The 57,671-nt window shown below is 65.3% G+C and carries 41 protein-coding genes and 3 pseudogenes (1 of these 44 running past the window's edge); 16 read left to right on the top strand and 28 right to left on the bottom strand.

Annotation, left to right across the window (positions count from 1 at the left end):
- The 3 genes in view from AB0M56_RS46790 to AB0M56_RS46780 are tightly spaced (each overlapping or abutting the next) and all read right to left on the bottom strand, a layout consistent with a single transcriptional unit that may run on beyond the window.
- Positions 1–826, bottom strand: partial view of a site-specific DNA-methyltransferase gene (locus AB0M56_RS46790; protein ID WP_364189008.1) — the 5' portion only. Its footprint begins 194 nt before the window's first position; the window shows 826 of its 1,020 coding nt (coding positions 1–826); its start codon is at positions 824–826; its stop codon lies beyond the left edge, outside the window.
- Complete coding sequence (locus AB0M56_RS46785) at positions 823–1,815, bottom strand: DNA methylase (RefSeq protein ID WP_364189005.1); 993 nt, start codon at positions 1,813–1,815, stop codon at positions 823–825. The genes AB0M56_RS46790 and AB0M56_RS46785 overlap by 4 nt, the downstream gene beginning before the upstream one ends.
- Positions 1,808–2,593, bottom strand: a complete 786-nt coding sequence (locus tag AB0M56_RS46780; RefSeq protein ID WP_364189002.1) for a hypothetical protein — start codon at positions 2,591–2,593, stop codon at positions 1,808–1,810. Before AB0M56_RS46780 ends, AB0M56_RS46785 begins: the two co-directional genes overlap by 8 nt.
- A 627-nt stretch (positions 2,594–3,220) precedes the next feature.
- Here AB0M56_RS46780 and AB0M56_RS46775 point away from each other — a divergent pair.
- Positions 3,221–4,198: a hypothetical protein gene (locus tag AB0M56_RS46775; protein WP_364188999.1), complete on the top strand. Its 978-nt coding sequence runs from the start codon at positions 3,221–3,223 to the stop codon at positions 4,196–4,198.
- A 376-nt stretch (positions 4,199–4,574) separates the two neighbouring features.
- Here AB0M56_RS46775 and AB0M56_RS46770 read toward each other — a convergent pair whose 3' ends face one another.
- The 12 genes from AB0M56_RS46770 to AB0M56_RS46715 form a co-directional block, all read right to left on the bottom strand.
- Positions 4,575–5,681: a mandelate racemase/muconate lactonizing enzyme family protein gene (locus AB0M56_RS46770; RefSeq protein ID WP_364188996.1), complete on the bottom strand. Its 1,107-nt coding sequence runs from the start codon at positions 5,679–5,681 to the stop codon at positions 4,575–4,577.
- A 56-nt stretch (positions 5,682–5,737) separates the two neighbouring features.
- Positions 5,738–6,652, bottom strand: coding sequence for a dihydrodipicolinate synthase family protein (locus AB0M56_RS46765; protein ID WP_364188993.1), 915 nt, complete (start codon positions 6,650–6,652; stop codon positions 5,738–5,740).
- Positions 6,652–8,304, bottom strand: coding sequence for a fucose isomerase (locus tag AB0M56_RS46760; RefSeq protein WP_364188991.1), 1,653 nt, complete (start codon positions 8,302–8,304; stop codon positions 6,652–6,654). Before AB0M56_RS46760 ends, AB0M56_RS46765 begins: the two co-directional genes overlap by 1 nt.
- Complete coding sequence (locus tag AB0M56_RS46755; RefSeq protein WP_364188988.1) at positions 8,301–9,821, bottom strand: FGGY-family carbohydrate kinase; 1,521 nt, start codon at positions 9,819–9,821, stop codon at positions 8,301–8,303. Before AB0M56_RS46755 ends, AB0M56_RS46760 begins: the two co-directional genes overlap by 4 nt.
- Positions 9,822–10,090: 269 nt before the next feature.
- Entirely contained in the window at positions 10,091–11,281 is a 1,191-nt protein-coding gene (locus tag AB0M56_RS46750; protein WP_364188985.1) for an acyl-CoA dehydrogenase family protein, read from the bottom strand.
- Between the two features lie 67 nt (positions 11,282–11,348).
- A complete protein-coding gene (locus AB0M56_RS46745; RefSeq protein WP_364188982.1) occupies positions 11,349–12,122 on the bottom strand; it encodes an alpha/beta hydrolase in 774 nt (257 codons plus the stop codon).
- Between the two features lie 80 nt (positions 12,123–12,202).
- The gene (locus tag AB0M56_RS46740; RefSeq protein ID WP_364188979.1) at positions 12,203–13,132 is read right to left on the bottom strand and encodes a Gfo/Idh/MocA family oxidoreductase; all 930 of its coding nucleotides are present in this window, start codon (positions 13,130–13,132) and stop codon (positions 12,203–12,205) included.
- A complete protein-coding gene (locus AB0M56_RS46735) occupies positions 13,129–14,994 on the bottom strand; it encodes a gamma-glutamyltransferase (protein ID WP_364188976.1) in 1,866 nt (621 codons plus the stop codon). The genes AB0M56_RS46740 and AB0M56_RS46735 overlap by 4 nt, the downstream gene beginning before the upstream one ends.
- Positions 14,995–15,011: 17 nt before the next feature.
- Positions 15,012–17,063 carry an ABC transporter ATP-binding protein gene (locus tag AB0M56_RS46730; RefSeq protein ID WP_364188975.1) on the bottom strand — a complete coding sequence of 684 codons (2,052 nt, stop codon included), beginning with the start codon at positions 17,061–17,063 and terminating at the stop codon, positions 15,012–15,014.
- A complete protein-coding gene (locus AB0M56_RS46725; protein WP_364188972.1) occupies positions 17,060–17,956 on the bottom strand; it encodes an ABC transporter permease in 897 nt (298 codons plus the stop codon). The genes AB0M56_RS46730 and AB0M56_RS46725 overlap by 4 nt, the downstream gene beginning before the upstream one ends.
- A complete protein-coding gene (locus AB0M56_RS46720) occupies positions 17,953–18,873 on the bottom strand; it encodes an ABC transporter permease (protein WP_364188969.1) in 921 nt (306 codons plus the stop codon). Before AB0M56_RS46720 ends, AB0M56_RS46725 begins: the two co-directional genes overlap by 4 nt.
- 2 nt (positions 18,874–18,875) lie before the next feature.
- A complete protein-coding gene (locus AB0M56_RS46715) occupies positions 18,876–20,522 on the bottom strand; it encodes an ABC transporter substrate-binding protein (protein ID WP_364188966.1) in 1,647 nt (548 codons plus the stop codon).
- A 162-nt stretch (positions 20,523–20,684) separates the two neighbouring features.
- Between AB0M56_RS46715 and AB0M56_RS46710 the strand changes: the two genes are divergently transcribed.
- Positions 20,685–21,887 (top strand): flavin reductase, encoded by a 1,203-nt coding sequence (locus AB0M56_RS46710; protein ID WP_364188963.1) that lies wholly within the window; start codon positions 20,685–20,687, stop codon positions 21,885–21,887.
- A 739-nt stretch (positions 21,888–22,626) separates the two neighbouring features.
- Here AB0M56_RS46710 and AB0M56_RS46705 read toward each other — a convergent pair.
- Both AB0M56_RS46705 and AB0M56_RS46700 read right to left on the bottom strand, forming a co-directional pair.
- Positions 22,627–23,592, bottom strand: coding sequence for a cyclase family protein (locus AB0M56_RS46705; protein ID WP_364188960.1), 966 nt, complete (start codon positions 23,590–23,592; stop codon positions 22,627–22,629).
- On the bottom strand, positions 23,585–24,559 hold the full coding sequence (locus AB0M56_RS46700; RefSeq protein ID WP_364188957.1) for a DUF3500 domain-containing protein: 975 nt from the start codon (positions 24,557–24,559) through the stop codon (positions 23,585–23,587). The genes AB0M56_RS46705 and AB0M56_RS46700 overlap by 8 nt, the downstream gene beginning before the upstream one ends.
- A gap of 336 nt (positions 24,560–24,895) precedes the next feature.
- On the opposite strand from AB0M56_RS46700, the gene AB0M56_RS46695 reads away from it, so the two are divergent.
- The 3 genes and pseudogenes from AB0M56_RS46695 (at position 24,896) to AB0M56_RS46685 (ending at position 28,363) form a co-directional block, all read left to right on the top strand.
- The gene (locus AB0M56_RS46695; RefSeq protein ID WP_364188954.1) at positions 24,896–26,008 is read left to right on the top strand and encodes an AMP-binding protein; all 1,113 of its coding nucleotides are present in this window, start codon (positions 24,896–24,898) and stop codon (positions 26,006–26,008) included.
- The gene (locus AB0M56_RS46690) at positions 26,005–27,399 is read left to right on the top strand and encodes an aldehyde dehydrogenase family protein (protein ID WP_364188951.1); all 1,395 of its coding nucleotides are present in this window, start codon (positions 26,005–26,007) and stop codon (positions 27,397–27,399) included. The genes AB0M56_RS46695 and AB0M56_RS46690 overlap by 4 nt, the downstream gene beginning before the upstream one ends.
- A pseudogene (locus AB0M56_RS46685) lies at positions 27,396–28,363 on the top strand (aldo/keto reductase). Before AB0M56_RS46690 ends, AB0M56_RS46685 begins: the two are co-directional and overlap by 4 nt.
- On the opposite strand, the gene AB0M56_RS46680 reads toward AB0M56_RS46685, so the two are convergent.
- Entirely contained in the window at positions 28,357–29,295 is a 939-nt protein-coding gene (locus AB0M56_RS46680) for a 2-hydroxyacid dehydrogenase (protein ID WP_364189015.1), read from the bottom strand. The pseudogene AB0M56_RS46685 and the gene AB0M56_RS46680 overlap by 7 nt on opposite strands.
- A 211-nt stretch (positions 29,296–29,506) precedes the next feature.
- Between AB0M56_RS46680 and AB0M56_RS46675 the strand changes: the two genes are divergently transcribed.
- A complete protein-coding gene (locus AB0M56_RS46675; RefSeq protein ID WP_364188948.1) occupies positions 29,507–30,544 on the top strand; it encodes a LacI family DNA-binding transcriptional regulator in 1,038 nt (345 codons plus the stop codon).
- An 88-nt stretch (positions 30,545–30,632) separates the two neighbouring features.
- On the opposite strand, the gene AB0M56_RS46670 is transcribed toward AB0M56_RS46675, so the two are convergent.
- The 3 genes from AB0M56_RS46670 to AB0M56_RS46660 all read right to left on the bottom strand — a co-directional run bounded on the left by AB0M56_RS46670 (position 30,633) and on the right by AB0M56_RS46660 (position 34,060).
- A complete protein-coding gene (locus AB0M56_RS46670; protein WP_364188945.1) occupies positions 30,633–32,093 on the bottom strand; it encodes an MFS transporter in 1,461 nt (486 codons plus the stop codon).
- Positions 32,094–32,317: 224 nt separating this feature from the next.
- A complete protein-coding gene (locus AB0M56_RS46665; RefSeq protein WP_364188942.1) occupies positions 32,318–33,007 on the bottom strand; it encodes a TetR/AcrR family transcriptional regulator in 690 nt (229 codons plus the stop codon).
- Between the two features lie 48 nt (positions 33,008–33,055).
- The gene (locus AB0M56_RS46660) at positions 33,056–34,060 is read right to left on the bottom strand and encodes a DUF3500 domain-containing protein (protein WP_364188939.1); all 1,005 of its coding nucleotides are present in this window, start codon (positions 34,058–34,060) and stop codon (positions 33,056–33,058) included.
- Positions 34,061–34,287: 227 nt separating this feature from the next.
- Between AB0M56_RS46660 and AB0M56_RS46655 the strand changes: the two genes are divergently transcribed.
- From AB0M56_RS46655 to AB0M56_RS46625, 7 genes are all read left to right on the top strand, one after another.
- Entirely contained in the window at positions 34,288–35,409 is a 1,122-nt protein-coding gene (locus tag AB0M56_RS46655; protein ID WP_364188936.1) for a multidrug effflux MFS transporter, read from the top strand.
- Between the two features lie 563 nt (positions 35,410–35,972).
- Complete coding sequence (locus tag AB0M56_RS46650; protein WP_364189013.1) at positions 35,973–36,221, top strand: hypothetical protein; 249 nt, start codon at positions 35,973–35,975, stop codon at positions 36,219–36,221.
- Between the two features lie 106 nt (positions 36,222–36,327).
- The gene (ligD, locus tag AB0M56_RS46645; RefSeq protein WP_364188934.1) at positions 36,328–37,320 is read left to right on the top strand and encodes a non-homologous end-joining DNA ligase; all 993 of its coding nucleotides are present in this window, start codon (positions 36,328–36,330) and stop codon (positions 37,318–37,320) included.
- Between the two features lie 71 nt (positions 37,321–37,391).
- Positions 37,392–39,992, top strand: a complete 2,601-nt coding sequence (locus AB0M56_RS46640; RefSeq protein WP_364188931.1) for a helicase C-terminal domain-containing protein — start codon at positions 37,392–37,394, stop codon at positions 39,990–39,992.
- A gap of 1,302 nt (positions 39,993–41,294) precedes the next feature.
- The gene (locus AB0M56_RS46635; RefSeq protein WP_364188928.1) at positions 41,295–41,789 is read left to right on the top strand and encodes a hypothetical protein; all 495 of its coding nucleotides are present in this window, start codon (positions 41,295–41,297) and stop codon (positions 41,787–41,789) included.
- A gap of 878 nt (positions 41,790–42,667) precedes the next feature.
- Positions 42,668–46,432 carry a hypothetical protein gene (locus AB0M56_RS46630; RefSeq protein WP_364188925.1) on the top strand — a complete coding sequence of 1,255 codons (3,765 nt, stop codon included), beginning with the start codon at positions 42,668–42,670 and terminating at the stop codon, positions 46,430–46,432.
- Between the two features lie 361 nt (positions 46,433–46,793).
- Positions 46,794–47,447, top strand: coding sequence for a hypothetical protein (locus tag AB0M56_RS46625; protein WP_364188922.1), 654 nt, complete (start codon positions 46,794–46,796; stop codon positions 47,445–47,447).
- A gap of 117 nt (positions 47,448–47,564) precedes the next feature.
- Here AB0M56_RS46625 and AB0M56_RS46620 read toward each other — a convergent pair whose 3' ends face one another.
- Complete coding sequence (locus AB0M56_RS46620; protein WP_364188919.1) at positions 47,565–48,599, bottom strand: alpha-L-rhamnosidase C-terminal domain-containing protein; 1,035 nt, start codon at positions 48,597–48,599, stop codon at positions 47,565–47,567.
- A 572-nt stretch (positions 48,600–49,171) separates the two neighbouring features.
- On the opposite strand from AB0M56_RS46620, the gene AB0M56_RS46615 reads away from it, so the two are divergent.
- Positions 49,172–49,504 carry a plasmid stabilization protein gene (locus tag AB0M56_RS46615; protein WP_364188917.1) on the top strand — a complete coding sequence of 111 codons (333 nt, stop codon included), beginning with the start codon at positions 49,172–49,174 and terminating at the stop codon, positions 49,502–49,504.
- A 97-nt stretch (positions 49,505–49,601) separates the two neighbouring features.
- Positions 49,602–50,678: pseudogene (locus tag AB0M56_RS46610) on the top strand (DUF6766 family protein).
- Positions 50,679–50,730: 52 nt separating this feature from the next.
- On the opposite strand, the gene AB0M56_RS46605 reads toward AB0M56_RS46610, so the two are convergent.
- Entirely contained in the window at positions 50,731–50,889 is a 159-nt protein-coding gene (locus AB0M56_RS46605; RefSeq protein ID WP_364188914.1) for a hypothetical protein, read from the bottom strand.
- Positions 50,890–51,009: 120 nt separating this feature from the next.
- On the opposite strand from AB0M56_RS46605, the pseudogene AB0M56_RS46600 reads away from it, so the two are divergent.
- A pseudogene (locus AB0M56_RS46600) lies at positions 51,010–51,471 on the top strand (thiamine pyrophosphate-requiring protein); the annotation flags it as partial.
- A 231-nt stretch (positions 51,472–51,702) separates the two neighbouring features.
- Here AB0M56_RS46600 and AB0M56_RS46595 read toward each other — a convergent pair.
- The 5 genes from AB0M56_RS46595 to AB0M56_RS46575 form a co-directional block, all read right to left on the bottom strand.
- Positions 51,703–53,145: a tyrosine-type recombinase/integrase gene (locus AB0M56_RS46595; RefSeq protein ID WP_364188911.1), complete on the bottom strand. Its 1,443-nt coding sequence runs from the start codon at positions 53,143–53,145 to the stop codon at positions 51,703–51,705.
- Between the two features lie 221 nt (positions 53,146–53,366).
- Entirely contained in the window at positions 53,367–53,525 is a 159-nt protein-coding gene (locus AB0M56_RS46590; RefSeq protein ID WP_364189010.1) for a helix-turn-helix domain-containing protein, read from the bottom strand.
- A gap of 71 nt (positions 53,526–53,596) precedes the next feature.
- On the bottom strand, positions 53,597–54,409 hold the full coding sequence (locus AB0M56_RS46585) for a site-specific DNA-methyltransferase (protein ID WP_364188908.1): 813 nt from the start codon (positions 54,407–54,409) through the stop codon (positions 53,597–53,599).
- Between the two features lie 23 nt (positions 54,410–54,432).
- On the bottom strand, positions 54,433–55,350 hold the full coding sequence (locus AB0M56_RS46580) for a site-specific DNA-methyltransferase (protein ID WP_364188905.1): 918 nt from the start codon (positions 55,348–55,350) through the stop codon (positions 54,433–54,435).
- Positions 55,347–56,342, bottom strand: coding sequence for a DNA methyltransferase (locus AB0M56_RS46575; RefSeq protein WP_364188902.1), 996 nt, complete (start codon positions 56,340–56,342; stop codon positions 55,347–55,349). Before AB0M56_RS46575 ends, AB0M56_RS46580 begins: the two co-directional genes overlap by 4 nt.
- Positions 56,343–57,671: the final 1,329 nt, after the last annotated feature.

Raw genomic sequence — 57,671 nt, 5'->3', positions numbered from 1 at the left:
GCAGCGGCAGATCGACAGGCAACGACGCCGGGTACACGGCGCAGATTTGCGGCTGGGGGATCGACCAGACGTCGCCAGGGTTCTTCCCACGCGAACGTGCGGAGGAGCCGCGACGAGCGGGAGTGTCGCTCACGATCTGGCGGCGTTTGCCTGAAGGCCCGGTATCACCGGCCGCCGCCTTCGAGTGCACGAGCGGTTCACGAATCGCATCGAGGTTGAAGAAGTATCGTCGTTGCTTGGCCAGCAGGAACACCATCTGATATCGGTTCCACCTGCTTTCCCGGACTTCTTCGGAATGTGCATCGGTTCTGTTCCAGACGATCGCGTTGCGCAAAATCCAGCCGTCGGCCTGGAGCCGAAACGCAACCCTCCAGGGCATGCCCAGGAGGCTTCTCGCCGGGGCGCCGTGCGACGTCGCGTCGCCGGCGTGACGCACAGCAGCCGCCGGTTGCGAAGTCCCATCAGCTCCGAGTGGGACGTTCCCATGCACCGATTTGCCGAACCGAGTCGGCGGCCCGGCTGAGTACGAGTCGCCGAGATTCACCCACACGGTGCCGGTGTCTGCCAGCACGCGGTGCAACTGCGCGAAGACCTCGACGAGACCGTTCACGTACCTCTGCGGCGTCGTCGTGCCACCGCGCACGTGATCGTGGTTGTCCATCCGAGCGCCGGTCTCATGTGTGTACGAGTCCCAGCGGGGCGGACTGGTGACAACGCAGTCGACGGACCCCGACGGCAGACGCTTGAGGACGGTCGTCGCGTCGCCGACGTACAGGGTCGTCCTGCTATCTCGGTAGTGGATGGCGCTGGCCGGATGAGAGTTCATGCCGCCTCCTGACCGTCGTCGAAGAGCGCGATGCCGAACGCGCCGTGGCGGGCCGAGCGACTCTGGCGGGCGGCACAGCTGGCGAGGGACTGATCGGTCGAGTGCACTGCTCGCATCCACTCCGAGTAGGCGACATCGCTCGCCGCCGACAAGGTGATCTCGTCATCGGCGGGCCACAAGAAGCCGGCTGATGCCTCGGCCGCGAGTTCGGCGTCGTGGGCGAGCCCAAAGACGAGCACGTCGTGGTGCGCGACGAGTGCGGCTCGTGAACCCGCCGCTCGGGCACGGGCAGCCGCACGACGCTCGGCCAGCGAGGCACGAGTGACTAGCCGGCGATCGCGCAGTTCGGCGGTCAGCGCCACGCACCGTTCGACCGGAACCAACCCGGCTGCGATTGCGTCGGCGATGAGCGGGGTGGTCAGGTCGACCAGCTCGCCGTCCGGGCGCCGGCGTGGTCGCGCGACGACAACAAGATGACCACCGGAGCGCAGAAGCGACTCGCAGTAGCGCAGTATCGTGGCGAAGTCGGACTTGGCCGGGTCGCTGTCCGGATCGCCAGGCCGAAACGGATCGGTGCGCAGACAGGTCAAGACGAGTCCGACTCGCCCGATCAGCCCGGCTGCGCGGGTTGTACCGAGAACTGGCGGACGGGCGCCGAGGACCGTGCCGTGAGGCCAGGCACCCGAATTGTTTGCGGCGGTCACGTTGGCGCGTGCGAGGGTCCACCATCTACTTCGCGGGGTCAGTCCGACCGCGTGCCGACCCACGTGAAGTGCCGCTGTCAGCACGGTGCCTGCGCCGCAATCCGGATCGACGACGAGGTCACCGGCTCGCGTGTAGGTTGCGATCGCGTACGCGGCCACGGCGGGTGGAACCCGCTCGGCGTCGTCCTCGGTGCCGGGAACGCAGCCGGCGTCGCGCAGCTGCGCGTGCGGGTCCCGCTGCCCGGTCGGCCAGACCGACAGCGGCGGCATGGAAGGGTCAGGCATCGGAGGTCTTCCCATCGCTCGGGGACATCCACGGGTCAGGTTGGCGGGTGAAAACCAAGAGGTCGTCGTGCGCGCGGGTGTGCCGGCTCGGCGTCAGGTCTTTCGGCGGCAGAGCTGGTGCGCTGAGGCGCTCCAGGGACGCCTTGGGATCGACCGCAACGTCACGTATGGGCACGCGTAACAACGCGATGCGGTCGATGTACCGGAGCCCCTTACTTCGCGCCGCGAAGACGAGCGATCCTGCTGGATCTCTCCACCGCCCATCGAATAGGTCACCGTGCGTAATCACTGCGAGCGTGCCGGACGGGGCCAGCGAGCCGGCCCAAGCGGTCGGGCGAAACCAGTCGAGGGTCGTCACTTCGGCAGCAGTGACTATGAGGTCGAAGCAGTCCGGGTCCGTCGCCGTCGCGGGGCAGTCCGGGTCGTGCCCGGCAGGCGCCGACTGTGGCGAAGTGCGCTGGGTCGTCGGACTTCCGGTGCGCGAGCGGGGTCCGGACTCCGACTCAGTCCGCGTCCACGCTGGATACCTATAATCAGGATCGAGATCAGCGACGACAGTCTGTGTCCGGACGCGGCGTCCGAGGCGAGCGGCGGTCCATGCAGCCCCCGGCAGTCCGGCGTACGGTCCGCACTGGCGTCGGCCACGGTCGGCCGCCGACGATGACGCGGCCGGCGGCTGAAGGTACGTCGCGGATTCGAGGATAAGCACTCGATGACCGGGCAACGTGTACGCCGTGACGATCTTCACGATCGCCATCAGCAGCCAGTCGGCCAGCAATCCCGTACCTCCGTTGAAGCCCTCTTGAGCGCAGAGCCAGACCGTGCTCGGCCCAAACGGCCGCGCCGCGCGGCGTGGCGTAGGCATCGCAAGCAGACGGCGCTCCGGCGAGGTCCTGGCCGACGGATGCACAGGGGCAGTCGCGTGCTGAGTTGGAGAGCCGGTTCCGTGGTGCTTCCTGTCGCGCGCTGGGGTCACAGCGGATCTCCTCCGTGGAGTGCACACCGAGTTCTGACATCCCTTAACTCCACGCCACGGCATTATTTTGGACCGCCCAGAAAGAATTCTTTACCACCACAATTTTTAGAATTTCAAACAGGTTAATAATCAGGCTAGGATCTTCACGCAGAACACCTCGAGGCCCCGCGGATCAACAAAACACCTGGCCGCAGCACCAGCTCCAAAGCCCACACAAGGGCCTTCAATCTGAGAGCACACGTCGCCAGGCTGATCGCCCGAGACCCTGGTCAACGACCATTCGAGTACTTGGAAGGTACTAGATCTGCGACCTCTAGCGAATTAGCAACTCACCAGTAAAATCCAAGTAGATACAGGGTAATTCACCGGTACAACTTCCCATTTCCTAAACCCGTTGTTTCACAAATCGACGGTTCAGGGAGTCTTGAAATGCCAGCGAAAAACCCTTTCCGACCAGGCGGCGACGAGGCCGTCGCGAACTCCTTGGATATCGCCCGGGACACTTTCGCCTGGCTGGTAACCGGGCCTCATCCGGTCTCCCTGAACGGCAGGCTCTTCGACGGCCTGCCGGACCGAGACGTCCCGCTCGACGAGGTGCGCGACCACATGCTCGCGCGCCGGTGTCCACAGGCTACGGGGGACGCGGTGTGGGCTCATCTCGTATTGCGTTCACGGTCGGAAGGGGCAACCTGGACGGTGGCCGCGGTGGGCATGGCAATGCCCGCATTGACAGCCGTCGCGGCGAAATTGACAGCGCGGTTCGCCGGTGATCCTGCCGACGTACACGCTGAGATCCTCCACGGCTTCCTCGCCGCCTTGACAACGATCGATCTGTGCCGGCCGCGGATCATGCTCCGGCTTCGATGGGCGGCGTACCGGTCCGGATATGACGCGCTCAACGAGGCGTTGTCCGGTCCGACTCCAGTTGCACCTGGGTTCCGTTCCGCCGCGCCGCACCCGCCGTGGGGCCATCCGGACCTCGTCCTGGCACGTGCGGTTGCGGATGGGGTCCTGACTCGGTCCGAGGCGACACTGATCGGAGCGACACGTCTGGAAGGTGTTCCTGTCTCGGAGTGGGCGGAGTCTCACGAGGCCACCACGTGGGCGGTGTACAAGGCACGCAAACGCGCGGAGATTCGGCTCGCCGAGTACCTCCATGACACCGCCACAGGCGCCGATCCGGCTGACCCAGTCGCCAACGAGGTAGCGCGGCGTACATCACCTTCGGACGCCGGCGCGCGCACGCCTGCCGCACCTCGACCGTCACAACCTGTTACAGCCATTGTCGGCGCCGCCGAGCGACGAGACGAACAGCCGGTGTCGAAAACTACCCCGGAATCCGGAGTTCAGGGTTACGGGACGGACGCGCGCTCGACCCGATCTTCGGAGTTGCCGCCATGCGACTGATCGACGACTCTCGTGCGATCAAGGACCAAATCTCATGCGCCGGAGCCTTGTGCGCGCTCCACGGCCACACGTCGCGCTCGCCGGCACCTCACGACCCCATCAAAACAGCGACGCGACCGACAGTGATCAGATGTCTGCCGTTCCCACTGACGATGGTGTCACCTCTCCCGAACCGTCATTGCTGCCGGATGATGGGCCCTCCGACGGTGGTCTCGATCGAAGCCCACCGGATCATGCCCTCGGACATGGCCGGGTCGCGTTCGTAGCCTCAGGCGACGCGGCGTCGAGCTGACCCAGTCGAGACTTGAGGGCCATGCGCGCTCCGGGGCACACCACGGCGGTTGACGTGTGCGCACGCGGCCCGCGTGGTCACCGGTCAGGCTTCGTCGTTGTCGTCGATGAAGTCCATGTTCAGCTCAAGTCCCAACCCTGGAGCATCCGTCAGCTCGATGTGGCCGTCTTTCGGGACGGGCGCATTGGTATACACGGCTGCCGTAATGTCTTCGAAGAGGCGCAGCCGCTCGAGGAAAACGGCGTTCGGAACAGCGCTCACGAGGTGACTGTGGAGGTGCTCCATGGCGTGTGGCGCGAACTTCACGTTCCACGCCTGCGTCAGGGCAGCACACTTGAGCATCTCGGTGAATCCGCCGGCGCGGGCCGCGTCCACCTGGACGATGTCGGCGGCTTCGTTGACCAGGAGGTCCCGAACGCCGAACTTGGTGTACTCGTGCTCGCCGGTTGCCAGCGGCACGTCCGTTCCGCGCTTGAACCGGGCCAGGCCGGGGATGTCGTCGGCGAAAACCGGCTCTTCGAGCAACATGGGGTCGTATTCTCGAACACGGTTCGCGAACGCAACCGCCGTAGCCGCGTCCCAGCAGTTGTTCGCATCCAGCAACAGCTCTACGTCCGGCCCGACCGCCTCGCGGACCTTTCGGACGCGTTCCAGGTCACGGCGAGGGCGCTTTCCGCCGTCGACGCCCACTTTGAACTTGACCATCGTGTAACCCTGACTGACCATGTCGAGCATCTCGGCGACGAGCGTGTCGTCGTCATACGACGTCCAACCGCCTGACGCGTAGACAGGGATGCGCGTGGGGCCCCCGCCAAAAAGCTTGTAGAGCGGCAGCCCAGTGATCTTGCCCTTCAGGTCCCAGAGCGCGATGTCGACGGCGCTGAGCGCGCAGAACATCAAGCCCTTGCGGCCGACACCCCGCAGGTACCCGAAGAACTCCGCCCAGATGAGCTCGGTGTCGAACGGGTCGCGGCCGAGAAGCTTCGGAGCCATGTTGCGCAGGATGAGGTCGCGAGTGGCCTCGCCGCCCACCTCGTGATAGGTGACGCCGAAGCCTTCCAGTCCGTCCTGCGTGGTCAGGCGCACGATCGTGTACCCGACAGTTTCCACCTTGCGCGTGGCGTCGGCGAAATCCGCTTTTACCGGCATGGAAACCAGGTGGACGTCGACCTTACTGATGGTTTGAGACATGGTTCCTACCCGGTGGTTGACAAGGAGCGGGCCTGTGGTCAGAAACCGATCCGCGTTCACAGCGGAACCCTTTCCAGGATGGCGTCGAGGGACGCGATCGCTGCTTCGTCGTAGCGAGTCAGCGGAGCGGAGACGGCGGTGGTGGCGATAACGCCCCTTCGGTGCAGCATCGTCTTCAGCGCCCCCAGCTCCGACGAGTGCCGGCCGAGGCCGTGTGGCTGACCGGCGCCGAAGATGTCGACCAAGACGTTGATCGCTCGCTGATGCTTGGCGACCGCGACCGCATCGCCCTTGCGGTGGGCGTCGTAGAGCCCGACGAAAAGGTCGGGCCGAGCGTTGGCCAGCCCGGGGATGAGCCCGTCCGCACCGAGGTTCAGTGCAAGGTCGGCGAGGACATCGGCGCCGGTGAGCACAGCCGCGTCATGCCCCGGCCCAAGTGCGTCGAGGATCCTGCGGAACTCGGTCAGCGTCCCCGAGCTGTCCTTGATCCCGGCAAGCACGCCGGCGCCGAGCAGATCGATCGAGACCTGCAGCGGAATACGCCTGCCGACGTTCCCGGGGATGTCATACGCGAGCACAGGCAGCGGCGACTGCGAGCAAATGGCGCGGAAGTGCTCAGCGACCTCGGAATCAGACGGGTTGGCGTAAAAGGGCGCTGTAACGACGACGCCGTCTGCCGGGAGGCCGGAGAACAGGTTCAGCTGCTCCACGACACGAGCCGGCGTCGTGTCGAGAGCTCCGAGGAGCACCGGAACCCGACCCGCGGTGTGCGACACGGTGACCTCAGCGACCGTGCGCCGGTCGGAGTCGGAAAGGTAGACGGCTTCGCCGGATGACCCGAGGACGAAGACGCCGTGTACGCCGGCGTCGAGCTGGTAGTCGATCAGTCGTTTGAGGCTGGTGACGTCGACGCTTCGGTCATCGAGCAGGGGGGTGACGATCGGCGGGATGACGCCGCTGAACGCGGGCATCAGGCGACTCCGTCAAGAGCCGCGACGTCGCCGCACAAGTGCACCTGGATACCCAAGCCTGCGAACGCGGTCGCCTTCGTGATGAGTGCCCTGTCGGCGGTTGGTGCGTCCGGTGCGTAAACGACCTGTACGTGGTTGGCCTTGTGCCGCGCCATGAACTGATTGCGGCTCACGCCATGGAGGACGACGTGCGCGATCGGCCACTCCGGGTTGGTCGCCTCCTTGCGACGAGTGGTTTCTTCTGCCGGAAGCGCGACGACTGAGGCACGACCGACGTCGGCGTGCAGCCGGCCGTCCATGATGTAGACCCGCGACCAGACGATCTCACCCGGCTTCGAGACGCCGTTGACGGTGGCGCCGCCGGCCGGGAAGAAAACGTGCCCCTGTCGCCAACCCTCGGCGTTTTGCCAACCACCGAGATGAGAACCAGGCACCGAACCGGAGATCTCGTAGACCCACACAAAACGGCCGTCGTAGTCCTCGCCCCAGCGCACGTCGTGGAGCGTGTTGTCAGGCACCAAACCCATCGCCGTCCACACGCGGTGCGTGATGAGGGCATCCACTGCGACGCCCTCATCAGCCTCGTTGAAGTGAGGGAGCGGCAGGCCTTGGTGCAGCACCCGGGCACCGTCTCGGCTGCGGACCGGCGGTCGCTCGGAGCTGTTGAGCAAACCCTCGGCCAGGTCAGAGGCCGGCACCAGATCCTTCAACCCCTGCTGATACTGGATACCGACGGCGTCGAGACCGAAATCATCAGCGATCCGCAAGGCGGCGACGTACATTTTATACTGCCAGCGCAGCTGTTCGGTGGTCAGCTCCGTGGCCTCGTCGGACCCGAGCCGGAAGGTCATGCCCTTCTCCACGAGCCAAGCACCGACTTCGTCGGCCTCGGCATCTGGGATGGTTCGCATCTCGGCGTAGAGAGCGCTCTGAGAGAGTCGCTCCTTGTAAATGCCCGTACTGTTAAGTAGCTCATCGTCGATGATGGCGTTGTACATGCCCATGCATCCCTCATCGAACACGCCGATGATCGCCTTGTCCAAGAGCATCTGCCGTGCAACAGCCACCCCCAGGCGAGTCTCGTCATTCTCGGGCAGTGGGGAGAGATCGCGAACGTGGGAAGCGTCATGTTCGACCGACCCGGTCTCGACCCACTGACGCAGCCCAGACAAGAACCAATCGTCTGTGAAGTCCGCACTCCACAACGTCGAGTACTTCGTTCCCATCTTGGTCATGCTGGCGTTGAGGCCAAGCAATCCAACGAGCCCCGGCCAGTCGCCGGCGAAGTTGGCCACGGTGAGGATCGGGCCGCGGTGCGTCCGCAGGCCGGCCAGCAAATGATGGCTGTACTGCCAGTTCGCGATGGCGACGACCAGTGGCGCCTCCGGCGGCACCCGCTTGAACGCTTCGAGGCCCATCCGTTGGCTCGACACGAAGCCGTGGCCGGTCGCTGGATCGATGTCCACGACGCGTCTGACCTGCTTACCCAGCGTGGAAAACGCCGCGGTCACGGCGTTTTCGACCGCCACTTGCACTGGCCAACTCGCAGTATTGGCCGACTCTCGAAGGTCACCGCTGGCAATCAGATACACGATGTTCGGTTCGGCAGCGGGCCGTTCGGCAGGGGTGGGCAGCGTGTAGGCGGTGGTCACCGAGCGATTCCTTTGCTTGCGTCGGCCTGGTTGTGAGCCAGATCGTGGCTGATGTCTTTGGTCTGCTCGTAGAGAGAGCGGTACGCGATGTATCTGTCGTGATAGAGCTCAGCATTCGACGAGTCAGGGGTGATGACCGTCGCGGGCGGATTCCACACGGTGATATCCGGGCTCCCAATGAGGCCTGCCGCGAGAAAAGCGGCCCCGTAGCTGGCACCCACAGTATGACGGGGGACGACCTGCTCGAGGCTGGTCACATCACTGACGATCTGGGTCCACAGACCTCCTTGCGTGCCGCCGCCGACGGCGACGACTCGGCGCACGTCACCGCCTGCCGCGACGAGGGCTTCGACGTTGTGCCGGACGCCGAGTGCCGTCGCTTCGAGGCCGGCGCGGAGAAGATCTCCGCGGACGTGGTTCAGGGCAAGCCCCGCGATGACACCGCGCGCATCAGGATCGAACACAGGCGTTCGTTCCCCGGCGAAGTACGGCAGCATCAGGAGACCGCGAGCTCCAGGAGGAGATGCGCGCGCCTCCGAGAGCAGCAGAGAGTAGTCCTTCTCGCCGAATATCTGCTGGAACCAATCCGTGACCGCGCCGGACGTGGCCATGCCGCCGGCGAGGTTGCGAGTGCCAGGTAGCGCGCCAACAGTTGCCCACATGGACGAGCTGGTGACAAGTTCTGCCACCGTGTTGATCAGGAACATGGTGGTGCCGTACATGAGCATCAGGTCGCCGATGCCCTGGGCACCGACGCTGATCGCTTCGGTCCAAGCGTCGATCGTTCCGACGATGACCGGAGTTCCCTTCGGAATTCCCGCCACGTCAACGCGCACCTGCCCTGCTTGATCGCCGGGCCAGCGCAAGGGTGGGACTTCGAGTCCCGGGGCTACGTGCGCCCACCAGTCCGGTACCCACGTTTGCTGGTGTATGTCGAACAGCGGATCGCACTGGCTGGCCGAGTGGAAGTCCAATGTGTACGTCCCGGTCAACCGGTAGGCGAGCCACGACGCTGGCATGAAGAGCCGCCGGGCGTGCCGCCACACGTCAGGCTCGTTCTCCCGGACCCACGCGAGTTTCGGGCCGACAGCCTGCGAGGAGAGCGCCGAGCCGCACCGCTCGAATACGGCGGCCGCGCCGAGCTCGTCGTTGATCCTGTCGATCTGTTGGCCAGCACGGGAATCCACACCATACAGAATCGCGGGCCGGAGTGGTCGGCCGTCGCCGTCGGTCAGCAGCGTGCAGGGTCCCATGCCGCTGACGCCGACGGCCCCGACTGCGACGTCATCGCGAGCCAGTAGTTCGGTTGCGATCGAACAGAACTCATCCCACCAGATGTCCGCGGACATCTCAACGTGTCCCGGTGCGGGTCGATCGACAGCGTGAGTGCGTTTCGTCCGGCTCAGAATGGTGCCGGCCGCGTCGACAAGGACGCCCTTGGTGCTCGAAGTTCCGACATCGACGCCTAGGAAAACGGTGCGCAGCTTGCCTCTGTTTCCAGCGATCTGGTTGCTCATGCTGCACCGCTGCCGGAAACGATCACAAAGGTCGGCGTGGAACCGGCATCGCACGCGTTCGTGACCAGCTGCTGCGGATGGCCGATGAGCATGGGAGCAACCTCCTGCGGGCCCGTCGTGCCCAGCGTGGGCCGGTCGGACGGCGATGGTGGTGGTCGACGACGCGGGCTCGCCGCCGATGGAGGCAGGACGGAAGCGCGGCCACGTCGCTGCACAGGTGAACAAACATGCCCAGGCCGGCGGCCTGAGCCCTCACGATCAGCGCCCGGTCATCGAATCTTCATCGACGGCCGGCCCTTGCCGGTGAGGTAGTAGCGGCCCACCCAGTACTTGAGAGCATCGGTCGGGTCGTGCGTGCTGAAGGTGCGGATGTTGCGCCAGAACCGGTCGATGCGATGTTTGGTTGCGGTACTGCGCGCGCGCGTGAGATCGATGATGCCGTCGCTGACGGTAATCGCGGACTCGACACAGGCGACCTTCGCAGCCTGCACGGCAACCCAGATCGCGTCGTGGTCGGCGGCTTCGGGGGTCTCGGCCGCGGCCTCGATTTGTCGTGCGACGTCGAGCAGAGCCGCTCGGGCGGCTTCCAGCAGCGACACGAACGTACCAATTCGGCTGAGGATGAGCGGATCCTCGTCGGCAGTACTGAACTGCGGCAAGAATGGGCGGTTGCCCTCGCGGAGATAGGAAAGCGCGGCGTCGAGCGCGCCGTAGCCGGGGCCGAGCATGATCGGGCTGTGTCCCATCATGATCCACGCGCTGGTCAGCGGATCCTGGTCGCCCTCGTGCCAGTGCCAGTCGTCGGCGACGAAGACATCGTTGTAGTCGATGGTCTGCGAGTGCGTGCCCCGCAGGCCCATGTTGTCCCAGTTGTCATGCATCACGACGTTCGGGTGATCGAGTGGCACTACGACATGGTGGCGGCCCTCCACGCCATCGAGTGTGCACCCGACACTCGCCAAACCGCCGCTGCCGGAGTTGGAGTTGAAGGTCTTGGTGCCGGAAAGGATCACACCGCCGTCGACGGGTCGTGCCGTGACCGGCCGGGGGGAGCCGGCCTCCGCGTTGGAGGCGACGAAGCGAACTTGACCTGACCGGACCTGCTCGGCGATCTGAGCCTTCGTCGAGTCCGGCAGGGAACTCTGGAACAACTCACGGATGACGAACGCGCTGACGTGATGGTTCTGCGCGACATTGCCATCACCTCGGCCGATGGCGACACAGACCTTCATGAACGCCTCGGTGGCGAAGAAGAAAGTGCCGTCGCTCAGTCCGCCGAAACGCGCAGGGACGTTGAGGTTGAAAATTCCGTTCTTCCAGAGCAGGTCCATGGCCTCGTCGGGGTCTTTACCCGTGGCATCAGTCTCAACGCCGATCCGATTCAGCTCAGGAATGAGCCCCTCAGTTCGCGCGACGAGCTCCTCCACCTGAGTGCGGATCTCGGGGTTCGCGATGGTCATCTAGTTCCTTCCGTGTGGAGTCGCCGATTCGGCAGTACGTCGAAATGAAGGGGGAAGGGGGGAACGGCTAGTTGTTGAGCACGCGGTCGAAGAAGCGGCATACGTCGGCCTGTACCTCAGCCGCCCAAGTCGGATCGGACTCGAAGGCATGCCCGACGCCGGCGTGTATCCGCAGCTCGGAGTGGAGACCACGGGCAGTGAGGAAATCGTGCAGACGCACGCTGCTCTGGTACGGGATGACGCGGTCGCCGGTGCCGTGCACCAGGAAGCTCGGTGGGAAGGTCCGGCCGATCGCACACTCGAACTTCAATCCAGTCACCGCGGAGACCGGAAAGTCGTCACCGAGGACGAGGTGAGCGGACAGGACGCCCGTCGCAGTAGCGCGCAGGTCGACGCCCGTCTCGGACCGTACGGGCTCAACAACCGCGGGGACGTCGGCACTGAACCAGACGGCAGGATAGAGCAACGCGAGCGCCGCGACGCCGGCCACTCGAGGCGCCGCAGTCGCGAGGAGCGCGAGGTGGCCGCCGGCGCTGAAGCCCTCGATCACGATCCGCTCGGGGTCTACACCCAGATCTTCGGCGTTCGCCTGAACCCAGGCGATGGTGTCGATGACGTCGTCGAGCGGCGTCGGCCACGCAACAGACTCGGCCAGCTGCCGATATGCCACCACGACCGCTGTGTAGCCCTGTAGCGCGAGCAGCTGGGCCCGATCGGCGAGCATCGACGGAGAACCGAAGCGCCAACTGCCGCCGTGCACCATGACAACCGCGACACCGGTGCTGCGTTCGGCCTCAGGCCGGACGACGATCGGCGCGGCGACCGAACCTCCAAGGGTCACAATCAACTCCTAGTGCGAACGCTGGTTCCTATTCTCATTACTGTGACGCGTGGCCGCGACATCGTCAAGAGGTAGGTGCCTCACACGATGTCGACGTCGACGACGGCGCCATCTCGAGCCATGCTCCGATCCGTTGCCTCGAGCACGGCGAGGGTCCGCAGCCCGACGTCGACGCCGAACCCGTGCTCGGTCACACCGCTCCTGATCTCGTCCCTCAGCAGCCTGAGCGCGTGGGTGTGACTTAGAACCCCATCGATGCTCAACGGGGGCGAATTGTGCATGCCCGTCCCAGTCAGCACGTCGATCGTCTGCAGTGGCTGGTCTCGTGATGAGGCCATGTCGATCGCCACAGCGCTGGTGGCGCCGCCGGCGTGGATCATCGTCAGGGCCACGCGGGTACGCTGCCCAACGGCGAAGGCAGAGACGGCGACCACGGGTCCGAGCACGGACTCGAGTTGGTGGATGATGTGCGGACCGACGTCCCAGAGAGGGCTGAAGTCCTTACGCCACAACGACCCGGCGTAGGGACTGTCCGGACGCATCGCAGTCGAGTGCCAGTGCGCGTGCGCGCTCGTCGGCTTCTCTGCGCGCCGCGCGTCAAGCCAGGCGGCGCGCTCTGGTCGCAAGCGGTGAATCAGCAGCGTCACTGCGGCCACGCCTTGCACGCGCACCGCATCCGCGAGCGCAGCACCAGCCTTCAGTGTGTCGGCGATCGGCTTCTCGATAAGCAGGTGCTTGCCCGCCTTCGCGGCCCGGGTCGCAATGTCTGCCTGAGCCGCGGGCGAGATCGACAGGTCAACAACGTCCACGGTGTCGATCAGGCCATCAAGGTCGGGGTACGCATCGACACCGAACTGCTCCCCCAGCCGCTCTGCCGCAAGGTTGTTCCTGCCCCAGATTCCGACCAGCTCCACATCGGGATGCGCGCGGAGCGAGGGCAGGTGCACGTGGCCGGCCCAGTAGCCGGTGCCCACCATGCCGACCCGCAGCCTGGGCTTTACGGCGTTCATCGGCCCACCGCGTAACCTTGGGCGCCGCGCGCGGTTGCGGCCGCTCGTAAGAAGCCGGTTTCCGGGTCGACCCCGGCGGCACTAACACGACCGAGCGACCATGCTTCCGCCCGTTCAACCGTGTGTCCGCGACGAGTCAGGTCGGCGATCGTCGACTCAGGGATCCGACTCTCCGCGACGATGACGCGTTCACGCGCGCGACGCGGCCAGAACGAGCCAGGGTGGTGCATCGAGTGGAACATCGGTGCGTCGGTGGCAGCCTGGAGGCCGAGCCCGTGATCGACGTGGGCAAGGAAGAACAGCAGGGACCACTGGTCTTGCTGATCGCCGCCCGGCGTGCCGAATGCGAGGAACGGACGCCCGTCACGAACCGCGAGCGACGGAGTGAGCGTCGTGCGCGGGCGTCGTCCCGGCCGTAGCGACGACGCAAGACCGGGTTCCAGCCAGGTCATCTGACCACGGGTGCCAAGCGCGAAACCGAGCCCGGGAATGGCGGGGGAACTGTGTAGCCATCCACCGCTGGGGGTGGCTGAGACCGCCATCCCGCTCGCATCGACGACGTCAAGATGGCATGTGTCGCCGCGCGCGACCCCAGTCCGCTCCACGACCGGGTCAGTTCGCGAGTCCCCCAGCGTCGGCGTCCCTGTACCCGCCGCAAAGTCGCCCGCTGTCGGCTCGCCCGAGCCCACGGCGGTACCGGTGCGCTCGTGGTTACCGCGAAGCATCGCGGGCAGGCGGGGTTCACGGCCGCCGGGTGACCCCGGCCTCAGACCGTTCGACGCGTCTGGGGTCACCAGCGCGGACCGTTCAACGGTGTACGCCGTGCTCAGCAAATCGTTGAGCGGGACGTCGGCTCCATCCGGGTCGCCGTACCACGCCTCTCGATCCGCAAATGCGAGCTTCCCGCACTCAACGATCGTGTGGATGTACTCGGCGGACAAGAACGGGATGCCGTCCACTCCGAGCTCTCGCAGGAGGGCCAATTGCTGCAGGAAGACCGGTCCTTGCCCCCACGGCCCGGTCTTGTGCACTGTGTAGCCCCGGTAGACGAGGCTCGCGGTGTCCTCTACCGGGCAAACCCAGCGCGCGAGGTCGTCCCCAGCCAGGACGCCGGCGTTCGGGCGGCCCGTGCTGTCCATCGCGGGCGTCGCCGCATGCGCGGCTATCGCCTCGGCGACGAATCCCTCGTAAAACACCCGCCGGGCTCGCTCGATGCGCGCCTCGCGTGTGCCGCCGTCGACCGCCGACTCCCGCAGCAGCCGCTGCCACGTCGCCGCGAGCAGTGGGTTGGTCATCCGCGCCCCTGCTCGTGGCACCTGGCCGCCGGGCAGCCAGATCTCTGCGGAGGCGCGCCAGTGCTCGGTGAACAGCTCGACCACCGGCGCTATCGCCTCGGCGGTACCTTCGAGCGCCGGCCAGCCGTGCTCGGCGTAATGGATAGCGGGCGTGAGTACATCGGCGAGCTCCCAGGTACCCCACCGCTCGAACAGCGTCAGCCACGCTGCGAAGGCGCCGGGCACGGTGGCCGAGAGCAGCCCAGTGCCGGGCATGAGGTCGAGCCCCAGCCCGGTCATGGTGTCGATGTCGGCGCCTGCGGGCATCGGACCCTGACCGGCGACACATCGCACGTCGCCAGCGGCTGGGTCGAACAGCAGGATCGGTACCTCGCCGGCCGGGCCGTTGAGGTGAGGCTCTACGACCTGCATGACGAACCCCGCCGCGACGGCGGCGTCGGCCGCGTTGCCACCCTGCTCCAGGACGCTCATGCCGGTCGCGGAGGCGAGCCAGTGCGTGCTCGCGACCATGCCGACGTCACCAAGCAGGTCGGGTCGGGTGAGGAAAGTAGTGTCGGTGTTGTCCATGACCGCCCATCGATAGATCAGTAGAGGTGGCATGCCGTCGTGTGGCCTGGCGTGACCTCGACGACCGGAGGCCGCTCCGCCACGCACTGCTCCATCGCGCTCGGGCAGCGCCGAGCAAAAGGGCATCCAGTCGAAGTGGGTGTGAGGCCGGCACTAGAAGGCGGGGGTGAATCGCCCTTCTCAAGGGAGGCGTCGGCGAGCAGCCGCCGCGTGTACGGGTGGAGCGGGTTGCTGTAGATGTCAGTCGCCGCGCCGGATTCCACGAGCCGTCCGCGGTAGAGGACGGCGATGTCGCTGGAGAGGTACCGGACCGCCGCAAGGTCGTGCGAGATCAGGAGAAAGCCGACGCCTGATTCGTTCTGCAGCTGTCGCAGGACATTCATTACCTGCACGCGCACCGAGACGTCCAGGGCCGAGACTGGCTCGTCAAGGATCAACACGGCCGGGTTGGTGATCATGGCGCGGGCGATCGCCACACGCTGTCGCTGACCGCCGGAGAGCTGGTGCGGGTAGGCCTTCAGCACTCGCGACGGTGTCAGTCCGACGCTGATCAAGGCCTGCGAGGCGCGTTCGGTCAGCTCGTTCTGCCGAAGCCGAGGCTCCGCCTCGCGCAAAGGCTCAACGATCGCGGCGCCCAGTGTGGCCCGTGGGTCGAGCGAGGTGAAAGGATCCTGGAACACCGTCTGCACCGTGCGCCGGTACGCACGACGCTGCTCGGCGGTAAGCCTGCGCAGCGGAACGCCGTCGAAAAGGACGTCGCCCTCGGTCGGCTCGTGGAGACCAAGCGCCATTCGAGCGCAAGTCGACTTGCCACTGCCGCTCTCCCCGACCAGCGCTAGACCGCGGCCTGCCTGAACCTCGAAGCTCACGCCGTCGACTGCAACGGTGGAGCGCGAAGCCCGGCCGAGCAGGTCTCGTTTCGTGACGAACGACTTGTGCACGTCGGCCAACTCAAGCACCGCACGCTCGGGTACGGCTTCGCCCGCGGGTTCGACCTCGGTGACCTCCAATCGCGGCCAGAGGTCGTCGATGGTCAGCCCCTCGTCCCGTCGGATGCACGCGGCAACGTGTGTGCTGCCGGCGGAGGTTGCGACCAACGGGGGCGGCGCCTCGTCGCACGCGGCCCGCCGGGCAGGACAGCGGGGCGCAAACGGGCATCCGGTGGGTTGGACAGCTGGGTCGGGCGGCTGTCCGGCGATAGGTCGCAGCAACGCTTGGGGCTCCAACCGCGTTGGGATGCAGGAGAGCAGACCGATCGTGTACGGATGCCGTGCTCGAGTGAGCAGTTCCTCGCTGGTGCCCGACTCCACGATCCGCCCGCCGTACATGACTGCGATGCGGTCGCACACCCGCGCCACGACCGCGATGTCATGGGTGATCAGCAGCAGGGCCGCTCGGGTGTCGCGCTGCAGCTTCTGGAGCAGGTCGAGGTACTCGACCTGCACGGTCACGTCGAGGGCAGTCGTCGGCTCATCGGCGACGATCAGCACAGGGTCGCACGAGATGGCCGCCGCACCGACGATGCGCTGACGCATCCCGCCACTGAACTGGTGCGGGAACTCCCGCGCCTGTCGACCAGGGTCCCGCAGCCCGACTCGTTCGAGCAGCCTCTCTGCACCGGTCGCGGCCTGAGCACGAGTTCGCCCGCGGTGGAGTCGCAGCGGCTCGCCGACCTGCCAGCCGACGCGCATCGCCGGGTTCAACGACGCCGTCGGGTCTTGCAGGATCGTCCCGATCCGGTCGCCGCGTATCCGCTCGAGCTCCTGCGCGCTCGCGCTTAGGAGCTCGGTGCCCTCCAGATGAATTTCCCCGGTGATCTCGGCTGAGGGTGGAGTCAAGCCGAGCAGAGCCATCGCGGTCATGGACTTTCCGCTGCCGGACTCTCCGACGATACCGAGGGTCTCGCCGGGGTAGATCTCCAGATCGACGCCGTTGAGGATGGACAGCCGGCCGCGCGTCGATGGCATGGACAGCGTCAGGCCTCGTACCGTCAGGACAGGTTCGGCTTGGTCGGTCATGGTGGCCTCCGGGTCCTTCGCAACACTGGGCACGAACGCGCGCCTGGTCATGCGACGTCCATTCGTGGGTCAAAACGGATGCGTGCCCAATCGCCCAGTTTGTTGAAGGCGAAGACGGTGACGAAGATGCACAATCCCGGCAGCACGGAGGGCCACCAGGCGATCGGGAGCAGGCCCCTCCCGTCGTTGACCATCCCACCCCACGACGCGATGTCCGGAGGCAGGCCTACGCCCAAAAAGCTCAACGACGACTCCAGCACGATCGCGGTGCCGACATGCACTGTGGCGAGCACGAGGATCGAAGGCAGGACGTTGGGCAAGAGATGGCGGCGCGCGATCGTGAGCCTTGAGCAGCCGGCGACCTTGGCAAGTTCGACGTAGTCCATTGTGCGGATGCCGAGTACCTCGCCCCTCACCAACCGGGCGTAGCCCGGCCAGAGCAGAACTCCGATAACAAAGAACACGCTGGCCAATGACGGTCGGCTGGTTCCGGCCAGCAGGATCGCGATCAAGATCGGCGGGACCGACAGGACGATGTCGACGATCCGCATGAGGACGGCGTCGACCCATCGCCCGACGAGTCCCGATACAAGGCCGACGGCAGACCCGAACGCAGCCGCGATCAGCACGCCCACGAGGCCGACGGTGAGAGAGGAACGTGCTCCGTAGAGCAAACGCGTGGCAATGTCCCGGCCGTTCTGATCGGTCCCGAACACGTGCAACGCTCCGGCGCCGTCACGGCCGAACGGCTCAATGAACGTCGCCAGGAGCGATCCGCCGTTCTGAGCGTATGACGACAGCACGGGTGCCAGCAGCGCACACAGACCGACGACGACCACAACGACCGTGGGGACTCGCGGAATCCGCCGCTTGGTGGACCTGCCGGTCGGGTCGACGTCGCCGGCAGGGCTCGCGATAGCAGAGTCTGGCGTAGTGACGGTCATGAGCTATACCTGATCCGTGGGTTGAGGAACGCGTAGAACACGTCCGTGATGAGGTTGCCGACGCAGTAGAGGGTCGTGAGGATCAGCACAACCGACTGGACGACCGGGAAGTCGCGGTTTTGCACGGCCTGTACGACGAGCTGCCCGACACCGGGCCACCCGAACACCGTCTCTACAACGATCGAACCGGTGATCATGTTGAGCAGCACGAGTGTCCCGAAGGTCAGGATGTTCATTCCGGAGTTGCGGAATGCGTGCCGCCAGAGCACTCGATTCTCCGAGGCACCCTTCGTCCGCGCAAAACGGACGTATTCCGAACTCAGCGTTTCCATGGTCGCCGAGCGTGTGATCCGCATGAGCCCGGCGAAGCCGAAGAACGCGAGCGTGATCGCCGGCAAGACGAGGCTCGCCGTCGAGTCGGCACCCGATGTGGGCAGGACCGCCAACCTCACAGCGAAGACGTAGATGAGCAGCGTGCCGAACCAGAAGCTCGGCATAGCCTGCCCGGCCGCCGCGACGCCCGAGGTGACGCGGTCCAGCAGGCCGTTCGGCCTGTGGGCCGCGTAGATCCCCGCAGGGATCGCGACCACCAGTGCCAGCGCGAAGGCTACCGCCGCAAGGAGCAGCGTAGCGGGGGCCCGTTCAAGGAACAGCTGGCTTGCCGGCTCCTGGAACTGGATCGACATGCCCAGGTCGCCGTGCAGGAGACTTCCGAGGAAGCGGAGGTACTGCACGGTCACCGGCTGGTCGAGACCAAGACTCGCGTTGAGTGCAGCTTCCTGCTCGGGTGTAGCGATCGGACCGAGGAGCAGGTCGACAGGATTCCCTGCCTGGCGAGCCAGGAAGAACACCAGGAGCGTCGAGCCCACGAGCGCGACGAATGTTTGAAGCAAGCGGCTCAGAATGAAACGCGTCATGTTCAGGCCTTGGTGATGTACTCGTAGTTGTGCGGGGCGTTGAGGAAGCCCAGCGTCGCCCAGTCTCCGACTTTCTTGGACACCACCCACGTCGCGTTGCGGCTCGGCAGCATCAACCCGTAGTGCTGGTCGTACAGGTACTGACTCAGATCATGTTCCAGCGCGTAGCGCTTGGTCTGGTCAGTCTCTGACTCGATCCGCTTGATGTCGTCGTCGATCGCGGCGCCATTGGCGACCAGGTTGAGGATATTGGTCGAGATCAAGCCGAGGTTGCTCGTTGGATTGGTCGCGACTGGGCTTGCGTAGGTCACCGTCATCCGGTTGTGTCTCGCCTTCATCGACGAGAGCAGCGTCTGGAGGGGAACGTTGTTGAGCCGTGTCGTGACACCTATGGCTTGCCAGTCTTGAGAAATGGCCTGGGTGAGGTCGGCCCCGTCGGGGTGGAGCGGCGAGGTCGCCATTTCGATGCTGAAGCCGTTCGGGTACCCGGCCTGCGCGAGCAGCTGTTTGGCCCTTGCCGGGTCGTAGGGAAGCGGGGTCCAGCTGTTGCTCGCGAACGGGAAGACTGGCAGTACGAAGAAGCCGAACGGTGAGTTCTTGGCATGACCGAAGAAGACGTTGTCGATAATGGCCTGCTTGTTCACCGCAAGCGCGAGCGCCTCCCGCACGAGCTTCGCGTTCGCTAAGGACCTGGGGTCGTTAGCATCACCGACCCACGGGAACTGCGGCTGGTAGTCAGGCCGGCCGGGCTTGCTGAGGCCGGGGTAGATCAGCCACCCAGGAGATCCGAGCTGATTCTCCAAGACCCGGATGTTCGCCTGCGAAGCCTGCTTGAGAAAAGTGCTGCCGACGACCGCGACATCCACCTCCCCGGCGCGAACGGCCAGCAGCGATGTCGACGCATCGGGGATGAGACGCACTCTGAGATTCGCGAAGGCAGGAGTTTTCCGCCAATGGTTCGGCACTGCGGCGAAGGCGTACTCCTGCCCCGGTCGGCCGGAGACGAAGTGATACGGCCCGGTGCCAATCGGGTGTGACGCAGCCGCCTTGACACCGACCTGATCGAAGTACTTCTTCGAAACGATGTTGAGCTGACCTCCCGTTGCGAGGAGGTCGGGAACCATCCAGTTGGGACTCGCGAAGTGGAGGACCACCGTCGTCGCATCGCGAGTGTCGTAGGACGTCGGCGGGTTGAGCAACCAGGTTCCGGTCGAGCTGCCCGTGGCGGTCTTCGCCGTGTACTGCTGAATGCTGTAGGCGACGTCGGTCGACGTCAGCTCGCCGTAGTTCTCGTGGAACCGGACGCCCGGCCGGATCTTCACGGTCCACGATGTGTAGTCGGACGACGGCTCCCAACTCGTCGCGAGGCTGGGCTCCAGCGCGTACGTGTCCTTGTTCAACACGATCAGCTTGTCGTAAACCTGGGCCCAAAGGCCCTGCTCAGGGCCTCCGATCAACCACGGCACCGACGACTCACTGCCGAACGATGTCAGTGCGACGACCAGCGTGTCTCCTGCGGAGCTTGACGTGCCACTCTCTGAGCAGGCGGCAAGCGCAGGACCCACGGCAGAGGCCGCGGCGGCGAGCAGAGCGCCCTTGAGTACCCCTCGACGGGACAACCCGAGCGGCGTTCGTGTGGACGGCATCATCGTTGATCTCCCTCACGACCCAACCGGAACCGATATTCTTGTTTCGGTAAAGTAGAGCGTGATACCACGGTGCGCAAGACTCGGTTCGGCGTCATCCAGCGCTAGCGCGTGGCGTGTCGAGCGGAGCCCCGATGAGCAGCTCCTCGAAAGGGAGGCGGGAACATGTCCGTTCACGATCAGACGGCAGCGGCCGACGCCGGCGCACCTTCGATCGACCCAGTACGATTCCGCGAGGTGCTCGGTACCTTGCCGACTGCAGTGTGCATCGCTACAGCGACCAGTCCTGAGGGGTCGCCGATCGGGATGACGATCGGGTCGGCCACCTCCGTCTCGCTCGACCCTCCCCTGGTCGGCTTTTTTGCGGTCCGGACTTCATCTACGTTTGCGCAGATTCGCGCCGCCGGATACTTCTGCCTGAACGTCCTCGCCGAACCGCACGAGGCACTCTGCCGCACGTTCGCCGGCCCAGCCGCGCAGCGATTCGACGGCGTGGCGTGGAACCCCGCGACCTCCGGCGCTCCGGTGCTCGACGACGCGATCGCCCGCATCCACTGCCGAACGAGCGAAGTGATCGAGACCGGCGACCACTTCCTGATGCTGGGTCGAGTACTGGACCTCGACGCCCCCGGCGACACCGTCCCGTTGCTATTCTTTCGTGGAGGATTCGGCAGCTTCAGCAGCCGTTCGCTGGTTGCACAGGCTCAGTCCGATCTGACGGTGCAGCTGGCGACGGCTGAGGACTGCCGCGGTCCGATGGAACAGCTCTCCGCCGAGCTCGGCCTGGTCGCCACTCTGTCGGCTGCGATCGACGGCCACCTGGTCTCGCTGCTCGCGACCGGTCCGGGTGACTCCGTCCGGAGCCTGCCACGCGTCGGTCGCAGGATGCCGATCACGCCGCCGATCGGCTCTCTGTTCGTCGCGTGGGAGGACGCCGAGGTGATCGAGCACTACCTCGATTCCGCCGAGCCGGCCCTAAATCCCGACGAGCGATGCGAGCAGCGCAAGCTGCTTACGAAGATTCATGAGCGCGGGTGGTCATTCCTACCACTGCACCAGGCTATCTCCCGCGCCGAGGACCTCGTCGCTCGGCGGCATGTCACGCCGTTGAGCCATGACGAGGAGCACGAATTGCACGCGCTGCTCGGCGAAGCCTCCCGCCAGACGGCGCGCCACTCCGATCCGGACGCGACCTCGCGAGCCCACGGGATCGCGGTACCGGTCTTCGACGGCACGGGCCGAGTTACGTCCACGATCTCGGTGTTGCGGCCGAACTCGGTGCTGACGGCGACGGAGGTCCAGGCGATCGCGGCACGCATGATGACCACCGCGCACGAGGTTGCGACGATTGCCAACGCCGGCACGTAACCGCCGTCAGGCCGGGGTTTCTGCTATTGGAAACCCCGGCCATCGTTACCTCATCAGGGATCCGACTGCTGGCGCGCCAGAGCTCGAGCGCGAGCATATCTCAGGTGAACCCGAAGGCGGCGCCGCCCGCGGGGCATGCCACTCATCGGATGTCGCCCCAGTACATCGGCCATCATGTGGACGCAAAGGGGGACGCTACGCCGTCATCGGCGTGCTGGGTCGACGCGGCACACGCGCGCGCAGCCGTCTTCCACGCCACCGCCGCAATCACGGCGCGCAAGACTCGCTGCACAGCAGCCGGCTGCACCACGAGTAACCGCGACAACCCGCAGCAGAACAGCTTGGCGCGCACGTACTTCCCCAAAGGGAACCGACCTGTTCCACCCACTCCGTCGACGACCTCGTCGCGATCGCCACATGCAGGCCACGCTCACGAAAGTCCCCGATCGGACGACAGCGACACACCACTTCGACCGGCTCGTCGCAACACCCGTCCCTCCGGGTGTTGCGACGAGCCATTGAGTCCGCTGCGTCGCCGAACCCAGTCACCGCAACACCTCTCGGCGCTGGTGTTGCAATCTCCGCTGGAATCCAAGATGCCGTACAAGCAGCACCGCTCGTCGCGAAGTCGTGCGCCCTGTCCCGGTCAACGTCCTTCCGGGCGCCTCCCGCAACAACGGCGAGCGATCGCCGGCTCCAGCACTGGACGAGGCTTGTTCGTCAGAGCCTCATCGGTCGATCAGAAGATCGCGATGGGGTTCAACGGCGATCCAGTGCCTCCCACGATCGGCAGCGGGGCGAAAACCATGGCCGCCTCGTAACGACCCCGCGCTGCGCATTCCTCTGCGAACCGCTCGAGGTGCAGGTTGTCGAGCAACAGGACACCAGCAGCGGTCAGCGACAGCGCGTGAATCGGCGCCTTTACGCCCTCGACGCGCGGCGGCCGCAGCTCGTTGCCCGTATCGGAGCCGAGGATGGCGACTCCGCGTTCGGCGGCCCAGACGAATGCCTCCGGGGTTAGCCCGGAGGCCAGCTGCGAAACCGTTGCACGCCCCATCGGGCCGTCGGCATCAGCTCCACTACGCAGGACCAGGGCGTCTCCAAGCCGGAGCTCCAGTCCCACCTTCGCCATCAGATCCTCGAGCAGCTCGGGGGTGACGGCCGTTCCCATCGGACAGCCGCCGCCGACCATGCGAGGGAGGTCGACCAGCACTGCACGCGCGATGACGCCGTCGAATGTCGGCCGCGCGGAGCCCCACGTCGATCCTGTCGTCGTCATCACCTCTTCAGCGGCGACCCCGCCGAAGTACTTCCCCTCGAACGCCATGTGGCATAGCGCATCGAGGTGGGTCACCGCGCGGCCGTGGTACTCCAGACCGACGAAATCGCGGTAAGCCTGCGGCTCGGGAACCTGTTGGTCACCGAGTTCGACCATGTAATGCAGAGTGGGTTGCGGATTCGACTCACTCGCCACCGTGTCGAGGTCGCGGGCCATACTGACCGACAAGCCTTCGTCCACCAACGCGAGCGTGCGCAGCACTGTCTCTGCGCTGATCGCCGCGAGCGCACCGCGCTCATCGGGCTCCCGGTCGGGACCCCACGTGCACAGACGTTGGTGCAGAGCGACGAACTCGTCGTAGCTCATCCTGTGCGCAGAATTGAGCTCTGCCACGAACGCGGAGGATTCTTCCGACGGGTCAGTCATGCAGTTGCCCTATTCGTGCCGTGGTGCGGTAGTGCTCAGCGAGCAGATCGGTGCCCCAGTCATGGCGCAAGTCGCGCCAGACCGTGTGGATGTGGTTGGGATTACCGTTCACACGGTCGGCCTCCAGAAGAAAAGTCGGCCCTGAAACCGAGTAGTAGATCATCATCGCGTTGTCGATCTGACCGGTCGGGCCCGCCCACGAGAACCGGATTGCGTCGCGGCCGGCGTCCTCGATCTCGCGTAGAGCCTGCCGGGCCAGCGGGTCGGCGCACCGCGTCAGGTACAGCTGGATGATCGCGTTGACAGTGTCCCGCTGCGCACCCGACAGTTCGTCGTAGCGGATGCCGCGGTCAGCGAAGTCGATGTCGACGACTGGATCGTTGCGCGAGGCGATGTCCCAAGGAGAGTCGGCGGAAAGCTGAGCGCGCACGAGCTGGTCCGCACTGAGATCGTTCATGAGCCCGATCCCCAGATCTTCCTCGACAGCGAGGGTCCGTACGAGCGACCCGTCCGGCGCTGTGTGAACGCGCGGATTGGCGCCGAACATTTGCGGCGTCGCGGAGATTTCGTCGCCGACCACCGTGAAGTGCACCCCCACGTGGTGGCCGTTGAACCGCCACGCCCAGGCCGAGTCCGTTGTGGGATCGCCGAAAATGCGCACGTAGTACGCGAGGGGATTGCGGATGGGCCAGCGCGGATGGTCGATCGCCTTCTCGATTGCCTTCAGCGGGACTTCCAGCTCCATGATCGAATGAAGCGTCGTGACACCGGACGGGCTCATCCCTGCGGCGAGCAGGGCGTACACCAGCTCGCGCTGTACTCCCGTCAAGGCGTCGATGCGGAGGCCAGGCCGTGCTCCTGGGTTGTACTTCCACTCGCGGAAGCCGCCGTCGTCCAGCACGCCGCCCGCCTCGGCTCGCTCGTCCTCTGCGAGGCTGTCGAGGAACTCGCGCGCGATGGCGCGCATCCGTGCCCCCACTGCCGCGTGCGGAAGCAAGTACCCGGATCCGGCTTGTCCGGCTTGCGACCCGAACCTTTCGAGCACAGCTCACCTTCCTTCGGCGCCGTCGTCCTTAACGCGAACGCGTGTTCTGATTCCAGCATCCAGCACGCGCCGTCGACCGTCAAGCCGTTGGGCCCTTCGCTTGACGGTGCTGGAAACCACGGCTTACGATCCGAGAAATCGTTTTCTCACGTGACTGCTCGGTCTCCCGTGAGCTGCAACCACCCAGTTCGTTGCTCGTCCCGACGTGAAGGAGAGTCCAAGGATGCTCAGTCGGAAACGATCTGCCAGGAGGACCCGGTGACGGGCGGCGACCCGTTTGCCGTCCTCAGCCTGCCCTTCGGGGTTCGCCCCGACCCCGATGAGTTCATCCAGGCGGCGATGCGCTGGCACTTCGGCGAGGACACAGGCTCACGGTTCTGGCTGTCACGCGCCGCATCGCTCGGATTCGACCCGATCTCGGACATCACGACCTTTCCCGACCTCGCGCGCTTCCCGAACGTTACCGATGAGCTGCGCGATGTACCGCTGGAGGATCTGATCCCACAGGGCTACGGGCACCGCGCGGACGTCGTCTCGATCGTCGAAAGCGGCGGAACGACAGGAGCTCCGAAGAGCCTGCCGCTAGTCGCTGACTTCACCGTGCGGATGGCCGAACGCGAAGCAGCGGCGTTGCGAAGTAGAGGTGTTGGCGCCGGCAAAGGCTGGCTCGCGGTGGTGCCGAGCGGACCGCACGGCGGCTACGAGCAGAGCAAGCGCACGGCACGGATGTTCGGTTCATACGTGTTCGGGGTCGACTTCGACCCCCGTTGGGTCAAGAAGCAAATCACGGCCGGGAGAACACGTGAGGCCGACGAGTACGTCGACCACATTCTGGATCAGGCTGCCATGATCCTTACGCGGCAGCGAGTCAACCTGTTGCGAACCACTCCGCCGCTGCTGGCTCGCATCGCTCGGCACGATGATCTCGTGCAGATCATCCAGAAGAACGTGGAATATATCCATTGGGGCGGCGCCTCCATGGATCCCGACACCCGAGATTTCCTGCGCACCGCGGTGTTCCCGGGCATCGCGATTGTCGGCGCCTACGGGACGACGATGGCATTGGGATCCGGCGGGATCGAGCGCCCGGGCCTCTCCGACGACGACCCCTGTATCTTCGACCCTGGCCCGAACCCGCACACGAGCGTGCGAGTCGTCGACCCGGAAACCGGCGCGCGGGTCGAGTTCGGCGGGCGTGGGCGGATCGCGATCGACTTCGTAACCCGTGGCCTCTTCGTCCCGAACAATCTGGAGCGCGACGAGGCCACCCGCACGCCCGCTTTGGATGCCGACCAGATCGGCGACTCGTTCGCCGATGTCGCCCCGGTCGCCGAGTTCGGTGGGACCGCCGTTGTGGAGGGCGTGTATTGATCGCGCCACGCACAACGCCCTATGTCATCGACGCCCTCATCCCCTCCGGGCCGTACCGCTCACGTCACCGCGAGGAGCTCCTCGACGTCACCGGAGCAGTACTGGGCGAGCTGACGATCGCACCTCCGATCGTCGTGAGCCGGGCAATGAGCGGCCTCCGCAAGGGAAAGCCAATGCCGCGGGCCGCGCGGATCGCCGCGTTGCGCAACGCCGCCGCGCGATACTGCGAAGAGGCGGTCGCCGGGCTCGACCTGGACACCTATCGCCACCTCGTGAGCAGGCTCACCGGGCTAGGCATCACCGAAGTCTCCGCAGCCACCGAACGGGTTGCCAATTCGATTGGCAATGCCTACGACGAAGCTCAATACGGGCGGCCCATTTCGGTCAGCGACGACACGCACTCGCCGGCGGCGTGGAAAGGCACCGGTCTATGGGCGCGCCGTGGTGACGTGTTCGCTGTGCTCGCAGCAGGCAACCACCCAGCAGTACACGCTGGCTGGCTGCAGGCCCTCGCATTGGGCTACCGCGTCGCCATTCGACCTTCACGTCGAGAACCGCTCACCGCGCACCGGCTGGTGAGCGCACTGCACGAGGCCGGCTTCTCCACCTCGGACGTCGTGATGCTGCCGACCACCCACGATGGCGCCGACGAGATCATGCGCGCGTCCGACCTCGCGATGGTTTATGGCGGCCAAGAGGTGATCGACAAGTACGACGCGAAGAACGTCCTCGCGCGCGGTCCCGGCCGCTCCAAGATTCTCGTCGCTGCGCCGTACGACTGGCGCGACCAGCTCGATCTGATCGCGCTGTCGGTCACTCGCGGCGGCGGCACGGGCTGCACGAACGCCACCTGCGTGCTCGTGGAGGGCGACATGAGCACCGCGGCGGAGCTAGCGCAGGCACTAGCCGAGCGGCTGGCGCAGTACGAACCACGTCCGCCGGACGACCCGCAGGCGCTGCTCCCCGCAGCCCGTCGCGAGGTCGCGCGGGGACTCAACGCAGTGCTCGCGGCGAGCGCCAGTGAAACAATCCGCGTGCTGGGCGGCGGGGGTGTCATGCACGAGCTGGGCGACAGCAGCGCAGTACTCACCCCTGCGATTCAGCTGCTCAGCGAGCCGGCGCAGACCCAGACCATCGCCGTCGAGCTGCCGTTTCCGTGCGTGTGGGTTTCGTCGTGGTCGTCCGCCGACGGTCTCGCACCGCTGCGCAACTCGGTACACCTTACGTTGATGACCGACGACGAGGACCTCATCGAGCAGTCGCTCGAGGACCCGACGATCCGCAGCACTTTCGTCGGCCCGGTGCCGACCACCTTCAGCGACCCGGCGGTCCCGCACGAGGGGATCATCTCCGAGTTCCTGATGACTCCGAAGGGATTTCTACGTCAATGAAGTACACCTGGCTCGGCAACACCGGGTTGAAGGTCAGCAGGATCACGCTCGGCTGCATGAGCTTCGGCGACACATCGAGCGGGTTCAACGAGTGGGCGCTGGACGATGAGGCCGCCGAGCCCGTCTTCAGGAAGGCCGTCGAGTCGGGAATCACGTTCTGGGATACCGCCAACGTGTACGGGTTCGGTACTTCCGAAGAGATCGTTGGCCGCGCGATCGAGAAATACAGCCGGCGTGAAGACATCATACTTGCGACCAAAGTGTTTTTCCCATGCACAAGGGTCCCGGCGGATCCGGTCTTTCGCGGGGCGCAATCCTCGAGAACATCGATGCCTCACTGCGGCGCCTCGGCACTGACTACGTGGATCTCTACCAGATCCATCGCTTTGACGCGGATACTCCGATCGAGGAGACAATGGAGGCTCTCCATGACGTCGTCCGCGCTGGCAAGGCCCGCTATCTCGGTGCATCGTCGATGTGGACGTGGCAGTTCGCTTGCATGCAACACACAGCCGATCTCGGCGGCTGGACCCGCTTCGTCTCGATGCAGGACCAGTACAACCTCATGCAGCGCGAGCAGGAGCGCGAGATGCTCCCCTACCTTGCCAATCAAGGTATTGCGAGCCTGCCATGGAGTCCCCTGGCAAAGGGGCGCCTCGCCCGCCCCTGGGCGTCGCGTCGCACGGCCCGCTCCGACACCGATCCTGCCCAGGATCGCTTCTACAGTGCCGACCAAGCGGTCGCCGACGCCGTCGAAGACGTCGCCGGCCGGCGTGGCCTCCCGATGGCTCAGGTGGCCCTCGCCTGGCTGCTCCGCAACCCCGTAGTGACCTCGCCGATCGTCGGTGTCACGAAACCCAGCCAACTGGACGATGCAATCGCAGCGCTCGACATCGAGCTGAGCGACATCGAACTTCGCCAAATCGAGCAGCCGTACACGCTGCGGATGCCAGTCGGCTACTGAACCTGCCTCACTGGGGTAACAGCGGTACCTGAGGTGAACCACGACTCCAGGTTGTCGAGCACAAGTTGGCCGATCGCCCGCCGCGTGGCAACACTGCCTGATGCCACGTGCGGTAGCACGACTGCAGTCGGGCAGTCGAGTAGTTCGGGTGGCACTAGTGGCTCGCCCTCGACGACGTCCAACCCTGCAGCGGCGATGCTGCCAGACCGCAGCGACGCGACGAGCGCATCAGTATCGACTACCGAGCCTCGCCCGACGTTGATGACCACGCCTTCCCGCCCGAGCGCACCAAGCACGTGCGCGTTGACGGCGTGGTAGGTCCCGGCTCCACCGGGAAGCACGACCATCAGTGTGTCGACGGCTGCAGCCAGGCCGACCAATGTGTCGTAGTAGGCATAGCGCTCCGGCACATCGCCGCGGCGACGACGGTTGTGATAGGAAATCCGCAGGCCAAACCCCTCCGCACGATGCGCGATCGCCAGCCCGATCCGGCCGAGTCCCACCACACCGAGAGTTCGGCTGGCGAGCGTCGTCGGGCTAAGCCGATACGGGCCGTCGGAAGCCCAGTGGCCCTCGCGCACCCAGCGTTCTGCAGCGCTCAGCTCACGCACGGTCATGAGCAGCAGGCCTATGGCTGTGTCGGCGACCTCGTCGTCGAGCACTCCTGGAGTGTTGGTGACAACAACGCCTCGCTCAGTCGCTGACCTCAAGTCGACATAATCGAAGCCCACGCCACCGCAGGTGATGATCTGGAGATTCGGCAAGCGATCAAGGAGCCGTCCGTCGACCGCCGTGGCGCCCGACGCCAGCAGTGCGGATACGTCGTGGCCACGGGCTTGCAACACAGCCTCACGGTCGACGTCCCACGCCTTGATCAGGTCGTAGCGTTCGGCGCACCGCTCAGCCACTACTGGCTCCATTTGATCGACCATCAGCACGGTGGGCCGGCCACCAATACGCCGATGACTGCACGACATCCTGCAAACCTCCTTGCGGTGACCGAACGAGTCGCTACCGCGATGTAGTCGCGGAAGCCGCGCGTCGAGGGTCGCCCACCGGTCTCGTCATGATTGGTGCGGACATCGCAACGCGGTGGCTACGATGCAAACTGGAAAAGGCTCTGTCTGATCAGAAGGAACTTCAATGCTGACCATCCGCGACGTCGCCGCGGCCGCGGGGGTGTCGGTCGCGACGGCCTCGCGTGCGCTCAACGGCAACGACCGCGTGGACCCTAAGCTCGCACGGCGGGTGCTCCGCGCCGCCGAACGGATCCAGTACCGACCCAACGCAGTAGCGCGCAGCCTGCGGCGGCAGGTGAGCACCACACTCGCGCTGATCATCCCCGACATCAGCAATCCATTCTTTACCGCCGCCGCGAGGGGCGCCGAGGACCTGGCGCACGCCCGCGGTTTCAATCTGCTGCTGAGCAACACCGACGAGGACCACGACAAGGAGGCGACCTACTTGCGGGTCGCCGAAGAAGCCATGGTGACCGGCGTCATCCTGGCCCCCCGCGACAGCACCACCGACATCACGCGCCTTCGACGCGCGGGTATCCCGGTCGCTCTGATCGATCGCCACCTCGATCAGCCCTGCGACGGCGTGTTCGTCGACTCGCGCCAAGGCGCGCGCGACGCCACCGAGCAGTTACTGAAGGGCGGTTGGCGTCGGCCAGCCTGCATCACTGGCCCACGCACCGCCCAGACTGCGACCGACCGCGCCGCCGGGTACACCGACATCACCGCGGCCAACGCTCTGGACTCTCTCATCGCGTACGGCGACTTCCGCGAGTCCGGTGGGCGCGACGCCGCTCGACTGCTGCTCAACGCCGCCGAGCCACCGGACTCGTTCGTGGTCGCGAACGCGGCAATGGCGTTGGGCTTGCTGGGTGAGCTGGGAGACCGCGGCCTGCAGGTTGGCGTCGACATCGGCGCGATCACCTTCGACGACGCGCCGTGGGCGCCGTACGTAAGCCCGCCGATGGCTGTGGTCGCCCAGCCGGCGTACAAAATCGGCTCGACCGCCGCGGCGATCGTGATCGACGCAATGCAGGACGAGAACTCGCAGCCGGGTTCCCATCAGATTGTGCTCCCCACCCAGCTCGTGGTTCGTGCCAGCGCTCGGCGGGCTGCTCCGCGAGTGTCGGATTCCCGGTCGAGCCTTCCGGCTACCTCAGCCTGACCAGCGCCGAGATAATCATCTGATCGGGAATCCGACAACCGCCGTCGTCTTGACCTGCTTCGATCTCGATCGATCCGGCCTACCCCACCTATCCGGTCACGTCCGTGACCCGGCCAGCCGCCTCACCGCCGCCGGCGACTACATGGGCCTGCTCGTTGTCGTCAGCTTCGCCGGCCTCGGAGAACCCATACACCTCCGGAAGAACGAAGGTCGCGACCAGCCAGGTCGTAATCGGGAAGATCGCTGTGATCAGCGCGGCCCAGCCGATACCGAGCGCACTGAACAGCAGGGGGAAGACGAGCGCCGCGACGAAGGCAGCGGTTTTGGTGGACAGGTTACCCAGCCCCGACAGCGTTCCACGGTAACGAGGACGGGCAACGACGGCCAGGACGGTCTGACCACTCTCGTTGTCCCAGTAGTGACCCCACAGCATCACCGCGGCACCAACCACAACCAAGACCACCTGGGTGTTGAACATGCCGATCGCGGCGACCACCAGGCCCGTGGTCGTCAGTGCCGCGCCCCAGCGAGTGAGGCCCCGGTGCCCGATCTTTCGCAGCAGCAGCGGGCCGATTGTCGCGGCGATCGCTGCGACGATGTTGACTCCGATGCTGAATAGGTTGCTGCCAATCTGGTTGGAGAGACCGACGCTGACCAGAATGAACGGGACGTAGAAGCTGAATGCCCAGAACTCGCCAGACTGATTGAAGTTGGCTACCCAACCGAAGATGGACGCGCGGCGCCGGAATTTGTCGGTGCGCAAGTCACTTAGCACCTCGCGCACAGAGGGGCGCTCGACAATGACGTTCTCGTCAGGCAGAAAATCGAGCACATCGCCGTACACCGGGCGCGCTGCCTCCTTCGCATCAAGAAACCGACCACGGTCAAGGAGCCATGCCGGTGTTTCGGGCAGCCCACTGCGAAGGAAGATGAGGACCACTGCCGGGATTGCAGGGAATGCGAGCACGATCCGCCAGAGCAGGTTGGGCGACACATCGGCCGCCATCAGGATTGTGACGAAGATGGCTGCGATCACGGTTCCGAAGGCGAACATGCTCTGCCACCGGTTGGCCATGACCTCGCGCTTGGCCCGCGGCAGCACCTCCATCATGTAGGTGAAGCCGTTCGGAATGTCCGCACCGAACGGCACACCGGCCAGCACCCGGATCACCGCTAGCCAGAGCATGCTCGGCGCAAAGCCCTGCGCCACAGCGAGAACTGCGAACACGATCATCGAGGCCAAGAAGATCTTTCGACGGCCGAACCTATCTGTCAGATAGCCGCCGAGGACAGACCCGATCATCCCGCCGATGTGCAGACCCGCTGATGTGAACGCGAGCAAGAACGTGCTCGGATGATAGAGATCTTTGAGGAAAACCAGGATGAACGCCAGCGAGTAGAGATCCCACGCTTCGATGAGCAGCGTCGAGATCATGAGCCAGCCGGCCCGCGTCGACCCGACATTTTCCTGCTGTTCGATCTTGTTCTTCGCGCGTGTTATCAGCGCGTTTGCCTGATTCCGTTGCAATGGAGCCTCCTGGGTCGTCATTGATCAGCGCGCTCGTTCGACAAACGGTTTGAGTCGACTGCTCGGGTTCACCGGCAGCGCGGGAACCTGCGAAAACAGTCGAGTAATCGATTTCTCGCGGAGAACTAGGCTTGGCCACATGTGCTGTCAAGGTTCCGCGACGACGCATTCCTGACACGGAGGCGGGCACGGCGACACGGCGGTCGGCCGAGCAGCTCGGAGCTGGTCAGCCAGGCCGGTTTGGGTCAGCTGCGGCGCGTCGCCGCAGTCTTCTTCGACGCAGCCTTGCGCGACGCTTTCGCCGTACCGCCCGCCGTCAGGTAGGCAAGCGCTGCCGTCTGGAGTTCGACAGACGCCTGCTCCCACGTGCCAGTGAAGACTTCACCACCGTATGTGCCACTCACAGGACGGCGGAGCAACACACCACTGATCAGCTGGAACGCCATGCGCAACGCGACGTCGGGATCCTCGTGGCGGATGGCCGCGGCATCGCGCATCGCCGCGGTGCGGAACGCCTCGAACACCGTGTCGAGCCACGCCACACCACGTGCATGCATCTCTTCGTCCGTGCCGCTGGCTGCCATGAGCGACTGGAAGAGCCGCTCGGCGGCGGAGAACTCCTCCACGAGACAGGTGACGAACTCCCGGACCACCGCCACCAACGACGGCTGGGCTGCACCCAGACGCGCCGCGAGCGCCTCCTCGACGCGGGTGAACTCCCGGTCCTTCACGACCCGTAGGAGCGCGTCCTTGCTCTCGAACCGGCGGTAGATGCCACCGATAGACACTCCGGCCTCGGTAGCGACTCCCGTCATCGTGAAGTCGTGGATTCCGTCGCGGTCCAGAACAACCCGTGCGGCTTCCAGCACAAGCGCCAACGAACGCTTGCTCCGCACCTGCTGCGGCGTTTTCACCAGACCGGTCGTGGAGCTCACCTCCGACATGATAACCGAGGTTCGTCTCCAGCCCGTCCGACACGTCGCTCACGGTCGCTCCTGAAGCACGGCGCGGTAGTGCTCGGCGAGCAAATCGCTACCCCAGTCGTGGCGCAGGTCGCGCCAGACAGAGTGAACGTGATTCGGGTTGCCATTGGTGCGGTCATACTCCAACAGGAAAGTAGGGCCCGAGACCGAGTAGTAGATCAGCGTCGTGTCGTCGATCGACGCACCTGGCCCAGCCCAGGCGAAGCGGATGGCGTCCCGACCTGCGGACTCAATCTCCTCGAGAGCACGCGCCATCACCGGCTCGGTGCAGCGGGCAAGGTGGAGTCGCACAATCGCATCGACAACCCCTCTCTGTGCCGGCCCCAGCTCGTCGTAGCGGATACCCCGGTCCGATAGGTCGAGCTCGACGACCGGGTCGTCACGCGATGCGATGTCCCAAGGGGCTTCCTCAGCGATCTGAGCTTGGCGGAACTGGCCGGCACTGAGATCGGTCGCCAACCCGATCCCGAGGTCCCCCTCGCTTCCGAGCGTGCGAAGGACCGTGCCGTCTGGTGCAGTGAACACGCGCGGGTTGGCCCCGAACATCTGCGGCGTCCCGGTGACCACGTCGTCGGCCATGGTGAAGTGCGCCGCGAGGTGATGACCGTTGAATCGCCATGCCCACACCCGGTCGGTCCGAGGGTCGCCCAGAATTCGCACGTAGTAGTGAAGGGGGTCGCGCGTGCGCCAGCTCGGGTGGTCGATGGAAAGTTCGTGGGCCTTCAACGGGATCTCGAGCTGCATGATCGCCCGGGCTGTCTCGAACCCCGATGGGCTCATACCCGTCGCAAGCAGGGCGTACACCAGTTCGCGCTGCGCGTCGGTCAGGTCGTCGATGCGAAGGCCAGGCCGCTCCCCAGGCAGGTACATCCACTCTCGGAATCCGGCGTCGTCCATCGAGCCGCCAACCAGCGCCTGCTGTTGCTCGTCGAGCGCGTCGAGCAGGTTCTGCGCCGCGACACGCATACGAGCACCCACCGCTACGGGAATGACTGATTCGAACACTGTCCGCCTTCCTCTGAGCGACGTCGATCAACGCGAACGCGTATTCTGGTTCCAGAGTTCACCACCTCGCCCGCCGTCCGTCAATAAGCACGGAGAATCTGGCGATGCCTGCAAGCTCCGGCAGTGGCGCGCACTGGCACGGTCAAGGTGAAACCGGGCCTCACCCCGCTCGCCCGGAGAGCGTCGACCAGGTGGCGCAGAGTGCGGGCCCCACCTAGCCGCGGAACATGTACCTTCCGGGCTTTCCGGAGATGGCGAAGGACTTCGACACATCACCGACAATGGTCCAGCTGACGTTGTCCTCGTTCTTGATTGGCCTGGCCATCGGCCAGTTCGTCATCGGCCCGCTATCCGACGGGATCGGCCGTAGACCGCTTCTACTGAGCGGTAGCATCCTCTGCGCCGTCGCCGTCGTGGTCTGCGTCGTGGCTCCGACTATCGAGGTCCTCATCGCCGCGCGGTTCTTCCAGGGTATCGGCGGCGCTGCGGGGATCGTTCTCGCTCGGGCGATCGTCGCCGACCTCACCGAAGGGGTGACGACCGCCCGGCTGATCAGCGCGCTGATGGTACTCGCAAGCACAGCACCCATCATCGCGCCGAGCATCGGCGGCGTGGCGGTTCTGCTCGGCGGGTGGCGCACCGCGATGGGCGTACTGCTGGCTCTCACCGTCGTCATGGTCGCGCTCGCTGGTGCACTAGTCCCTGAGTCGCTTCCCCCCGAACGACGACGCCCCGCGGGCTTGCGCACGGTTATCACCAACGGCCGGGCGGTGCTTACAAGGCGCCGCTATCTGGGATTCATGTTGACCGCGGTGTTCGCGTTCGCCAGCGTTTTCTCCTACTCGTCTTCATCTTCGTTTGTTCTGCAGGGCACGCTCGGTCTCGGCCCGAGCGCCTACGCCGCAGTCTTCGGGATCAATGGCATCGGCATGGTGCTCGTCGGCACGCTCGCCGTCCGCCTGGCCGGACGCGTCCGATTCGTCCGACTGGCCACCGTGGGGCTATCGCTCTCGCTCGCGGCATCCACCACACTGAGTCTGCTCGGCTCTGCTCCAAGCCTGGGTGTCGCATGGCCGTTAATGACAGTCGGAGTCGCCTCGTTGGGCTTGGTCCTGGGCAGTGCGACTGCGCTCGCGACTCAGGAGGCGCGCGACTACGCCGGCACTGGCTCGGCCTACCAGGGCGCCCTGCAATTCGCCGCCGGCGCGCTGGTCGCACCCATCGTCGGACTCGCCAACGGCGGCCCGTGGGCGATGGGCGCCTCGATGGCGGCGTGCTCGGTCATCGCGCTCGCCGCCCTGCACTGGGGCGATGGCGGTCCCCGACACGCTATCGACCAAGCCTTCTAAGGCTCGAAAGAGCGCCGGTGGCGGGATAGGGCGGAGGTGCACCTGCGTGCATCTCCGGCTCGCCGACGAGCTCCGCGATGGCGCAGTGGACGCGGAGCAAGTCGATCAGCTGAGGGCGAGGTTGCCGTTCGAATCTCGATCTCGGATCAGGTCAGCCGTGCGCACGGACCAGCAAGCTGATCACAATCCGCATCTGACGTCGCTCCCCCACCTGCGCAGCAGAGTCAAGGATCGATGTCCAAGATCGAGCCGGAATCCGGAGTTCAGGGCTGCGGGACGAACCCGCCCTCGACCCGATCTTCGGAGGTTCCGCCGTGTGCCTGATCGACCGTTCTCCAGTGCGCCAGACCCAGACGCTCGATCCGAGCTCGAAGGCGCCCAGCGAACGCTCCGACCTGCACTCTTGTCCGTCGAAACGCGCCGAGGAAGCGCACGACGTCACAAGTGATCCGACCTCCAGGTCGGCCGGTGCTCGGCGACGCCGCGCCCGCGAGGTCCTACTCGCGGCCGAGCTGGTGGCTCTCGCGTTGGCCTTGACCGCCCCCTCCGCTCACGCCGACACCATGGTCGTCGCCCTCGCGGCGTCGGTGACCGACGTGATCAACAACATCCGCAACTGGATCATGGGCATACTCGCCGGCCTGGCGACGGTGTTCCTGACGATCGGTGGCGTCCGGTACGTCGTGGGCGGCGGAGATCCCGGCGAAGTGGAGAAGGCGAAGACCGCCTTCAAGTCCGCGGGATGGGGCTACGGGCTGGCGGCGCTGGCACCGCTGGTCGTCGAGATCCTCAAAGGGATCGTGGGGGCCTGACCGATGGCTCGTCGGCGAGGTCGTCTACCGGCAATTCACCCGCGGCGCCGGCCGACTGCGCCACACCGCATGGCGAGGCCTGCGCAACGACAAGCCCCTCTCCGCCGTGCTCGTCCCCGCGCCCACGCGCCCTCTTCCGACGAACCCGACCCCACCCCAGGAGCCAGCGGCAGCGCCCATCGTTCTGGGCGAGCGCGTCACCGTGCAGGTGGAGCACCGCCAGCTCACGCTGTCCAACTTGGGCAAGGTCCTGTACGCGGCTGATGGGTTCACCAAGGGCGAGGTAATCCACTACTACAGCCAGATCGCCCCTCTGCTGCTGCCTCATCTGAAGGACCGCCCAGTGACGTTCGTCCGCTGGCCGGACGGCGTGGAAGGTGAGCAGTGGTTCGAGAAGAACACGCCGCGAGGCGCTCCCTCGTGGCTGCGCACCGTGCAGCTGCCCAGCTCCGGCTCGCGGGGCTCCGGGAAGACGATCGAGTATCCGCTGATCGACGATCTACCCGCGCTGGTCTGGGCGGCGAACCTCGCCGCGCTCGAACTTCACGTTCCACAGTGGACGATCTCCGACGGCGGGCGCAGCCTTCCTGACCGGCTCGTGTTCGACCTCGACCCCGGACCGGACACCTCCATCGTCGAGTGCTGCCGCGTCGCCGTACGGCTCCACGATCTCCTGACCGCCGACGGCCTTGCACCGATGCCGAAAACGTCTGGCTCGAAGGGCATGCAGCTCCTGACCGCGATCGGCACCGACGACCCGCGCGCACCCTCTGCGTACGCGAAACGACTCGCGCAACTGCTGGCTCGCGAAACCCCCAACGACGTCACGGCAGTGATGGCCAAGGCTCAGCGCACCGGACGGGTGTTCATCGACTGGAGCCAGAACAACCCTGCGAAAACCACCATCGCGCCGTATTCGCTACGTGGCCGTGAACAGGCGACGGTCTCCACCCTGATCACGTGGGACGAAGTCCGTGCCTGCCGCAAGCCGGCCCAGCTGACCTTCACCACGGACAACGTCCTCGACCGCACCGCCGAAATTGGCGACCTGCTGGCCGACCTCGCCGATCAGCATGCCCCCCTCCCGACACCGCACTAGGCCCATCCGGGGACCGCACGTCACCTTGCCCGGCCTACCGCGAGTACCGCTGGTCGTGTACAACAACCTAGGTGCCTGGCGACATCGACTATGTCCGGTTGCTCAGCGAGCTGAGCTCAGCCACCTTCAACGTGCTGCGCCCTGCGCAGCTCGCAGCCTTGCAGCGGTACGCTGCTGATCACAGCTCGAAGCCTGATCTGGCCGTTGAGCTACCCACCGGTGCCGGCAAGAGCCTGATCGCGCTGCTGATCTGCGAGGCATGGCGACGTGAAGGCAAGACGGTGGCTGTGCTCACCGGGAACAAGACACTGGCCCGCCAGATGGAGCACGAGGGGCAGCAGCTCGGTGTACCGGTCGTGCGCTTTGAGGGCGCCGGGGACACGATCCCTCTGCCTGATCGACGACGGTATCGACGGGCACAGGCAATCGCGGTCATGAACTACTGGGTGATGTTCAATCAAAACCCAGTTGTCGACAGCGCGGACCTCCTGGTTATCGATGACGCGCATCTAGCCGAGGGAGCACTAGATTCCCTTTACTCTGTCGAGATCGACCGTCACGCCCAGCCGGTTCTATTCCAAGCGCTCGTGCGGGACCTTGCGCAAGCCTTCCCTGACTATGCAACTTTCCAGGATGCCTTGGCGAATACCCCCTCGCGCACAGGTACCGAATTGCTGTCATTTCTCGACCAAAGCGCGTTCGTCGACAGATTCCGTGCGATCGTCGACTCCGCTGCAGAATTGCAGACAGATATTGACCTGCGCTACCGATGGGCCCGCGTACGCGAACGTCTCCATGAGGTGAACATCTATTGCTCCACGCGGTCACTCTGGCTGCGACCGTACGTCTACCCACTGCAAGACAATCCCCGATATGCCGATCCCGAACAGCGAATTTATCTCTCTGCAACCATTGGCGACCCGTCCGATCTTGCACGCCGACTAGGCACGAAACCAATAGTGCCATTGCCGATTGAGGCTGGCCAGGCGGCGGAGACCTACGGTCGCCGACTGCTCGTACTTAATCCGGACGACGCCGCCGACGTGCCGGTGCGACTCGCGAACATCATCGCCGCGGCGTTGCGGATCCAGCCCAAGAGCGTGTGGCTGTGTGCGTCTAAGCAGGACGCCGAGGAGTATCGCACTGCCATCGCCTCGTGGCTGGGAGCTATGAACCTACCTGCGGGACCCACATGGCTGCTGTCAAGTCTTGGAGACGAGATTGAGCAGTTCAAAGCAGCGTCGGCTGGACACTTGTTTGTGGGTGGTCGCTTTGACGGAATGGACTTCTCGACCGATCAATGCCGTCTAGTGATCCTCGCAACCCAGCCGCGAGCCATCAATCCGCAAGAGGAATTCGCCGCTGAATACCTCCGCGATGCCGGGTTCATGATGCAGCGCTTGAATCAGCGCATCGTGCAGGCGCTGGGAAGGTGCAATCGGGCTGCGGACGATTTCGGCGTCTACATCCTCGCGGATCGTCGCTTTGGTGCCCACTTCGGTCAGGAGTCACGCCGACGGGGCTTGCCCGCGAATGTGCAGGCCGAGATTGACCTCGCGGAGAATGACACCCTACTTGAGGATAACGCTCTTGTGGCGCGGGCCACCGCGTTCCTCAAGCGCGACTTCCAGGATTTCGACCGCGACTTGGCTCAGGCTGCCTCGGCATTGCCGCAGATCGCGAACGGCCTCGGGCGCGATGACTCCATTGCCGAGGTAGCCGGATGGCTGGAGTTGCATTCACGACAAGACTACTGTTCCGCGGAGGAATCTTTTCGCCAGAGACAAGAAGCATGCAGCACGTTAGGGATGCGCGAACTCGGCGCATTCGCACAGTGGTGTGGAGCGAAGGCTGCTTTTTTGGAAGGTCGCCGCGGGGATGCGACTGCTGCGGTCCGCTCTCTCGACATACTCCAGCATGCCATTGCGCGCGGTGGAGTCTCGTCGTGGTTCAACCGTCTGCGCTCATCTCTTCTCCGTCATCAACAACAGGCACCAGCAGCCCGGACCGTCAATCCGGATGATTTCCGCGTTGTAATGATACAGAGCTTCGACGACCGTCTGGAACACGTCGGCATAGGTCCTCGGTTCGAAAAGTGGCGAGCGCGTCTTACTGCCGGATTGACCTCCAGAAGCCACGATCAATACGCCGAAGCGCTTCAAACTTTTGGAACCCTGCTCGGATTCAGCACAACACGACCTAGCTATGGGGCCGCCACAGATTGCCGGTGGCGTGGGGTATTCGGCAATCAACGTGAAGTGGTGACCTGGGAAGCAAAGATTGAGCATCAGGACACCAGCGCCGTCGACGCACATGCCGTAGGTCAAGCGCACAACCAGGCATCACGCGCATGGACAGAACTCAACAGCCAAGGCTATGCGGTCCGAGGCGTCATCGTCACACACCTCGAACAACTTGATCCCGCCGCGGCCGCCAGCATTGGGTTCATCAAAGTAGTTCGCCAGGATGCCGTTGCAGCGCTGTGGACTCGCGTCAACGAACTACTTGGGGTCTTCGCAAGTACATGGTCCGCAGAAGTCCCCGAAGCACGGCTCGCGGCAGCCGAGAGCGTGTCGGCATATCTTCCAGCTACGGGTTGGCTCATTCGCGCCCTTGATGCCACAACCATATTTGCCGACGGTGAAGCACTTCTGCGGGAGTGGCCGAGGTAAGCCGTCGCGACGGCGAACCGTGCGGTCGAGCGGGTGCGGCGTGTGCGCGGGGAGCTCGCCGCTCTGCTTCCAGCAAGTGGGCTGCGGAGGGGCACCACCGTCGCCGTGGAGGGGTTGACCGCGCTCCTCGACCGGACGATCGAGCGCGCCAGCGGATTCCCGGTCGAACCCGCCCTCGGGACCTGCTCGATCAGGAGTTCGACGAGCTTCGGCTTCACGAGGTTCATGCTCACTCGTGACGCTGGGTCTCCAGAATGTTAGATTTGAGTTTGCACGGGGTGGGCTGCGGTGCGCACAAACCAGGCCACGCAGGGTGCGCTTGACGCGTCGAGGTTCAGTCGGGCCCGTGTTCAGGTGGCAGCTGCGGCGTCTGGGCGACCTCGGCGAGTGCCACCCGCCGCAGCCGCGCCGGCGGAGTGACGTCGGCCGCAGCCCCGGCAACCCGGCGATCTGGCGGAACCCAGTCACTTCGCGCGCGCTGACCGCATTCCCCGAGGGGGGCGTTCGAACCTGGCGCGCTCGATGGCTAGCTGTCCACTATCGGGCCGGCGGATCTACACCATGCGCGAGTGGATGGGCGGCGACAAGCACTTCTCTCAGACTGTCACTCCAGGCGGAGGCTCGACAGCTGTAGACGGAAAGGCGTTCTATGAAGTCGGCGGAGCGTTCTTCGATCCTACAAGCTCCCAGTACAGGGTGTACTACCCGACCGACTTCTTCCGTTGTGATACGGCAAACTACATCCCCGGTACTGCTCAAGGGTGCGTCTTCACCGGAAGGACGCTAGTGCTCAACTATGGGCCGGAGAGGTCGCGGTACCCCGACGTGGTTAGTCACGTTTTGACAGCCCAGTCAGCGCCAGGAGTCACCAAACCTGGAACGTTCTCTCTGATTCCAGGCGGCGTGAACTCAGGATATCCTCTGACTCGACTACTTCCCGAAAGGGATACAGCCACATACAACAGAAACCACGCGAAGGCAGTTTCGACCTGCGTGCAGTTCTGGGGTCAGAATTACACGCAAGGTGGCAGGCTGGATTGTGACGAATATCCATTTAGGTCAACCTATCAAGGTGCAGCCCATAGCGACACGCAGACGGCAGTCGGCTACTCCGCGACACCGCTTGATAAAACTCAGAACCGTACAGCTGGCAGCGACCTTGGGCTATTCTACAAGAACAACAGAATTCTCGACGGCGACGGATTTTATGTTTCCGCAGACCGACCGCGTCTAAACCTTGCACGGAGGCCTCGATGCCACGATCGACCGTGACTCGTGGTGTGGTCGTGGTATCGTCGCCCTGTGGTAGCGGAAAGCGAAGAACTACGGTTCGAGGTTCCGGTGTATCCAGGACTCTTCTACCTGGTAAAGGGACGATTCGAGGCCGACGCGCACCCGGGCACGCTCGTAGGCCGGATGCTGTCGAGCCGGTTGATCTGCATCTTTGGCACGGGAGGGATCGCCTTCAACAGCCTCTTCGAATCACTCACCGCGCAGGTCATCGTCAAGTTCACAGCGGCAGCCTCAGTCGACACGCTCGATCACAATTCGACGTCGGGCTCGCTGACGTTAGGTTCAGATGGCTTCCACTTCGAGAACCCGGACCAGGTCGTGGGCGGTTCTGAAGTAGTTCCACCGACCCAAGGCACTTACCACGTGTCGGTCGAACGCTACGCGCTCGCCGATGAAACGAGCTACGTTCCGATACCCGAAAACATCAATCCAACAGGTCTGGAGCGCTGGACTTTGACCTTCACCTTGTTGGACCCTGCAGCGGCTAGCGGCTCGAACGCCTGACCTAACGAGAGCCTGGTTCATCTACCGACTAAATGACGTACGTCGATGCCTGCGATGCGCTCTGGCTCGATGCGGCCGCCGCGGAAATAGTCGACGACGATCCTGCCTTGGGCGCCGACCTCTACCCGCAGCCGAGCGCGACAGCAGCACCGACGCACGGCGCCGGCGCACGTCCACGATCGTTCGAAGCCGGTCGCGTATCAGGGTGGCTGCCGGAGCGCGGAAGCCGACAACAAGAGCCCGTCTGGCGGAGCTGTCCACGGGCCGGCTTCTTCGTGGGCGAGCTGCAAGCTCCGAGAGAGTTGCCGATGCGAGGGTGCGAAGAATCTCAGTGGTAGCCGTCGGGAGGCCACCGGGCCTGCACTGATACAACGCCGTCGGTTTGTGCGATGTTATGTGTATGAACAGAGCACGCGTCGCCTTGACGGTTACTTGCGTGGCGGTGGCCGGCTTGGGTGTTTGGTTCGCTGTGGCTAAGTGGGATCAGGCCAATAGGGCCGCTACCGTAGCTTCCGCCCTAGGGGCAGTGGCCGCAGTCGGTGTTGCGGTGTGGACCGCCCTGCTCGCCTCGCCCGGTCGAGCTGGATCGGGTCGCACGATCCGGGCCGCAGGCACGGGGAACGCAACTGCCGCGGGTGCTGGCAGCAGCGCTGTCTCAGGAGTACGCGGCACAGCCGGGGAAGCGGGGCCAGTCAGCGCGCGTAACACCGGAGAAGCTCAGGCCGATGATGGCGGCAGCGTCGTCACCGGCGTCGACCTCAGCTGATGTCCAGTCGCAGGTGGTGCCGGTGAGATTGGAACTGCAGTGAGCAGGGCTGGAGCGAGGATCGGTTTGAACGGCGGGAGACGAATCAGCTTCGGTAGGGACGTGGCCGCAGGTGAGCACGGCTAGGGTCTCCAGGTCCGGGGACGCAATCGCGACTGCGCCGGGCGCGGTCGCGATCAGCGGGGCGGGCACCGTCACGGTCGCCGCCGCCCCGGCGGCGGTCTCGTACTACCGCGACCAGATCGCGCAGATCGCCCCCGACCGGTTGCTCGATCGGACCGTGGAGCTCGCCGAACTGGCTGCGTTCTGTACCGCGGCCGACGATGATGCGCCGGCGTACCGATGGTGGCGGGCACCGAAGTGGTCGGGCAAGAGCGCGTTGATGGCCTCCTTCGCGCTCGCACCGCCGCCGGGAGTGCGTGTGGTGGCATTTTTCGTCACCTCCCGCTGGGCCGGGCACGACACCAGGGAAGCATTCGTGGATATCGTGGGCGACCAGCTGGCCGAGATCCTCGGTGAGCCTAGCCCGGCGACGATGCCCCCGCATGTGCGTGACAGCTACTTGACCGGCCTGCTCGCGCGCGCCGCACAAGCTTGCCAGAGCAGGAACGAACGGCTAGTTCTGCTGGTCGACGGCCTGGACGAGGACCGCACCACCCCGCACGACCGCCCCGGGTTGGGGATCAGCATCGCCGCCGCGTTGCCTGCCCGTCCACCGATCGGGATTAGGATCCTGGTCGCTGGCCGGCCTAACCCCCAACTCCCCGCCGATGTCTCCGCCGACCATCCATTGCGCGATGCAGCCTCGCTGCGTCCCCTGGATGCCTCGGCCCACGCGAAGGTCGCTGAGGACCGCATGCTCCTGGAATTGGACCGTATGCTGCATGCCGGTCCAGAAGAACGCGATCTGCTCGGGTTACTCACCGTCGCCCGTGGCGGTCTGACGGCTGCCGATCTTGCCGAACTGACCAACCAGAGCACGCGCCAAGTTCATCGCCGGCTGCGCAAAGTCGCGGCGCGAACCTTCGATACGCGCAACGCGCACTGGCGCCCGGACAGCACCGTCTTTCTACTCGGACACGAGGACCTCCAGACAATCGCCGCCGATGAACTGGGAGAGAACCAACTGGCGGCCTACCGGCGTCACCTGCATGAGTGGGCGGATCGCTATTGCGGCCTAGACTGGCCGCCGCAGACACCGGAATACCTGCTCCGCGGTTACCACCGCATGCTCACGGCGACTAACGACCTGCCCCGTATGGTCGCCCTGAGCACCGACGCACGGCGCCACAATCGCATGCTCGACCTGTCCGGAGGCGACAACGCTGCCCTGACTGAGGTCATCGTTACTCAGGATCACCTGTTTCTCCAGAGCCCCGTCGACCTGCTGGCGATGTTGCGGCTGGCGATCCATCGCGACCACCTGATCAGCCGAAACGATGGCATCCCCGTCAATCTGCCTGCTTGCTGGGCTCGCCGCGGCTACACCGACCGCGCGTTTGCCCTTGCCAGCTCCATCAGTGACCCGGAGAACCATGTGGCTGCACTAAGTCACCTTGTATTGGCGGTGGCCGAGGTCGGTAGCCCAGCGCAAGCACGTTCATTGCTTGACCGAACGGAGGCGGCCGCGCGCAACATCAGTGACCCGTTCACACAGTCTCAATCTCTGCTGCACGTCGTCGCTGCAACCGCGACGAGAGGTGATCTGGAGCGGGCGGAAGCGCAAGCGCGTGATATCAGTGATCCCAGGATGCAGGTGCAGGCGCTGGCATACCTGGCCAAGGTCGTGACACGAGCCAATGACATCGAGCGAGCCCGCGCACTAATTGCCGACGCGGAGACGACCGTTAGCCGGAGACTCGATTCTGGCCCTCGATCCATCGAGCTAATGGCCATTGCGAAGGCACTCGTGGGAATCGGCGAGGTGCAGCGGGCAGAAGCCGTCGTTCGCAGCCTCGGCTCCTACGAACAGTCGTCGGTGCTCACCCAACTCGTCGAAGCGGTCGCGCGAACCGGCGAGGGAGAGCGCGCCGATGCCATCGCCCGGACCATCACCGACCCTGGCGGCCGGGCCGGTGCGCTCGCCCGCCTCGCCGCGACGCTCGCACAACGCGACCGTGAGGATTGCAGCGACCGCGTCCGCTCGCTCGTCAACGACGCCGAGGCGATTGCCCGCGACATCACTGAGCCGTCCATCAGGGCGAAGGTTCTCGCGGACCTGGCGGCGGTTGGAGCTCGAATCGGCGATATGGACCGCTCTCGTGCGTTGATCGACGAGGCCCAAAACGCCCTCCAGACCGTTTCCGGACACCATCAGACAATGATCTTGACCGCAATTGTGAAAGCAACCGCCGCCTGCGGCGACCTGCTGCGAGCCGAGACCATGGCCCGCAGCATTCCCGATCTGCGGTCGCGCACCATGGCGCTGCAGCAGGTGGCAATACCACTGGCACGTGCGGGCAATCTGGATCACGCCGAAGCCCTGGCCAGGGAGTTCATCGACGTGCCACTTCGTCCACACCCACGAACCGATGTGGCAGCGGCGATTGCCGAGGCGGGCGACCTCGTGCGGGCTGAAGCAGTAGCCCGCGGCATTACCAGCGCACGGCGGTGGGTATCGGCTCTGTGTGACGTCGCGGCTGCGCTGGCTGAGAGTGGCGACCTGGAGCGCGCCGAAACGCTCGTCCGCGACGAGATCGACCCACTCTGGCAGTCGTCGCCCTTGGAACGGATCGCCGTGACGCGGGCGCGCCACGGCGATCTGAATCGCGCAGAAGCCCTCGCTGACCACATCACTGACCCAGATTCCCGCGCGTCAGCGCTAGGGAAAATCGCTGCAGCGATCGCCGACGCCGGCGACTTTGAACGAGCGCGCAGGATGCTTCATCACGCTGAAAACGCTGCACGCAACATCGGTGACTTTGAGTATCAAGCCAAGTTGTTCATTCACCTGACGGAGGTGGCTGTCGACATCGGCGAGGAAGACCGAGTGCGTGCGCTGGTGGACCACGTCCTGTCCATCGTCCCCAATATCGCCGACCGCGATGGGCGCGCATTGGTGCAGGCCTGGCTCGTGGAAGTCCTTGCCCAGGCCGGAGACCTGGAGAGCGCCGAGTCCATCGCGTGCGACATCGACAACCCCGACAGCTACCTGTGGTTGTTGGCGGACATCATCGACGCGTTCGTGGACGCCGGCGATCCCCGACGTGCGCGTCTGCAGATCAACCGCGCTGAGACGCTGGTTCAAAGCTACGCCGAGCCAAGCGAGCAGGCGTGGGCGCTCGCCCATCTGGCGGGGGCACTCGTGCAAGCCGGTGACCTGGAAAATGCGCGCTCAGTGGTCGATGAAGCCGAGACCGTCGCCCACACCGTCGTCAAGGCAGAGATCCAGGACTGGGCACTGCAGTGGGTTGCTGGGGCTGCCGCATGGGCAGGTGACACGGGGCGAGCCAAAACCATCGCCGATGATCTCATCACACCTGGCCACAGAGAAGGCGCACTCACGGACGTGACGGCGATGTTCGCCGAGGAACACGCCCGAGAACACATCGAAGCCATCGCGAGCGGCATCTCCGACCCCAACCAACGGGCCACAGCGATGCTTAACCTGGCGAAATTGTCGCCGGAATGCTCCAACGAGTCCCCTGGATCAGGTGATGCTTGCCGCGTGACACCGCAATCACTCGAAAACGGCGATCCGGACTACCAGCAGCTACTAATCGCCACCAGATTGAGACTGACCGAGTGGGAGAAGTCTATCGAGGTACTCACTGCGGTGATCCCTGCGGCAGCGACAGTCGCACTACACGAAATGGGCGTGCTTGGCTGGCGACCGGTGCGCGCAGTCTCAGCCGACACCAGAGGTGAACTCTCGTGACCACGGTCGGCGAACAGATCCAGAGCGCAGACGAGGCGATCCGCTGAAGCATCCAGCTACTGGCTGCTCGAGTGCCCGAGCAGCGCCTACACCACCTTGGGATCGTTCCCCCGCAGCCACCGAAAGGCTGGCGGCACCGTGCCGGAGATCGTGCAACCGGATCGGCGGCAGCCCGGCCTCCACGACAAGCCAGCTGAACATGTGCGTCAGGTAGCCGAGGCTGAACGGACTTCCGTCGGGTCGGCCGAAGGCCAGCCCGACGGCTGACCACTGCCGACGCGAACGTGAAGTCTCCGCAACGCACTCGCGAGGACGTGATCCAGAGCCAAGATGCGCACGCTCGCCTCAGTCTTCGGCGGGCATGAACCCGGGCAGTTTGCAGCAACGCGGTGATCTTGTCGCGGCGGGCGCCGAACTCAGCCAGCAGCAGCGGTCGCGGCCAACGTTCCATACCGTTTCTGGTGCCCACACGTGGCCACCAAAGCCAGCGCGTAACGTCTCGCCGCCTCGTGGCGACTACCGACGTGATCAACTCATGGAGGAACCTGGCGTGGATGCAGCGACAGCGGCCCTGATCGGTGCGGGCATTGGCGTCAGCGGCACCGTCATCTCACCCGTCATCACTGCATGGCAGGGAAGGCGGGCCAAGGTCGATGAACTGCGTCGCGACGCCTACGCTGCAGGGATATCTTCGATGGTCGGCATTCCTTTTGCCAAGGACCAGATTGACCACGAAGCAGTTTACCAAGCCATCCTTTCAGCGCTCGGTGACATTGAAATGTTCGGAAGTCCGCAGGCCGCCCAACGATACTCAGACTTCGCAGACACGCTCGATGATTGGCGAGAGAACGGCAAGGTTGGGGACTTTTCGGTCGCACTGAAAGAATTTCAGCGCATAACCCGCTCAGAGATAGGCGTCGACCGACGTCGGGCCCGCATAATTTCATGGGCGAAACAAAACTATTCCTTCAACAGGAGAATTCTCGCCCGAAAGAACCGTGCAGACCAAAGATAACGCTCAATGGGTCTGAACCGCGTGGCCGACGGCCCGCTCCTGCCAAGGAGCGGGCCGCATGCTCAGGAGCGGCAGCACGCTCTCCCGAACCAGTAGGCCCGCTTGGTAATTCTCTGCTCAGCGGCCGCTGTGATCATGCCCTTCATGGGCGTCGAGCGAGGCCACAGCTGTGAACGTGTAAGTACCGCTACCGATCGACAGCCGCGACCCTGCGGATGTTTCAGAGACGGCACTCACGAACGGTGCTTCGCTCAGGTCCGCACCGGACCCGCGGACGCTGTCCGGGTCCGATGTCGGGATGTGGACCTCGGCGGTCGCTCCAACAGGGATCTCGACGTCCAGTCGTAGCTGGCCGTCTGTGATGGACCACGCGGAGCGGGCGAGTCCGCGCGGGGTCCGGTAGGTGGCGGCGGCGCGGGTGATCGAGCCGCCGGGCTGGGGTGCGATCTGCAAGCGGTCCCAGGCCACCGAGTCGGGGTGCTGGGCGAGTCCGGCGACGCCTTCGAACAGCCATTGCCCGACCGAGCCGAGCGAGTAGTGGTTGTAGGAGTTCATCGCCGCGGACTGCGGGCCGGATTCGAGGGTCCAGCCGTCCCAGCGTTCCCAGATCGTGGTGGCGCCGTTCTTGATGGAGTAGCCCCACGATGGGTATTCGGTCTGGGCGAGCAGCTTGTGGGCGACGTCGGCTCGGCCGTTGTCGCTGAGCGCCGGGCACAGCAGCGCGACCCCCAGGAACCCGGTGGTGAGCCGGTAGCCGCGCCGTTCCACGGATTCGACGAGGCGGTCGAGCACCTTGCCACGATCGGCGAACGGCACCAGGTCCCAGGCGAGCGCCATCAGTTGCGCGGTCTGGGTGCCGGCGCCGACGCGGCCATCGTCGCCGAGGTATTCCTTGGCGAATGCGGAGCGGATCCGCCCGGCGAGCGTCGCGAACCGGTCGTGTTGCTCGTTGTCGCCCAGGACTCCGGCCGCGCGGGCGGTGAGGTCGGCGCTGTGCGCGTAGTACGCGGTGGCGACGATCTCGTGATCGGTCTCCTCGTCGACGCTGAGCCAGTCGCCGTAGTCGAAGCTGCGGGCGTGCCGCCAGATCGCGTCGGGGTTGTGCCGTTCGATGAACTCGACCCAGCGGGTCTTTGGGCAACCCCGCTGCATCCCGCTTGCTCGCCATCACTGAGGAATCAACTTGACTTTGGGCCGTCTGAACTCGTCGTCGCCGTGTTCGATATCGGAAATCGGACTTCACACGCAGGACACCAGAGCTCCTTGACCCGGCCGGTATCGGCGTCCGTGCGCATAGCTCTCCGACCGTCGCGGACGTACCACAGGCCGCGGACGGCGGCGGTGTTCTGTGAGCGCGAGTCGGGCTTTGCTGGTGGCACGTCGGAGCCGTTGCCGCCCGCCGGGTGCAGTGCCGGGCGTCAACGAAGGTGCCGCCGGCACGTCTCTTGAAGCGCGTGCACAGACTGATGCGCAGAACGCAACAGATTTCCCGGATCAGAGCGTTGCGTATTTCAATCCTGGGCGCCAGTGTCGATGCGTGCGAACTTTCAGTCCGGAGTTGCGGGGCGGGCGATGTCGGGGTGATCGGTGCTGTCTTGCCTGGGGCAGGGGTGCCCGAGCGAGGGCGGGGCGAACCACCGCGTCTCCGCGGCCGCTGAGCACCTCGCGAGCGGTTTGGCGGTGTGTCGAGAGGGGTATTTGCTGGTCAGAGCGGAGGAGTGACCATGCCGGAGCGCAGTTGGAGCGGGAAACGCGAACGTCAGTACGAGCACATCAAGTCCTCGCGGAAGGACCGCGGCGCGAGCAATTCGCGCGCCGAGGAGATCGCGGCCCGCACGGTCAACAAGAATCGCGCGCAGCAGGGTGAGTCGGAGACGGCGAGCAAGAGTTCGACGCAGGACACCAGCCCGCAGAAGCGCGGCGGGAAACGCTCCGGGAACCGGCAGGGGCCGGGCGGGCCGACCAAGGAGCAGCTTTACAACGAGGCCAAGAAGCGCAACGTCAAGGGCCGCTCCACCATGTCGAAGAAGGAACTGCAAAACGCCCTCGGCCGTTAGCCCGCCACGGGCTGACTGGACGCGGTGGCGCGAGCAAGATCGTGGTGTTGACCTCGTCTCCGTGTGGTCGAAGGGGCGCCGGGGTACAGGCACTGGCATGAGAGCGGCCGCGGCCGCGGTGATGGCGGCGATGAGCGTCGCGGGCTGCGGCACGGCGAGCGAGGCCATGGCCCGTGACGTCGCCCAGCGTTTCACCGACCGCCCGACGAGTGCACTGCTCGCACCACGCGCACGGGATGTCACGAGTTGCTCCTCGCTTCCAACCCTGCCCCGCACGCCGGTCCGGAAGGTGTCGGCGTGGGGGCGAGGAGGCGCAGATCCGCACCGACGCAGACGTGCTCTTCCTGCACGAGTTTCCGGCCGGCTGGCTGATCACCGGCGCCGGCTGCCGGCCGCACAACGACCAGGTCTACGACTGCACGGTAGGTGGCCGATGAAAGCGCACGCGGTTTTCGTTTCCTACCTCATCCCGGTGCTCGCTTCGCTGGCCTTTCCTCGTGATCGGGCTCCTGGGCCGATGAAGCGCGCTTTCCTGCGGGACAACGGCCTGTCGCTGATCTTCGGCGCCCTGTTCCTGGTTAGCCTCGCCGGGCAGGCGTGGTCTGGCCTGGTGGACTTCAACAACGACCAGCTCGCCCGCGGCGCACCCCCGGTCAGTTTGGGGCGCTACCTGTTGTCCTCCTCGTTTGCGGTCGACGCCGCGGAGAACTGGCAATCGGAGTATCTCCAGTTCTTCTCTACGTCTTCGCCACCGTCTGGCTCGGAGTCCAAACCGGCCGGACGCATCGGCCGCTAAACCGCAGAAGACCAGCTGCTGGGCGAACACGCGCGGCCGGACTCACCTCGCTGGGTCGCGGCCGGAGGCTGGCGCACCGCGGTCTCCCGCTCCCTCGGGCTCATGATGGGCGGGATCTTCCTGCTCTCCTGGCTGGCACAGTCCGTCGCGGGCGTCGCCGCCTACAACGCCGAACAACTCAGCGAGTTCGCCGATCCCCTCACCTGGCCCGAATACCTCACTTCGGCAAACTTCTGGAACCGCACGCTGCAGAACTGGCAATCGGAATTCCTCGCGATCGGATCCATGGCCATCTTCAGCATCTACCTGCGCCAGCGCGGCTCTCCCGAATCCAAACCGGTCGGCGCACCCCGCCACGTCACCGACGAAACCGGCTGACCCGGCGACGCAGTCACCTGGTGCGGCCGCCGCGACCGGGACGGCCGTCCGATCAATCGTTGCGTAACACAACCATGGATGATTTGTCGCCGGCACGGGCCGCGTCGGCGAAACGGCCCAGTGCGGACACCGCGGCCCGCCGGTCTTCGGGCGTCAGCCGGCTCAGCACCGCGTCGAGCGCCCGGCGCCGTTCCTCGTCCACACGGTCCACGACCTGACGACCCTTCGCCGTGGGGGCCAGCAGCGTCTCGCGCCGATTCAGCGGGTTCTGCGCTTTCTGGAGCAGGCCCAGGGAAACCAGCCGTTCGCACGCTCGCGTGACGGTCGACGGGTGCGCGACTGCGACACCCTACTGATCATCGGCTCGAACTTCCCGTACTCGCAGTTCCTCCCCGACTTCGGCCACGCGCGCGCCGTGCAGATCGACCTCGACGGCCGGGTCATCGGAATGCGCTACCCCACCGAGGTCAACCTCGTCGGTGACGCCGGCGCCACCCTGCGCGCGCTGCTGCCCAGGCTGGCGAGCCGGGAAGACCGCTCGTGGCGGGAAAAGATCGAGAAGAACGTCGCGTCGTGGTGGGACACCGTCGATCGCGAAGCCGCCGTCGACGCCGATCCGGTCAACCCGATGACCATCGTCTCCGAACTGTCCCGCCGCCTGCCGGACAACGCGATCGTCACCGCCGACTCCGGCTCCTCCACCAACTGGTACGCCCGCAACCTCCGCATCCGCGGCGACGTCCGCAGCTCCCTGTCCGGCACGCTCGCCACGATGGGGCCGGGCGTGCCCTACGAACCACCTCAGCAGGGGCGCCCCGCAACGACGGATACCGAATCGCGATCAGCAGCCCGACCACCGACAGATCCACCGCAGGCGCCACCAGCGGCGCAACCCAGACCGGCACCCCAGCCGCCGCGCCAAAGTGAACACGTTCCCGGAACCGAACAGGAAAGTCCAGAGCCACGATGCCCCCGATCAACGTAACCGCCGAAAGCACCGGATCGCGCTCCTCGCTCGGGCTCATCACAACAACCGCCCTCCCCGCCAGCCCTCAGCCGAACCACCCTTGGCCCGATCGACCTGCGCGAATACCTCGACAGAATCCGGCACGTGCGAGCCCGAGAAGAGCCCGAGACTGCGCGCTGACTGCCGGGGGATGATCGCGGCGGTCGCTTCGGCGGCTGCGAAAGCGACTTGGGGGAGCACGCTGGTGTAGATATCCGAGGTTGTCGTGATCGACGAGTGCCGCAGCATGTTCTGCACAACCTTCATCTCCACGCCTGCGGCGAGGGCCAGTGTGGCGGCGCCGTGGCGGAGGTCGTGCAGGCGGATGGGCGGCAGGCTGGCGCGTTCGACGATGTCGTAGAAAGCGTCCGTCACTTCAGCGGGATGCAGTGGAGAGCCGTCCGACCGGGGGAACATCAGGTCGTTCTCGTGCCAGTCGCTGCCCAGGCGTGCCTTATCGGCGTCTTGCAGGGCCAGGTGTAGCCGGAGCACCAGTACCGAGTCTGCGTCCAGGGCGACGATGCCTTCCGAGTTTGTCGTTTTGGGCTTTGTCTGCGCGGTCTCCCAGCCCCACTGCACAATCTGGTTCGTCACGTTCAGCGTGCCCGCGTCCAGGTAGCATTCCGAACGTCGTTGCCCGCACGCCTCGCCTCGACGCAAGCCGACGTGGGCGATGACGTGAAACAGCGGATACAGCGGGTGGTTGACCGCGACGTCGAGGAACACGCCCGTCTGGTCGGGCGTCCACACCATGACCGGGCCGGGCTTCAGGCCTGTCTGGCGCCACAACAGGACTCGCTCCGGCGTCCATACCAGCGGCGTCGGCCGTATCAAGGCCGGCAGTTCCACCAGCTTGGCCACGTTCGCCAGCAGGATCCCGGATTTCTCCGCAGGGCTGAGCACCGTCTTTAGCGTTCCGTTGATCTTGTGGAGGGACGTCGGCCCGACGGGGCGTTGCCATTTCACCGCTGCGATCTTCACTTGGTCGCCACTCTGCCGGAACTCCGCGATGCGCTCGTTGTTCTCGATGATTGCCTCGTACATCGAGTCCAAGTGGTGTACCCGCAGCTTGCGCTGGCGGATGCCGCCCAGATGCGGACGCAGATACAGCCGGTCATGCGACTCGTACGAACGGTAGGTGTTGCGGGCCAGCTTGCCGCGTTCGACGGCCTTGAGCTTCGTGGCCAAGAACGCCTCCAGCACCTCGTCCATGCGGGGGTCGTCGGAGACATCGGCGCCCGCCTTGACCAAACGCCGCGTCTCCTCGACGTCCGGCAGCTTCGTCTTCTTCCCGATCGCCTCGGCGATGAGGTCCGCGATCTTACGGCGAGTTTCGACATCATCGTCGTCAGGAATCCCCAGCAGATTGCGGACTTGCGTGAGCTCGGTCTGAGCGTCAGTTGCCGAATCGAACCCAACACGGCGGCGCGGGCGACGGTTGCCGCTCGCGTCCTCGGGCAACTCGATCCTGAACGCCCAATTTCCGTGCCGGCTGTTCTTCAGCTTGGGGCATGATGCCCCCAGTTCCTTTCCTTTCGCGTCTCGGCACGAACATCGCCGATATGTGCTTCCCTCGGCCATGCGTCAACGTTCTCCTGTCTTCGTGGAACCAGCGGTTCTGCTGGCAGATCTGAATGCTCGCGCTGCAGACCGTCCTCGGGGAAGCCCGAGCCCACCCATGTTCACCCCATCGGGGGTTCCAGTCCGAGAGCCCGAAGAAGCCCCGCAGTCGGAACGCGATACTCCCCACCGACGCGCAACACTGTGCACGGGAAGCTGCCTGAGCTTGCCAATGCGTATGCCGTTGTCCGGCCGATCCGCAAGGCCCGAGCCGCCGTCATCAAGTCCACCACCGTTGGCAGTCCGGCTACTTCGGAGATCGCCATCACATCTGCCTTGCATTGCCCGGATTTCATACGCCTGCCTCAACTTCAGCAAGTCTGCGTTGCGCCATGGCCTGGCTCGCTGGGTCCAGGTCGATGCCGATGAAGGCACACTCGTGCTCCAGAGCTGCGACGCCGGTCGTGCCGCTGCCGCAAAACGGATCAAGCACAACAGAACCCGGCTGGCAACTCAGGCGCACGCAACGCCGCGCGATCTCCAATGTGCCCGCCGCCGGATGCCCTGTGCGGGAACGGCCCGCCGGCACTCGCCACAGATCCACCCCGGACTCGGCGGCTCCGCCATCGAGGTTTCCTTGTCGTGCCAGACAGAAGACCATCTCGTAGCGCTGAGCGAGTCGGTCTTGCACGCTTTCCGGTCGTGCGTTCGGCTTCTCCCACACCACCGCGTTCCGCAAGAACCAACCGCGCTCCAGCAACGAAAACACCACTCGCCACGGCACCCCGATCAGATCCTTCCGTCGGCAAGCCGAGGTTGGCGGCCGATGCACCCCGTAGCCCATCGCAGATCGCGCTCGGGCAGTTCGTGCGGTAGACCCTGCAGCGACGTAGTTGCCCCACGAGCCCCCGAAACAGTCGCCGAGGTTGAGCCACGCCGTCCCGCCCGGAGCGAGAACCCGGCCCGCTTCGTCGAAGGACTCGGCGAGCCGTGCCACATAGCGCTCGACAGTGGACTCCGCACCGAGCTGCCCTCCGACGCGATAGTCCCGCAGGCCCCAGTACGGTGGTGACGTCACGACACAATCGACCGATGCGGTCGCCATCCCGGTCATCACCTCTGCCGCGTCCCCCACGAGCACGTCGAACGTCCGTCGATCGGTCACGCTGGCGGGTCCATGAAGTCGGTTCATGCTGCTGCGCTCCAGTTCGTCCGGTCACTCTTCAGACCAAGGCGGCGCAGAGCGACGTTGTGCAAGCCGGGGTTAAGATCGATGCCGACGTAGGAACGGCCGAGCTCGCGCGCCGCCAGACCGGTCGTGGCGGCACCGCTGAATGGATCGAGCACGATTCCCTTCTCCGGACAGCCGGCGGCGATGCATCGCCGCGGCAGACCGACCGGGAACGGTGTCGGGTGGTTGTCGAAGATGGGCTCCGGAGGGAATGACCAGACATCTCCAGGGTTCTTCCCCAGCGAGCGTGCGGAGGAGCTGCAACCGGCTGCAGGGTCACTCACACTCTGGCGGTGTTTGCCTGAAACTCCGGCGTCGCCAGATGCCGACTTCGAGTGCGTCAGTGGTTCACGAATCGCATCGAGGTTGAAGAAGTATCGTCGCTGCTTGGTCAGCAGGAACACCACATGATACCGGTTCCACGGGTCGCTTCGAACTTCTCCCGATAGCGCCCTGGTTCTGTTCCAGACGATCGCGTTGCGCAATATCCAGCCATCGGCCTGGAGTCGGAACGCGACCCTCCAGGGCATGCCCGGGAGGGCCTTCGTTGAGACGTCATTCGGCGGTTCGGCTGAGTACGAATCGCCGAGGTTCAGCCACACGCTGCCGGTGTGCGCCAACACGCGGTACAGCTGAGCGAAGACCTCCCCGAGGCTGTTCAAGTACCTCGACGACGTCGCCTCGTCGCCGAGCAGGCGGCCGTGGTTGCTGCTCATCCGGGTCTGGTGCGCGTCCGGGTCCCAGCATGGCGGGCTGGTGACTACGCAGTCGACCGACTTCGACGGAAGGTCTCCGAGGATGGTGGTCGCGTCGCCGCTGTAGAGCGTGGTCCTGGCATCTTGGTAGTGGATGGTGTCGTCGGCCCGAGGGTTCATGCCGCCTCCTGATCGTTGTCGAAGCGCGCGACGCTGACCGCGTCGTGCTGGGCTGAGCGACTTCGACGAGCCGCACGGCTGCCGGCGGAGAGGCCGACGGTGTGTGTTGCTCGCATCCACTCCGAGTAGGAGGCACCGCGCACCGCGGGCGAGGTGATCTCGACCTCAGTCAGACACGAGGCGCGGGCTGTTCCCTCGGCGGCGAGTACGGCGTCGTGGGCAAGCTCGAAGACGAGCACCTCGTGGTGCGCGACGAGCGCGGTTCGTGAACCGCCCGACCGCGCTCGGGCAGCGCTTCGACGTTCGGTCAGCGAGGCACGGGTGACCAGTCGGCTGCCGCGTAGTTCGGCGGTCAGCGCGACGCACCGTTCGACCGGAACCAACCCAGCCGCGGTCGCGCCGGCGACGAGCTGGGTGGTCAGGTCCGCCAGTTCGCCGTCCGGGTGCCGGTGTGGTCTCGCGACGACGACGAGATGACCCCCGTCGCGCAGAAGCGACTCGTAGTTGCGCAGGGGTGTAGCGAAGTCGGCGGGGGTGGACTTGGCTGGGTCGGGGTCGCCGGACTGGAGCGGACCGGTGCGCAGGCTCGTCAGGATGAGTGCGACTCGACCGATCAGGCCTGCGGCTCGGGCGGTCCCCAGGGCCTGCGGGTGGGCGTCGAGAACGGCGCCGTCAGGCCAGGCGCCCGCGTGCTTAGCGGCGGTGACGTTGGCGCGTGCGAGGGTCCACCAGCGGCTTTGCGGGGTCAGTCCGAGCGCGTGTCGGCCGGCATGCAGTGCCGCATTCAGCACGGTGCCAGCGCCGCAATCCGGGTCGACGACGAGGTCGCCGGGGCGGGTGTAGGTGGCGATCGCGTGCGCGGCAACAGCCGGCGGAATCCGCTCGGCGTCCGCATCGGTCTCTGGCACGCAGCCGACGTCGCGCAGTTGAGTGAGTGGGTCACGTTGTCCGGTCGGCCAGACCGACAGCGGAGGCGTCCGGTCGTCACGCATCGGATGTCTCCTCCTCGTGTGCAGGCGCCCGCAAGGCCGGCCGGCGCGTGAAGACGAGGAGGTCGTCGTGGGCTTGAATGTGCCGGTTCGGCGCGAAAAGTTGTGACGGCACGGCTCCCACACCGGGGTGATTTGTGAGCTCGGTCGAGCCAAGAGCACCGCGTCGTACGGGCACGCGCAGGAGCGCGATCCGGTCGAGGTACCGCAGCCCTGCGCGCCGCGCCGCAGGCACAAGCAATCCGGCTGGGTCTCTCCATCGCTCATCAGGTTGGTCACCGCGTGTGATCACCGCGAGGGCTCCGGAGGTGGTGAGCGATCCGGCCCAGTCGGCCGGGTGGAACCAGCCGAGGGTCGTCACGTCGGCGGCGGCGGCGATGAGGTCGAAGCGGTCCTGGTCTGCCGTCGTCGAGGCGCGGTCCGGTCCGTACCCGGCTGGAACCGACCGCGCCGTGGTCCGGTCGGTCATCGGAGTGCCCGTGCGCGGTCCGGGTCCGGACTCGGCCTCCGCCGGTGTCCGCGTGGGATCCCCCCAGCCGGGGTCGAGATCAGCAACGGCGGTCTGAGTCCGGACGCGGCGCCCGAGCCGGGCGACTGTCCATGCGGCTTCCTGTAGTCCGGCATACGGACCGCGCAGGCGATAGGCAGGAGCACCTGCCGGCGGCCGGGATATCGACGGTCCGAGGTACGCCGCCGGTTCGAGGATCAGCACTCGATCACAGGGCACCGTGTAGGCCGTCACGATCTTCACGATCGCCGTCAGCAGCCAGTCGGCCAGCAATCCCGTTCCTCCGCTGACGCGGGGTTGGGCACAGGGCCAGACGGTGCTCGGCCGGGCCGTGCGCACGACGCGGCGTGGCGAAGACACGGCGCGGGTCCCCGACTCCCGCGAGGCGTTCGGGAATGAGCGCACGGGAGCAGGTGTGTGCTGAGCGCGAGAGCAGGTTCCTCGCTGTTTCTTGCCGCGTGCTGGGCTCATCGCGGATCTCCTTCGTGGGAGGCTCGCCGAGTTCTGACATCCCTTAACTCCCGACTGCGACGTCATTTTGGACCAGCCAGGAATGAATTCTCGCGACACAACCCATCGGGATTTCAACGAAGCTGCGAACCACCTGGAATTCGCGTGTTCGGCCGCAGTTTGCTCGTCAGGCTGCGGATGTAGTCGGTCTGACTGATGCCACTCCTCCGAAAAGCTAGTAGAAGTACTGGTCGACGAGATCCTTGAGCTACTAGTGTAGCGTGTCGTTAGTTGTTTGACGGTTGGGTGGGTGTCAGAATGCGGTATGGCGAATCGACCGGCTGCCGCGCTGTCTCTTCGTGATGGTGATCGTG

Origin of the sequence: Amycolatopsis sp. NPDC051372 (assembly GCF_040682095.1) — a bacterium.
In the GTDB taxonomy this organism is placed as follows: domain Bacteria; phylum Actinomycetota; class Actinomycetes; order Mycobacteriales; family Pseudonocardiaceae; genus Amycolatopsis.
The sequence above is the reverse complement of the archived record's forward strand: the minus strand, read 5'-3'. Positions and strand labels throughout refer to the sequence as shown.

Bases quoted from the DNA above. Each gene is read 5' to 3' on its own strand.
- AB0M56_RS46785 (WP_364189005.1), bottom strand. From the start codon at position 1,815: ATGCCTGACCCTTCCATGCCGCCGCTGTCGGTCTGGCCGACCGGGCAG.
- AB0M56_RS46775 (WP_364188999.1), top strand. From the start codon at position 3,221: ATGCCAGCGAAAAACCCTTTCCGACCAGGCGGCGACGAGGCCGTCGCG.
- AB0M56_RS46770 (WP_364188996.1), bottom strand. From the start codon at position 5,681: ATGTCTCAAACCATCAGTAAGGTCGACGTCCACCTGGTTTCCATGCCG.
- AB0M56_RS46765 (WP_364188993.1), bottom strand. From the start codon at position 6,652: ATGCCCGCGTTCAGCGGCGTCATCCCGCCGATCGTCACCCCCCTGCTC.
- AB0M56_RS46755 (WP_364188988.1), bottom strand. From the start codon at position 9,821: ATGAGCAACCAGATCGCTGGAAACAGAGGCAAGCTGCGCACCGTTTTC.
- AB0M56_RS46750 (WP_364188985.1), bottom strand. From the start codon at position 11,281: ATGACCATCGCGAACCCCGAGATCCGCACTCAGGTGGAGGAGCTCGTC.
- AB0M56_RS46740 (WP_364188979.1), bottom strand. From the start codon at position 13,132: ATGAACGCCGTAAAGCCCAGGCTGCGGGTCGGCATGGTGGGCACCGGC.
- AB0M56_RS46735 (WP_364188976.1), bottom strand. From the start codon at position 14,994: ATGGACAACACCGACACTACTTTCCTCACCCGACCCGACCTGCTTGGT.
- AB0M56_RS46730 (WP_364188975.1), bottom strand. From the start codon at position 17,063: ATGACCAGGCGCGCGTTCGTGCCCAGTGTTGCGAAGGACCCGGAGGCC.
- AB0M56_RS46725 (WP_364188972.1), bottom strand. From the start codon at position 17,956: ATGACCGTCACTACGCCAGACTCTGCTATCGCGAGCCCTGCCGGCGAC.
- AB0M56_RS46720 (WP_364188969.1), bottom strand. From the start codon at position 18,873: ATGACGCGTTTCATTCTGAGCCGCTTGCTTCAAACATTCGTCGCGCTC.
- AB0M56_RS46715 (WP_364188966.1), bottom strand. From the start codon at position 20,522: ATGATGCCGTCCACACGAACGCCGCTCGGGTTGTCCCGTCGAGGGGTA.
- AB0M56_RS46710 (WP_364188963.1), top strand. From the start codon at position 20,685: ATGTCCGTTCACGATCAGACGGCAGCGGCCGACGCCGGCGCACCTTCG.
- AB0M56_RS46705 (WP_364188960.1), bottom strand. From the start codon at position 23,592: ATGACTGACCCGTCGGAAGAATCCTCCGCGTTCGTGGCAGAGCTCAAT.
- AB0M56_RS46700 (WP_364188957.1), bottom strand. From the start codon at position 24,559: ATGCGCGCCATCGCGCGCGAGTTCCTCGACAGCCTCGCAGAGGACGAG.
- AB0M56_RS46680 (WP_364189015.1), bottom strand. From the start codon at position 29,295: ATGGTCGATCAAATGGAGCCAGTAGTGGCTGAGCGGTGCGCCGAACGC.
- AB0M56_RS46675 (WP_364188948.1), top strand. From the start codon at position 29,507: ATGCTGACCATCCGCGACGTCGCCGCGGCCGCGGGGGTGTCGGTCGCG.
- AB0M56_RS46670 (WP_364188945.1), bottom strand. From the start codon at position 32,093: ATGACGACCCAGGAGGCTCCATTGCAACGGAATCAGGCAAACGCGCTG.
- AB0M56_RS46655 (WP_364188936.1), top strand. From the start codon at position 34,288: ATGTACCTTCCGGGCTTTCCGGAGATGGCGAAGGACTTCGACACATCA.
- AB0M56_RS46650 (WP_364189013.1), top strand. From the start codon at position 35,973: ATGGTCGTCGCCCTCGCGGCGTCGGTGACCGACGTGATCAACAACATC.
- AB0M56_RS46625 (WP_364188922.1), top strand. From the start codon at position 46,794: ATGAACCCGGGCAGTTTGCAGCAACGCGGTGATCTTGTCGCGGCGGGC.
- AB0M56_RS46620 (WP_364188919.1), bottom strand. From the start codon at position 48,599: ATGCAGCGGGGTTGCCCAAAGACCCGCTGGGTCGAGTTCATCGAACGG.
- AB0M56_RS46615 (WP_364188917.1), top strand. From the start codon at position 49,172: ATGCCGGAGCGCAGTTGGAGCGGGAAACGCGAACGTCAGTACGAGCAC.
- AB0M56_RS46590 (WP_364189010.1), bottom strand. From the start codon at position 53,525: ATGACGGCGGCTCGGGCCTTGCGGATCGGCCGGACAACGGCATACGCA.
- AB0M56_RS46580 (WP_364188905.1), bottom strand. From the start codon at position 55,350: ATGAACCCTCGGGCCGACGACACCATCCACTACCAAGATGCCAGGACC.
- AB0M56_RS46575 (WP_364188902.1), bottom strand. From the start codon at position 56,342: ATGCGTGACGACCGGACGCCTCCGCTGTCGGTCTGGCCGACCGGACAA.